Source organism: Blautia sp. Marseille-P3201T (assembly GCF_900120295.1).
Classification (GTDB): Bacteria; Bacillota; Clostridia; order Lachnospirales; family Lachnospiraceae; genus Blautia.
This window is the reverse complement of sequence record NZ_LT635466.1, coordinates 115,344-161,738: the sequence shown is the minus strand read 5'-3', so window position 1 is coordinate 161,738 and position 46,395 is coordinate 115,344. Positions and strand designations below refer to the sequence as shown.

Sequence of the window (46,395 nt, the reverse complement as noted above, 5' to 3'; positions counted from 1 at the left end):
TCAGACCGAAGCCATTTGCGAAGCAAAGGACACGAAATAAGCGAAGCTTATGAGTGACGGTTGCTAAGCGGACTAAGCAGAACGGCAGTTGGAAAGTTTCGTTTTATATATGTAGTTTTGAAGGTATGGTGTGAGAAATATATTCCTCCTTAGCTCAGTCGGTAGAGCATGCGGCTGTTAACCGCAGTGTCGTTGGTTCGAGTCCAACAGGGGGAGTTTAGTAATAAAGAATATTTGGCTCCTTGGTCAAGCGGTTAAGACATCGCCCTTTCACGGCGGTAACACGGGTTCGATTCCCGTAGGAGTCACTAAGCATAAGCTTAAATAAAGGATGCCGATGTGGCTCAATTGGCAGAGCAGCTGATTTGTAATCAGCAGGTTATCGGTTCGAGTCCGATCATCGGCTTTTTGGACCTTTAGCTCAGTTGGTTAGAGCAACCGGCTCATAACCGGTCGGTCCTGGGTTCGAGTCCCCGAAGGTCCATTTGTTAAAGGTATCCAAGAATATAAATAGAATATGGCCCAGTGGCTCAGTTGGTTAGAGCGCCGCCCTGTCACGGCGGAGGTCGAGAGTTCGAGTCTCTTCTGGGTCGTTTGAGATGCAATGCATTTCAGAAATGCCGCAGTGGCGGAACAGGCAGACGCACAGGACTTAAAATCCTGCGGGACTTATACTCCCGTACCGGTTCGATTCCGGTCTGCGGCATTACAAAAAAGATAGGAGAAACGTTGATTTTAAAGCGTTTCTCCTGTTTTTTTGTCTTTTTCATTTTGAACACCCTTGAACACCTCTGAACCTGAGCTATGTTAAGAGTTTAGTTATAGAAATAAAAAGAGACTGTTGCTTTAAACATTATCCACAAATATTATACACTTTTAGCGAATTTGTCAAACACGCTTTGAGATTATAAGCTCAAAGTAAGCGCAGACTGAGTGTAAAGTGTATAAATATTCGGGATATGCGCTTAATGCAACAGTCCCTTTTGGCTAACCGATAAACTGATAAATATTATAGATATTGATAAAAATAATAACTACCATTAAACCAATAAAAAGTTTGTCCACAGTTTTTTCTTCTATTTTTTTGTTGAGAGTTCTTCCAACAATTCCTCCGGCGATGCCTCCTATGACCATAAAGATTAAAGTCAAAATTTCAAAGTCAGGAACGCTTTTTGTTACAATAGATGATAACAAGCTGGCTATCTGAGAAAAGAAAATAATGTATAGAGAATTTTCAGCTGCAACCTTTGTTGTCATTGAGAAGAAGAAAAATAAAACAACTAGGTTAATAGGGCCGCCTCCAATACCTAGGAAGGAAGAGAGAATTCCCAAAAAAATACCGATAGCTACACAAGCTATTAAATTTGTTACATGATATGTTTTAATCCGTTCTTTGTAAAGGGTATAAACTAATGTACCGACAGTTACCAGCATAAGACAGGCAGCCTGAACAGCACCTACTTTGTTTTTATCAGGGCTTAGGGAAGAGACAAAGGAAAACATCCATTTTCCTAACAGTCCACCCACAGCAGCGCCCAGTGCCAATGGTAAGCCTGTTTTCTGCTCAATATTGGAGTTGCCGCTTAATTTACTTTTGATTACAGAATACGTAGTCATGGAAAGTACAGTACAGCCGGATAAGAAGCTTATAGTGGCAACATCCATAACGCCAAATGCGTCCAGAACAGGCTTTATGATAACGCCGCCCCCGATACCGCAAATTGCCCCTATGATGGAGGCAAAGAAACAGATTAGAAAGAAAACTACTAATAACATAATAATACCTCACATTTTTTTATTCCATTCTATTTTAGCTTTTTTCTGGCTGTATAGCAATTATTATGTTATTATAGTATGTATAATAAAAATGATATGAATAAAAGGAGTAGTATGACATTACGACATTTAAAAATATTTTCTGCAGTTTGTCGTTTGGAAAGCATTACACTTGCAGCGGAAGAAATGAACATGGCACAGCCGGCGGTGAGCTATGCAATTCGGGAATTAGAAGGATATTATGAAACAAAGCTTTTTGAAAGAATGAACAGGCGACTATATATTACAGAGGCAGGAGAACAATTACTAATTTATGCAGACTCTATTCTGGCTCAATTTGATGAAGCAAGAGATGTTCTAAGAGATATACAGACAGTGACGAAAGTTCGAGTGGGCACAAATGCTTCTTATGGGATTAGCTGTTTGCCGAAATTAATTGCAGGGTTTAAAAAACAATATGAGGAAATTCCAATTTATACATTAGTGGATAATTCCAGGCAGATTGAGGAAAAACTAATGAGAAATGATTTGGATTTTGGAATTACAGACTATCCTTCTAATCCACAGTTTTTTATTAGTGTGCCTATAGGAACCGATAAAATGATAGCAGTTTGTTCTTTCGATTATTCATGGCAAGGTTCTGCAAAAATGGAGGAATTAATTACCATGCCCTTGCTTTTAAGAGAAGCAGGGAGTGGTTCGCGGAGTATGGTAGAAGGACTTTTAAGTAAATATAAAAGAAAACCTGAAATTGTCATGGAAAGTATAAGTATTCGAAGTCTGATTGAGGCATGCAGTAAAGGTATGGGAGTTTTACTTCTTACAAAGTCTGTTTTAGAGCCTTATATGGAAAGCCATCATCTGAGAGAAATTGAAATTGTAGATGAAAAGATTATGCGTGAGTATTATTTTGTATATCACAAGAGCAAGTTTTTGACGAAGAGTATGAAATGCTTTCAGGAATTCGTTTTAGAGAGCAGATAGGAGAGATTTATGGAATTATATGAATTAAAAGAGGAACAAGAAAAGGTGATTTTAGTTGGTGTACAGACCAGAGAAAATGATGATACAGAGGACTCTTTAGAGGAATTAAAAGAGTTGGTGAAAACGGCAGGGGCTGAAACTTTAGGGACTGTCATACAGGCAAGAGAAGCTGTCCATCCGGGATATTATGTTGGAACGGGTAAGTTAGATGAAATCCGTATGATGATTGACGGATATGGAGCCACAGGGATTGTTTGTGATGATGAATTATCTCCGTCACAGATTAATAATTTAGAAAGAGAATTGCAGTGTAAAATCATGGACAGAACCATGGTGATTTTAGATATTTTTGCTGCAAGAGCAAATACCAGTGAAGGAAAAATACAGGTAGAGCTGGCACAGCTTCGATATAGAGCAGCACGTTTAACAGGACTTGGAAATTCTATGTCAAGACTGGGAGGAGGCATTGGAACAAGAGGTCCGGGAGAGAAAAAGCTGGAGATGGACAGACGTCTGATTAAGCTTCGAATTTCTCAGCTGAAAAAAGAACTGGAGCAGGTGAAACGCCATAGGCAGGTTTTACGTGAGGGAAGAAACAGGGAAAATATTATGACTGCAGCGATTGTAGGATATACGAATGCAGGAAAGTCTACGTTGTTGAATACTCTGACGGATGCCGCAGTATTAGAAGAAGATAAGCTTTTTGCTACGTTAGATCCAACCACCAGAATTTTAGAGTTACCCGGAAAACAGAAACTTTATCTTACAGATACAGTAGGATTTATCAGAAAACTTCCACATCATTTAATTGAGGCTTTTAAAAGTACCTTAGAAGAAGCAAAATATGCAGATTTTATTATTCATGTGGTAGATGTTTCCAATCCTCAAAGAGAAAAACAGATGTTTGTAGTGTATGAAACGTTGCAGGAATTAGGGGTGGAGGATAAAAAAGTAGTCACCTTGTTTAATAAGCAGGATAAGCTTCAGGATGTAGAAACTATAAGAGACTTTAAGGCAGATTATGTTGTAAAAACGGCAATAAAAACAGGACAGGGATTAGAAGAATTAAAGGAAGTTCTGGAAAAAATATTGACAGAAAATCAAATATATCTGGAAAGAATTTTAGATTATGGGGAAGCAGGACAGATACAGCTTATTCGAAAGTATGGACAGTTGATTTCAGAAGAATATACAGACAGAGGCATTGAAATAAAGGCAAGAGTTCCTCAGAATATATACGGAAAAATAGGTGGAAGGTAAAAAAGAGGCTGCCGCTTTAAACATTATCCACAAATATTCGGGATATGTATTTTAAAGCGACAGCTCGTATATATTATTTATTTTCTTTTGCAGCCTCTGCCATTTTCATAGCACGAACTTTTAATGGCAGACCGAATAAAGTGATAAATCCGTCTGCGTCATGGTGATCATATAAATCACCTGTTGTAAAGGATGCAAGGGACTCGTTATACAGGCTGTAAGGAGAAACAGTACCTGCTTTAATGATGTTGCCTTTATAGAGCTTTAATTTTACTTCTCCGGTTACATATTCCTGTGTGCTTTCTACAAATGCCTGAATTGCTTCACGCAGAGGTGTAAACCACTTTCCTTCATAAACAATCTGAGCAAATTGACTTCCTAACTTCTTTTTCATTTCCATTGTATCACGGTCCAGAATTAATTCTTCCAGCTGTGCGTGAGCTTCCATGAGGATTGTTCCGCCAGGAGTTTCATATACACCGCGGGATTTCATACCAACAACACGGTTTTCTACAATATCAATAATTCCAATACCATTAGCACCGCCTAATTCATTTAATTCGGTAATAATTTCAGATACTTTCATGGCTTTTCCATTTAATGCAGTAGGAACACCTTTTTCAAAAGTAAGAGAAATTTCAGTTTCTTTGTCAGGTGCTTTCTGAGGAGTTACACCCAGAACCAGTAAATGTTCATAGTCCGGTTCGGCAGCAGGGTCTTCCAGCTCCAGACCTTCGTGGCTGATGTGCCATAAGTTTCTGTCACGGCTGTAGCTGTTGCTCATGCTAAATGGAAGGTCGATACCGTGTGCTTTACAGTATTCCATTTCATCTTCACGGGACTGCATGGTCCATACATCTGTCATACGCCACGGAGCTATAATTTTCAAATCAGGAGCAAGGGCTTTAATACCTAATTCAAAGCGGATTTGGTCATTTCCCTTTCCGGTAGCGCCATGACAGATAGCTACAGCACCTTCTTTTCTTGCAATTTCTACTAATTTTTTTGCAATAGGCGGACGAGCCATAGAAGTACCTAATAGATACTTGTTTTCGTAAACAGCGCCTGCCTGAACGCAAGGAACAATATAATCATCACAAAATTCATCTACAATATCTTCAATATACAATTTAGAAGCACCGGATAAAGCGGCGCGTTCTTCTAAACCATCCAATTCAGAACCTTGACCGCAGTTAATGCAGCAGCAGATAACTTCGTAATCGAAATTTTCCTTTAACCATGGAATAAGAGCAGTTGTGTCTAAACCGCCGGAATATGCTAAAATGACTTTTTCTTTCATAACCAAATCCTCCAAAGACTTATTTTGTATGAATGTAATATACACCTAAATAAATAATTATGCAATACTTTTTTGAAAAAAACTTATAAAATAATAAAAAACAGAATAAATATACATTTATCTGGAATAAAAAAGTATGAATAAAAAGGAGAAATGACGGTAAAAATATAGTAGAGAAAGCAACGGAGGAAAGGAAATATGTGGGGAATTTTAATTGCATTATTATCAGGAGCTTTAATGAGCGTTCAAGGAGTATTTAACACAGAACTGACAAAACAAACAAGTTTATGGGTTTCTACAGGCTGGGTTCAGATTTCAGCTTTTTTAGTCTGTGTGGCTGCATGGTTATTTACAGGACGACAACCTGTAGGGGCATTGATAAAAGTAGAAAATAAGTATATTCTTCTGGGGGGAATAATTGGAGCATTTATCACTGTAACAGTTATTCAAAGTATGTCCTCTTTAGGACCTGCAAAAGCAGCAATGCTTATTGTAATCGCACAGCTTGCAGTGGCATATATCATTGAGCTTTTGGGGTTGTTTGGTGTGGAAAAAGTGGATTTTCAGTGGAGAAAGCTTTTAGGAATGGCCATTGCTGTTATAGGGATTATTATTTTTAAATGGGAAAAATAGCAAAGTATATAATAAGGATTGTACTGCGGCGGACAGGTATTATGTGCGAAAGAGTTCGCCGCAGGCGGAGGGATTAGAAATTATATTTTTGTTCTTGCAGGAAAGAGAGAATGGTGCTATACTCAAATTACATTTCAAAATGTCAAATCGGTATTTCTGCCGTAATATCCATAAAATGCATTAGAAATCAAAAAAGTTTATATATTTTTTAGAGAAGAAGTTATGAATTTGATATTGTAAAGAGATTGCAAATTCGTTACAATAAGAATAGTTGTACGAATGTCTCTTTTTTATTTATGTTAGGGAGGCAGTGTATAATGAAAAGAAGAAATATCTTATTTATAGTGCTTATGGGCATAATATGTCTTATTTTTAGCTCTTGTAATTCCCCAAAAGAGGAAACGGTTGTAATAGAAAAAGCGGAGGAAAAACCGGAAGAAAAATCGGAAGAAAAATCGCCTGAGAAAGAGTCCTGGATATGGGTGGATGTCAGCGGTGCAGTGAATGCGCCGGGAGTCTATCGATTAAAAGAGGGCTCCAGAGTCTTTGAAGCTATTCAGGAGGCAGGAGGATTTCTGGAAAATGCAGATACAACAGGAATTAATCAGGCTTCAGTTTTATCTGATGGGGAAAAACTTCAGATTTATACAGTTGAAGAGGTACAACAGATGGAAATGCAGCCAAATCAGATTTCTGCTTCTCAGGAAAATACAGATGCCAAAGGGAAAATCAATATAAATACAGCAAATTTGGCGGAACTGCAGGAAATTCCGGGCATAGGAGAAGTAAAGGCAAAGTCCATCATGGAATATCGGGAAGCTAATGGAGGATTTCAAAGCATTGAAAATCTTCAGGAGGTACCGGGGATTAAGGGAAAAACATTTGATAAAGTCAAAGATTACATAACAGTAAAATAAGGAGAAGATAGATGAGTAAACGTGTATTAGTAGTAGACGATGAAAAATTAATTGTAAAGGGGATACGCTTTAGTCTGGAACAGGAAGGGATGGAAGTAGATTGTGCTTATGATGGAGAGGAAGCACTGGAAAAAGCCAGAGAAAAAGAATATGACATGATCCTTTTAGACATTATGCTTCCAAAACTTACCGGACTGGAGGTTTGTCAGCAAATTCGAGAATTCTCTTCTGTACCTATTATTATGCTGACTGCAAAAGGGGAAGATATGGATAAGATTTTGGGACTTGAATATGGTGCAGATGATTATATTACGAAACCATTTAATATTTTGGAAGTTAAAGCTCGTATTAAAGCGATTATGCGTAGAATGCGTAAAGAAGAAACAAAGGAGACTTCTGGAAAGACATTGGTATCAGGAGATTTAAAACTGGATTGTGAAGGCAGAAGAGTATTTATTGCAGGAAAAGAAATTAATCTGACTGCAAAGGAATTTGATGTATTGGAGCTTCTGGCAAAAAATCCTAATAAAGTATACAGCAGAGAAAATCTTCTGAATTTAGTATGGGGATATGAATATCCGGGAGATGTGCGTACGGTTGATGTACATATCAGACGTTTAAGAGAAAAAATCGAAACTATCCCAAGTGATCCTAAATATGTTCATACAAAATGGGGAATTGGATATTATTTTCAAGGCTAAAAAAGCGCCGCAGTAGGTAAAAGCTATTGCGGCAATTCTTTTCTGGTTCAGGAGAACATCCATAATGATAGAGTGAGGAAATTATGATGAAGATAAAGATGAAACTGTCATTTTTAAAAAGTCTCAGATTTCGCGTTATGATATTGTTGGTAATTATTGGAATTTTACCTTGTATTATTGCGGAAAGTGTGATTGTGAGCAGTTATGAAAACAGGGCAGTGGAGCTGAAAAATATTAGTGTCAAAAATCAATGTGATATTTTAGGAAAACAGCTTATGAAGGAGAAATATTTAACATATCCTCAGTCAGAAGTTATTAACAGTGAGTTAGCTATGTTTTCGTCTGTTTTCAGCGGCAGAATTCTTGTAATTAACAGGGATGGACGAATTGTAAAGGACACTTACGATATTGACGAGGGAAAATATGTTTTATCAGAAGCTGTAATCAAGTGCTTTGAAGGTGAAAATACAGGGTATTATGATAAAGAGAATTCTTATATTGTTCAGACAGTTCCTTTGAAAAATATAGGAAATAAGCAGGTGGAAGGCGTTATGCTGGTCAGCATATCTACCAGTGATATCAAGGATAATATTTCTATTTTAAGACATAGAGCCAATTTGTTATTTCTGATTATCTGCGTGTTTGTTTTAGTTCTGGGATTTGTCTGGTCCAAGACTCTGGTTCGTCCTTTTGCACGAGTGGGAAAGGCAATTGAGGAATTGACAGATGGATATTTAGATGAAGAGATTTCTGTACCGGATTATACGGAAACAGAGATGATTAGTAGTGTTTTTAATAAAATGCTGAAGAAGATGAAAGTTTTAGATGACTCAAGACAGGAATTTGTAGCAAATGTCTCTCATGAATTGAAAACACCTATGACTTCCATTAAAGTTCTGGCTGACTCTCTTGCAGGGCAGGAAGATGTTCCGGTGGAATTGTATAAAGAATTTATGCAGGATATTGCAGTAGAAATTGACAGGGAAAATAAGATTATCACAGACTTATTGTCGCTGGTTAAAATGGATAAAAAGGCATCCGAATTGAATATTGAAAAAGTTAATATTAATGAGCTGATGGAAAGTATTTTAAAACGCCTTAAGCCAATTGCAGATAAGAAGAAAGTAGAGCTGGTTTTGGAAAGTTATCGTCCGATTGTGGCAGAAGTTGATGAAGTGAAACTGAGTCTGGCATTATCTAATTTAGTGGAAAATGGTATTAAATATAATGTAGAGGACGGATGGGTACATGTTACTTTAAATGCAGACCATAAATATTTTTATGTTTCAGTGGCCGATTCTGGAATAGGGATACCTCAGGAAGCAATTGATCGTATTTTTGAAAGATTTTATCGTGTGGATAAATCTCATTCCAGAGAAATTGGAGGAACCGGTCTGGGGCTTGCAATTACCAGAAATGCCATTGTTATGCATAGAGGAGCAGTTAAAGTAAAAAGTGAAGAACATAAAGGAACTACTTTTTCAGTGAGAATTCCATTAAATTATATTGGATAGGAGGCATATAGGTGAAAGGAAGAAAGCGGAGAATTCTGTTTCTTTTATTCTGTGTTGCCATATTGTTTGTGGCAGGGTGCAGTAAGAAAGAAAAAAAAGAAGAAAAAACAGAATATCAGATGTATTATTTATCCCCTACAGAAAGTTTTCTGGAAACGGATAATTATAAACCGACAAAGAGAACGACAGAAGCCATGGTGCAGGAAATCGGCAAAATGTTAGACGAAACACCTGAAAAGGAAGAACATTTTCGGCTTTTGCCAAAAGAGGTGAATATTTTAAATTGTAGTTATGATGGGGAAAAGGTTGTGGTAAATTTTAATGAAAACTACAAAAAAATGAAAAATACCAGAGAAATTTTAGTAAGAGCAGGTGTTGTGGCGGCATTTACACAGATACCCGGAGTGGAATATGTGGAATTTACGGAAAATGGAGCGCCATTGACAGACTCAGAAGGTGTGGAAATAGGAAAAATGGATAGAAATACTTTTGTTGCAAATGAAGGAGAAAATGTCAATTCTTATGTACACAGCAATTTGAACCTGTATTTTGCAGATGAAGAGGGAAGCAGCCTGGTGAAAGAAACGGTTTCTGCTTATTATAACAGCAATATCCCTGTGGAAAGAGAGGTGGTAGAGCGACTGCTAAAAGGTCCGAAAACAGAGGGGCTAAAGCCAACTTTATCACCAAACACGAAAATTTTGGGTGTTTCCATTGTGGAAGGAATTTGTTACGTGAATTTGGATAAGAGCTTTCTGAATAATTCAATGGATGTACAAGAGAAGCTTCCAATCTATTCCATTGTTAATTCACTCACTGATGCATGCAATATTCGAGCAGTACAAATTTCTGTAGAAGGTGAGACGAAAGTTACTTTTCGGGAAACTATGAAATTAGACGAGCCTTTTCATGCAGATTATAGCCTGATAAAGGAGGAAAAAGGTGAGTAAAAGACCATTGTGTATGGCTGCCCTTTTGTGGGCAGCGGTACTGTGGCTTTTAGGACAGGCTGGGGTTTCGGGTTTTAATTTTCAACCGCCGAAACTTCCGGTTAAAAGCCCTTTAGAAAAAGCCACAGTCAGTGGAAGTGTTTATAAAAAAGAAGAATTTGATCTATACACAAATCTTTATATCAAAAATGCAAATCTAAATGTAAAATCAAAAAAATATCCCATAGATCATGTAAAAGTCCATATTAAAAATGAAAAATGTACGGTTTCTTTCGGATGCGGAGATAAAGTGGCAGTAAACGGAAAGTTGGAGGAAATACCTGTTCCTGTTAACCTGGGACAATTTAACGAAAGAGTTTACAATTATGCCAGAGGAATTAAGTGGTATCAGACCGGTGACTCTATAAGTATACTGGAAAAGAATTCTAATCTGTTTTTAAAATGGCAGGATAAAATAAAAAAAATGTGGAAAAAGGGAATTTCATCAGTTGTGCAGGAGGATAAAATTGGATTTTTTGAGTCTGTTTTGTTGGGAGAAAAGAGAAATTTGGACAGCAGTCAGAAAATTCTGTTTCAGCTTATGGGCTGCTCGCATATTTTAGCCATTTCAGGATTACATCTTTCTATTATGGGAGGAGGACTTTTAAAAATTTTACAGAGGCTTTCGGTACCTTTTTGGGCAGCGGGAATTATTTCTATGAGTACAATGATTTTATATGGAGGTCTTACAGGAAGTGGAGCTGCTGTAATGCGGGCTGCGATTATGTTTTCTGTGTGGGTTGGAGCGTTGCTGTGGAAAAGAACGTATGACTTTATGTCTTCTGCAGCATTGGCATTTATTTTGCTTTTAATAAAATCACCTTTATATTTATATGATAGTAGTTTCCTATTGTCTTTTGGCGCAATTTTAGGAATGGGTATTGTTCATCCTGTTCTTTTTTCAAAAAAAGTAAAGAGGGGAAAGAAAAATTTCTGGGAAAAGAGCAAAGGGGTTCTGCTGGAGGGGATAAAAGGAGGAATAGCTGTGTGGGCGGTTCTTTTGCCCATGATGATGTATTTTTTTTATGAAATATCTGTTGTCGGAATTGTTGTAAATCTTCTGGTTCTCCCTACAGCAGGAATTTTACTGATATCTGGATGTTTGGGGAGTCTTTTAGGGATGTTTACCATGATTTCGTTAGGAAAAATAGTAGTATTACCTGCTGTTTTAATTTTAGAGATTTATTTGGGAGTGGGCAGAGTCCTTCAGCAAATTCCCTTTGCACTATGGATTACAGGAAAGCCTGCGTTATGGAAATGTGGGTGTTATTATACAGTACTTGTACTTTTGATATGGGCAGAGAAACATAAGAAATGGAAAAAAGTTTTTTGCGGACTTTTAGCAGCATGTACTCTTCTTTTATGTAGTAAGTTTCCATGGGAAAACAGAGATATTACCTTTTTAGACGTAGGACAGGGGGATTGTGCGTGTGTACATATAGGAAACAGAGAATGTTTTTTAATAGATGGTGGAAGCAGCAGTGTGTCCGGTGTGGGAAAATATCGAATTCTTCCATTTTTAAAAGCTTTTGGAATACAGGAAATAAAGGGGATTTTTGTTTCTCATACAGATTTGGATCATATTAGCGGAATACAGGAAATTTTGGAAAATGTGGCAGAAAAGGAAACACAGATCAAGGTTGACACATTATTTTTATCAGAATGTGAGGAGGCAAAGGAGAAACTGGAGGATTTAGAAGAAAGGGGAAAAAGGGCAGGATGCAAGGTAGTGTATATAAAGAAAGGAACAAAAATAAGGCAGGGAAAAACACAGTTGGAATGTCTTGCACCTGACAGAAAAGATTTAGAATGTAATGAAGGGTCTCAGGCATTTCGAATGACAAAAGGAAACTTAAAGGTACTTTTTACCGGAGATATAGAGGGAGAAGGGGAAAAGGAATTTTTTCAGGAATTAAAAAAGAGAGGTGAGGAATATGATGTGCTTAAAGTGGCACATCATGGCTCAAAGAACTCTACAAAAGAGGAATTTCTGGAAATTATTCGGCCTAAAGCATCTGTAATTTCCTGCGGTAAAGATAATTCTTATGGACATCCTCATGAGGAGCTAATGGAACGACTAAAATATAATACGAATAAAATCTTTTTAACCATGGAGGAAGGAGAGCTTATATTGACCGAGAGAAAGAACGATTTCCTGATAGAGAGCAGAATGAGGAAAAAAAGATATCTTTTCAGAGGAAATGAACCATGATATAATTGCATATAAAAAGATGTAAGAAAAGAGAGAAGTATGAAAAGCTTACAGGAAGATATTAAAAATCAGGATTTTAAACAAGTGTATTTACTGTATGGTGAAGAAAATTATTTAAAGCAGCAATATAAGGAAAAATTAAAAAAAGCTCTGGTTCAGGAGGAAGACTCCATGAATTTTTCTATATTTGAAGGAAAAAAGACAGAGCCAGAAGAAATTATAGATTTGGCTGAAACTATGCCTTTTTTTGCCGATAGACGAGTGATTTTTCTGGAGGATACAGGATTTTTTAAAAATCAATGTTCAGATCTCCCTGAGTATATGGCAGAATTGCCGGAGTATATCTGCATGGTTTTTATTGAAAATGATGTGGATAAAAGGAACCGTATGTACAAGGCTGTAAAAAAATATGGCAGGGCAGTGGAGTTTTGTGTACAGGACAGTAACACTATTATGCGCTGGGTTCTGGGGATGATGACAAGAGAGGGGAAAAAGATTACCCAGAAGGATATGGAGCTTTTTTTGAGCAAAACAGGAACGGATATGGGAAACATAGAAAGAGAGCTGGAAAAACTTTTGTGTTATACCATGGGCAGAGACGTTATTACCGCGCAGGATATTGAGAGTGTGTGTACAACACAAATAACGAACCATATTTTTGAAATGATCCGTTGTGTGACAGAGAAAAATCAAAAAAAGGCATTAGATCTTTATTATGAACTGCTGGCATTAAAGGAACCTCCAATGCGGATTTTGTTTCTCCTGGCAAGACAGTTTAATTTAATTATGCAGGTGAAAGAATTATCAAAATGCGGATATGATCAGACACAAATTGGAAAAAAAGCAGGAATTCAGCCTTTTGTTGTGAGAAATTATCTCACGTATGCAAGAAAATACAGCACAGAAGAATTGAGAATGGCAGTAGAAGAATGCGTTACAGCAGAAACAAAAGTAAAGACAGGACTTATGACGGATACTATGAGTGTAGAATTGCTGTTGGTGAAATTTAGCAGTATATAGAATGTAAAAATCCCCTTAGCTGATGACGGTCAGCCAAGGGGATTTTTTTTATTTCATAGGAAATCGCGTCCTATGAAATAAAAAATGCTCCGCAAGGATGCGCAGCTCGCGGAAATGAAATTATCACTTTGTGAACCGCGCGCGCGGAGATTGTGCTGTTGCACAATCTTTTTTATATGCAATCTGTTTCTTATGCAAGAGCGTTAACTGCTTTAGATAAGCGGGAAACTTTTCTTGCAGCTGTGTTTTTATGATAAACACCTTTAGATGCTGCTTTATCAATAGTAGAAATAGCATTTAATAATGCTGCAGATGCTGCTTCTTTATCTTTTGCTTCAATAGCAGCTTCTACTTTTCTGATAGAAGTCTTAACAGCTGATTTAATAGATTTATTTCTTTCAGCTTTTGTTTTGTTTACTAATACTCTTTTTTTTGCAGATTTAATGTTAGCCAAAGCGTACACCTCCGAATATAATCTTTTTCCAATTTATTGTTTTTCTATTATTTATCGGAGAAAGACACGGAACTCTCCGATACAACATGCTTTTTTATTGTAGAATATTTGTTGATAAATGTCAATACATAAAATTCTTTAAAATGCAAAAAATACTGTTAAAATCAAGGGAAAGGAAGAGACAGATGTCATTGCAGAGAATTCATACAGATTTGGCATTGGAAGCGAAAGAGAAGTTTGAGGAAGATAATGTAGAGGTCAGAGGAGTTGTTATTGAGGAGGATTATAATCAGGAGAAAGATATCAGAACAACCGTAGTGCGAATTGAAACAGAAAACGGGGCGAAAACTATGGGAAGACCGCAAGGTGTTTATATTACCATTGAGGCGCCTAATATGTCTGTGCCGGATGAGGATTATCACAGAGAAATTTCAAAAGAAATTGCATATCATGTAAGGAGGCTTTTGCCTCAAAAAAAGGATATTCGGGTATTGGTGGCGGGACTGGGAAACAGAGAAATTACACCGGATGCGCTGGGACCGGAAGTAGTGGCAAATCTTCATATTACCAGACACCTTATAAAAGAATATGGTATTCAGGGTATGGGGGAGGAGCATGCTGACAGCATAAGCGGTATTGCACCTGGAGTTATGGCTCAGACTGGAATGGAAACATTGGAAATTATACGTGGTGTGGCAGAGGAAACAAAGCCTGATGTAATCATTGCCATTGATGCTTTAGCTGCCAGAAGTGTAAAACGACTGAATAGAACCATCCAGATTACAGATACAGGGATTAATCCGGGTTCTGGTGTAGGTAATCACAGAAATGGTTTAAATGAGGCTGTGTTAGGGGTAAAAGTAATTGGAATTGGAGTTCCTACAGTGGTAGATGCGGCAACTATTGTGCATGACTCTATGGCACATTTACTGGATGCTTTGGATGAGGCAGAGCAGAAAGAATTCCTGGAGGAAATGATTGCCCCCTCTCTTTATAGTATGTTTGTGACACCTAAAGATGTAGATGAAACGATAAAAAGGCTTTCCTATACAATTTCTGAGGGGTTAAATTTTACATTTACAAAAGACAAGGCATAATTGAAATACATTTTCTCATATATAGATATGAGGTGATAGGGTGAAGAAAAGAGATGTGGAACAGGGAATTTCAATTTTGCTATGGCTTTTTATGGTTCTGCTGGCAGCAGATATCATTGTAAAGGGACTGGCTCTTGATAAAACAGATATGGAATATATGATGGGGAATATTCAGAAACAGGCAGTAAAAACATATCTTCCGGGTTTAACAGAAACAAATGAGAAAAAAGATGGAAAACAATGGTTGTGGGATAAGATAACGGGACAAATTCCTGCGTTAAAAAAATATTCAGAAGAGGAAGAAGAAAAACCGGAAATTGACAGGGAAACCAGTGGCAGGATTATGAGAGAGAACACGGAATTTTTGGAGGCAAAGCTTTTAGAAGAAAATCAGGAAGCAGGTCCTCCATCTTCCGGTTATGAAAATACAGAAAATGAGGAAATACCGGGAGATACTTCGAGTCAGGAGGCTGCTAATCAGATAAAGGCTCCTGTTACGGATATTCCCCTGGAAAAGTTTCAGGACTTTGATTTTGTTATGAGTAATTTTTATACGGTGGATAAAACTACCAGTATAAGCAGTGAAGAATTAAATGCACCGGCGCTTCTTGAAATGGATATGCGGATGCAGGGAAGTAATGAGCAGCCGCAAATTCTTATTTATCATAGTCATTCTCAGGAGGAATTTATTGATTCTGTACCGGGAGATCCTTCTACGACTATTGTGGGAGTGGGGGATTATCTGACAACTTTGCTGCAGGATACATACGGATATAACGTTATTCATGTGACAGATACTTTTGATATTGTAGATGGGAAACTGGATAGAAATAAGGCATATACTTATGCTCAGGAGAGGATAGGAAAGATTTTAGAGGAGAACCCCAGTGTGGAAGTAGTTATCGACCTTCATAGAGATGGGGTAGCAGAAGACAAGAGGCTGGTGACCAATATTGATGGAAAAGATACAGCAAAGATTATGTTTTTTAATGGTCTGAGCAGAACAAATCAAAATGGTGATATTTCTTATCTTCCAAATCCATATATTCAGGAAAATCTGGCATTTTCTTTACAGATGATGCTGGAAACAAAGAAGTATTATCCTGATCTGGCAAGAACCATCTATCTGAGAGGGTATCGATACAATCTGCATTTGAGACCGAAAGCTCTGTTGGTAGAATGTGGAGCGCAGACCAATACTGTACAGGAAGAGATGAATGCTATGGAGCCTTTGGCAGATATTTTGAATAAGGTACTGACAGGAGCATAAATTTCTTGCTTAATTTCTAATTGCCATGATATAATTATATAGTATGCCTATTTATATGTTTAGCATGAAGGAAAACTATGGAGGAAATTATATGCCGTCAATCGAACAGAGTAAAATTCGTAATTTTTGTATTATCGCACATATTGACCATGGTAAATCTACATTGGCAGACCGTATTATTGAGAAAACCGGACTGCTCACTGATAGAGAGATGCAGGCACAGGTCTTAGATAATATGGATTTGGAAAGAGAAAGAGGAATTACTATAAAATCTCAGGCTGTCCGTATTGTATATCATGCAAAGGACGGAGAGGAATATATTTTTAATTTAATAGATACGCCGGGACATGTGGACTTTAATTATGAGGTATCACGAAGTCTGGCTGCCTGTGACGGAGCAATCCTGGTAGTAGACGCTGCTCAGGGAATTGAAGCACAGACGCTGGCAAATGTGTATCTGGCTTTAGACCATGACTTAGATGTATTTCCGGTTATTAATAAAATTGATTTGCCAAGTGCAGAACCGGAAAGAGTTATCAATGAAATTGAGGATGTAATCGGAATTGAGGCGCAGGATGCTCCTTTGATTTCTGCAAAGACAGGATTGAATATTGAAGATGTTCTGGAACAGATTGTAGCAAAAATTCCTGCACCTTCAGGAAGTCCTGATAATCCTTTGCAGGCACTGATCTTTGACTCTATTTATGATCCGTATAAGGGAGTTATTGTATTTTGTCGTATAAAGGAAGGAACTGTCCGCAAAGGTACAAAAATCCGTATGATGGCAACCGGCGCTGTTGAGGAAGTTGTAGAAGTGGGATATTTTGGCGCAGGACAGTTTATTCCGTGTGATGAACTTTCAGCAGGGATGGTAGGCTATGTAACTGCCAGCATTAAAAATGTAAAGGATACCCGTGTAGGCGATACGATTACAGATGAAGAAAGACCTTGTGAAAAACCGTTGCCGGGTTATAAGAAAGTCAATCCTATGGTATTCTGCGGTGTTTATCCGGCAGATGGTGCAAAGTATCAGGATTTACGGGATGCGCTGGAAAAGCTTCAATTAAATGATGCTTCTCTGTTTTTTGAACCGGAAACGTCCATTGCTCTTGGCTTTGGTTTCCGCTGTGGTTTCTTAGGATTACTGCATTTGGAAATTATTCAGGAAAGACTGGAGAGAGAATATAATCTGGATCTTGTTACAACAGCTCCGGGAGTTGTTTATAAGGTACACAAGACAAATGGGGAAGTTATTGACCTTACTAATCCGTCAAATCTTCCGGATCCATCTGAGATTGAATATATGGAAGAACCTATGGTAAAGGCAGAAATTATGGTGACTACAGAGTTTATCGGACCGATTATGGATTTGTGCCAGGAGAGAAGAGGACAGTATCAGGGAATGGAATATATGGAAACTACCCGTGCGCTGCTTCATTATCATCTGCCTCTTAACGAGATTATCTATGACTTTTTTGACGCTTTGAAATCACGTTCCAGAGGTTATGCTTCTTTCGATTATGAAATGCTGGGTTATGAACAGAGCGATTTGGTAAAATTGGATATTCTGGTAAATAAAGAAGAAGTAGATGCTTTGTCCTTTATTGTATTTGCAGGTTCTGCTTACGAAAGAGGCCGTAAGATGTGTGAAAAGCTGAAAGAAGAAATTCCAAGACAGCTTTTCGAAATTCCTATTCAGGCGGCAGTGGGAAGTAAGATTATTGCCAGAGAAACTGTAAAAGCGATGCGTAAAGACGTATTGGCAAAATGTTATGGTGGAGATATTTCACGTAAGAGAAAGCTTCTGGAAAAACAGAAGGAAGGTAAAAAACGTATGCGTCAGATTGGAAACGTAGAAATTCCGCAGAAAGCTTTTATGAGTGTATTAAAATTAGATGATAAATAAGAAATTGGGGAAGGTATTGCTATGAAGAAAGATTTGGGACTTTATATTCATATTCCATTTTGTGTGAAAAAATGTGAATATTGTGATTTCCTTTCCTGGAGTGCAGGAGAGGAAGAACGGGAGCAATATGTAAATGCATTGCTTTCGGAGATTGAAAGCTATAAAGAGTTTGCAAAAGGATACCGTGTATCAACGGTATTTATTGGGGGAGGTACACCGTCTGTTCTTTTACCAAAGCAGATGGAGCGTATTCTTCAGAAAGTTTATGAAGTATTTGAACTGGAGAAACGACCGGAAATTACCATAGAAGTAAATCCGGGAACAGTGGATGAAGAAAAACTGCAGTGCTATAAGGAAAATAAAATTAATCGTTTGAGTATGGGGCTGCAGTCAGTAAAGGACGATAAACTCAGACTTTTAGGCAGAATTCATACTTATCAGGACTTCGTGGATAGCTATGAACTGGCAAGAAAAGTGGGATTTGATAATATCAGTCTGGATTTGATTTCTTCCATACCGGGACAGACTCTGCAGGAGTGGAAGGAAGAATTGGAAACAGCAGCGGCACAGAAACCGGAGCATATTTCTGTTTATCAGCTTATTATTGAAGAGGGTACGCCTTTTTATGAAAAATATGCAGAACATCCGGAGCTGTTGCCTGATGAGGAGACAAGCAGAGAAATCTATCTTTGGACAGGCAAATTTTTAAAAGAAGCAGGATATGAGCAGTATGAGATTTCCAACTATGCCAAGTCAGGAAAGGAGTCCAGACATAATTTGAAATACTGGGAACGCGGAGATTATCTGGGATTGGGATTAGGTGCGGCATCTATGGTTAGAAATATCCGTATGAGTAATACGAAAGATATGAAAGTTTACCTGGAACGATGCAGTCAGCCGAAAACAATGAGAGAAGATGTGCAGTTTTTAGAGGAACCACGTCAAATGGAAGAATTTATGTTTTTGGGACTCAGAAAAACTCGTGGTATCTCAAAAAAAGAATTCAGACGAATATTTGGAAGAGATATTGATATGGTTTATGAAAAAGCCTTACATAAATGTCTGGAAAATGGGATGCTGGTGGAACATAAAGACTGGATTTCTCTTTCGGAAGAGGGAGTTCTTTTAAGTAATGCAGTGTTATCAGAATTCTTATTCGATAAGTAAGTGAGTTTATTAAATTTTAAGAAAGTTTAATTCTTTTGTTCTGGATTTCTGGATTTTTTTGTGTCAGAATAAGAGCAGAAATACAGGGGAGGATTTGTATGAACATATTATTTTTTCTTACCCCCAAGGCAGATGTTGCATATATTTACGATACATACAGTCTTAGACAAGTATTGGAAAAAATGGAATACCATAAATACTCGTGTATTCCGATTATTAATGAACGGGGAAAGTATACGGGTACTATTACAGAAGGTGATTTGCTGTGGGGATTAAAAAACAGAGCTGATTTAAACTTAAAAAGAGCAGAGGAGGTTCCAATTACTTCTTTTGAGAGAAGAATGGATTATAAACCTATACGTGTAGATTCTGATATGGAAGATTTGCTGGATAAGGCAATGAAACAGAATTTTGTTCCTGTGGTAGATGATCAGAAGAATTTTATAGGGATTATTACCAGACGAGATATTATGCAGTATATTTGTTCATCATGCGGAAAGAATGATACGAAAGAGAAAGAAGCTGTCGGCGTTTAAAGTGCCGGCAGTTTTCTGCGTTTATTTGAGATAAGAAAAAAGAACAAATGTTTGCAAATGGGAAAGGCGATGTGGTATGATATAAGAAAATCAGGAAACAATGGAAAATAGATACTGAGTGAGATACAGAAGAGAGGAAAAAATATGGCAATAAAAATGCAGGCAAGACAATTTATAAAGATACGCGGTGCAAATGAAAATAATCTGAAAAATCTTGATGTGGATATCCCCAGAAATGAAATGGTCGTGCTTACAGGACTCAGTGGTTCGGGAAAGAGTTCTCTGGCGTTTGATACAATTTATGCAGAAGGTCAGAGAAGATATATGGAGTCTTTATCTTCCTATGCCCGCCAATTTTTGGGACAGATGGAAAAACCGGATGTAGAGAGCATAGAAGGGCTTTCGCCTGCAATTTCCATAGATCAGAAATCTACTAATCGAAATCCGCGTTCTACAGTGGGAACTGTGACAGAGATTTATGATTATTTTCGTTTGTTATATGCAAGAGTCGGTATTCCTCACTGTCCGAAATGCGGCAGAGAGATTAAGAAGCAGACTGTTGACCAGATGGTAGACCATATTATGGGAATGCCGGAGAGAACGAAAATACAGCTTTTAGCTCCGGTGGTGAGAGGACGTAAAGGAACTCATGCAAAATTGTTTGAACAGGCAAGAAAAAGCGGTTATGTGCGTGTGCTGGTAGACGGTAATTTATATGAATTAAATGAAGAAATTAAGCTGGATAAAAATATCAAACATAATATAGAAATTATTGTAGACCGTTTAATTGTAAAACCGGGAATTGAAAAACGACTGACAGACTCTATTGAAACGGTGCTTAATCTGGCAGAGGGAAAACTGGTGGTAGATACCATGGATGGAAATTATGTGAATTTCAGTCAGAGTTTTGCTTGTCCGGACTGTGGAATTAGCATTGATGAAATTGAACCCAGAAGCTTTTCCTTTAATAATCCCTTTGGCGCCTGTCCTTCCTGCTTTGGACTGGGATATCGTATGGAATTTGATGTAGACTTAATGATACCGGATAAGAGTCTCAGTATTTCTCAGGGAGCAATTACTGTAATGGGATGGCAGTCCTGTGCAGATAAGGGAAGCTTCACCAGAGCAATTTTAGATGCATTGGCAAAGGAATATCACTTTGATTTAGATACGCCTTTTGAGGAGTATTCTCAGGAGGTGCAGGATGTTTTAATTCACGGAACAAATGGAAAAGAAGTGAAAGTGTATTATAAAGGGCAGCGGGGAGAAGGTGTTTATGATGTAGCTTTTGAAGGAATTGTAAAGAATGTAGAACGCCGTTACAGAGAAACCGGTTCAGAAACTATGAAGCAGGAATATGAGTCTTTTATGCGTATTACTCCATGTCCTTCCTGTAAAGGGCAAAGGCTGAAGCCGGAAGCTCTGGCTGTCACAGTGGGAGATAAAAATATTTATGAAGTTACTTCTATGGCAATCAGCAGTCTCTATGATTTTTTAGAAAATCTAAAACTTACAGAAACCCAGCAGATTATAGGGGAACAGGTTTTAAAAGAAATTAAGGCGAGAGTGGGATTTTTGGTAAATGTAGGTCTGGATTATCTTACATTGTCAAGAGCAACAGGAACTCTTTCAGGCGGAGAAGCGCAGCGTATTCGACTGGCAACACAAATTGGTTCCGGTCTGGTTGGTGTGGCATATATTTTAGATGAACCAAGTATTGGACTTCATCAAAGAGATAATGACAAGCTTTTAGGAACATTGAAACATTTGCGTGATCTGGGAAACACTTTGATTGTGGTGGAGCATGATGAAGATACCATGCGTGCAGCAGATTGTGTAGTGGATATTGGTCCGGGAGCGGGAGAACATGGCGGTCAGCTGGTGGCAATCGGAACGGCAGAAGAAATTATGCAAAATCCAAATTCTATTACAGGGCAGTATTTAAGCGGTAAAATTAAAATTCCTGTGCCCGAAGTCAGAAGAAAACCAACAGGATTTCTTACAATTCGAAAAGCAGCAGAAAATAATTTAAAGAACATCGACGTAAAAATTCCGCTGGGAGTGATGACTTGTGTAACAGGTGTTTCCGGTTCAGGAAAGAGTTCTCTTGTCAATGAAATTTTATATAAGAGTCTGGCGAGAAAGTTAAATCGTGCAAGAACAATTCCGGGAAAGCACAAGTGCATTGAGGGGGTAGAGCAATTAGACAAGGTGATTGATATTGACCAGTCACCGATTGGAAGGACGCCTCGTTCCAATCCAGCCACTTATACCGGCGTGTTTGATCAAATCCGAGACCTTTTTGCGGCTACGGCAGATGCAAAAGCAAGAGGGTATAAAAAGGGCAGATTTAGTTTTAACGTTAAGGGCGGAAGATGTGAAGCCTGCAGCGGTGACGGTATTTTGAAAATTGAGATGCATTTTTTACCGGACGTATATGTACCTTGTGAAGTGTGTCAGGGAAAACGATATAACAGAGAAACACTGGAAGTGAAATACAAAGGTAAGAGCATTTATGATGTACTGAATATGACAGTAGAGGAAGCGTTGGCTTTCTTTGACCACGTTCCGTCTATTAAGAGAAAAATTCAGACTTTGTATGATGTTGGACTGTCTTATATTCGTCTGGGGCAGCCTTCCACTGAGCTTTCAGGAGGAGAAGCACAGAGAATTAAACTTGCCACAGAACTTAGTAAGAGAAGTACAGGAAAGACAATTTATATTTTAGATGAACCTACAACAGGTCTGCATTTTGCAGATGTGCATAAATTGATTGAAATTCTTCAAAGACTTTCTGAAGGCGGAAATACTGTTGTAGTAATTGAGCATAATTTAGATGTAATTAAAACAGCAGATTATATTATTGATATAGGACCGGAAGGCGGAGATAAGGGAGGAACTGTGGTTGCCAAAGGAACTCCTGAGGAAATTGCAGCAAATCCTGCATCTTATACAGGTCAATATGTGTCAAAATATTTGAGATGATTGCCCCTTTTCAATAAAGGGGAAGTTGTATATAATGAAGTAGAGCCAAGGCGAAAAGTCTTAGGAAAGGGGTAAATAAATGGCAGCATCAGATATTGGAATTGATTTGGGAACAGCCAGTATCCTTGTTTATGCAAAGGGTAAGGGTATTGTTTTAAAAGAACCGTCAGTAGTTGCGTATGATAAAGATAATAATAAAATACGGGCAGTGGGCGAGGAAGCCCGCCAGATGATAGGACGTACACCGGGAAATATTGTGGCAGTTCGCCCTTTAAGACAGGGAGTTATATCTGACTACGAGGTTACAGAAAAAATGCTGAAATATTTTATTTCCAAGGCAATCGGAAAGCGGGCATTTCGAAAACCGCGTATTAGTATATGTGCTCCAAGTGGGATTACAGAGGTGGAGAAAAAAGCAGTAGAAGAAGCTACTTATCAGGCAGGCGCCAGAGAAGTGCATATTATAGAGGAACCTATTGCAGCGGCTATTGGTGCGGGGATTGACATTACAATACCTTTTGGAAACATGATTGTAGATATTGGAGGCGGAACTACAGATGTTGCAGTGATTTCACTGGGCGGTACAGTAGTATCTACTTCTATTAAGCTGGCAGGCGATGATTTTGATGACGCAATTATGCGGCATGTGCGAAAAAAGCATAATCTGATGATTGGAGAGAGAACAGCAGAAGATATTAAAATACAGATAGGAACCGTATATTCTTCTCCTCAGCCGAAGAGCATGGAAGTTAAAGGGCGTGATACCATTACAGGATTACCGAAGAGTGTTACGCTGACTTCAGAAGAAATCAAAGAGGCTTTACGGGATGCCACAACGCAGATTATGGAGACAATTCACAGTGTGTTGGAGAAAACACCGCCGGAACTGGCAGCAGATGTGGCAGAAAGAGGAATTGTACTTACCGGAGGCGGCGCTTTGCTGGGAGGACTGGAAGAACTGATTGAAGAAGAAACAGGGATTAATACTATCGTAGCAGATAATCCGGCACAGGTGGTGGCTATAGGTACAGGCCAGTACATGGAAATGATGAGCAAAATGAACGGAAAATTATAGAGATACAGAGAGGAAGAAATGTGGAAGAAACGATTGAAGGATATGTAGAACATATTATATATCGAAATCAGGAAAATGGATATACAGTGGCAAATCTTGTTGTGGAAGAAACAGAGATTACCTGTGTGGGGATTTTTCAATACTTAAATGAAGGTGAGGCAATAAGGGCCAAAGGAGTATACAAGGAACATCCTTCTTATGGACAGCAATTTTCTGTATCTTCTTATGAAATTGTAATTCCACAGGACTCTCTGGCAATGGAGCGATATTTGGGCTCAGGAGCAATTCGAGGTATCGGAGCTGCGCTGGCTGCGAGGATTGTGCGTCATTTCGGTGATGATACCTTGCGGATTATTGAGAATGAACCGGAACGTCTGGCAGAGGTCAAAGGAATTAGTGAGCGCATGGCGCGGGAAATTGCAGAACAGGTAGAGGAAAAGGCAGATATGAGAAAAGCCATGATGTTTCTGCAGCAGTACGGAATTTCTCAAACTTTAGGAGCTAAAATTTATCAACAGTATAAGCAGGATATGTACCGGATTTTAAAAGAAAATCCATATAAAATGGCAGAGGATATTTCCGGTGTGGGATTTAAAATTGCAGATGAAATTGCAGCACGCATTGGTATTCATACAGACTCCGATTACCGCATCCGAAGTGGAATTTTATACATATTGCTTTTAGCAACGGCAGAGGGACATGTATACCTGCCCCAAAGAGTTTTGCTGACAAGAGCAGAGAAGCTTCTGGGGGTTCAGGCAGAGTATATGGAAAAACATCTTGTGGATTTGGCTATTGACCGCAAAATTGTCATAAAGGAAATCACAGATGAAATCCGAAGTGAGAAAGAAAAGATTGTCTATGCCAGTCAATACTATCAGATTGAATTGCATACGGCTCAGATGCTTCATGAACTGAATTTAAAAGACACTGTAGATGAAGATGTAATTGCACAAAAAATTCGAAGAATTCAAAAAGCAGAAAAAATTGAATTGGATGAGATGCAGCAGCAGGCAATTGTGGAAGCTGTGAAAAACGGACTGTTGGTGATTACCGGAGGACCGGGAACAGGAAAAACTACGACAATTAATGGTATTATCCGGTATTTTGAAATGGAAGGATTGGATATTTACCTTGCAGCGCCTACAGGAAGAGCAGCGAAACGTATGACAGAGGCTACCGGATATGAAGCGAAGACGATACATAGAATGTTAGAGCTTACCGGAGCGCCGGAAGAAAAATCAGGAAGCATTCATTTTGAAAGAAATGCTCAAAACCCGCTAGAGGCAGATGTGATTATTATTGATGAAATGTCTATGGTAGACATTTTTCTTATGCATGCGCTTCTGTCAGCAGTAGTAGCAGGAACAAGACTGATTTTAGTAGGTGATGTAAATCAGCTTCCCAGTGTAGGTCCGGGAAGTGTTTTGAAAGATATTATTGCTTCAGGTGAATTTCCGGTTGTGGAGCTGGTAAAAATTTTCCGTCAGGCATCGCAAAGTGATATTGTTGTAAATGCCCATAAAATTAATCAGGGCGTGCCGGTAAGTCTGGATAATAAAAGTATGGATTTCTTTTTTTTGAAGCGATATGATGCAAATGTGATTATCAGCGTTATGATCACTTTAATCCAAAAGAAAATGCCTAAGTTTGTAGATGCAGAACCATATGATATACAGGTACTGACACCTATGAGAAAAGGACTTCTGGGAGTGGAGAGATTAAATGTTATCCTTCAGCAGTATCTTAATCCACCGGCAAAGGAAAAAAAAGAAAAAGAGCATGGCAGAGGCCTTTTTAGAGAAGGAGATAAAGTCATGCAGATTAAGAATAATTATCAGTTAGAGTGGGAAATTCGTGGACTTTATGGAATTCCTGTGGAAAAAGGTGTAGGTGTTTTTAACGGAGATACGGGAATTATAAAGGAAATCAATACTTTTGCAGAAACGATTACTGTGGAATTTGATGAACGCAGGTTTGTAGAATATAGTTTTAAACAGTTGGAAGAATTAGAGCTTGCTTATGCAATTACTATTCATAAAGCACAGGGAAGCGAATATCCGGCAGTAATCATTCCTCTTTTAGCAGGACCTAAAATGCTGATGAACCGAAATCTTTTATATACGGCAGTTACCAGAGCCAGAAAATGTGTTACTTTGGTGGGCGATGAAAAAGTTTTTGCAGAAATGGAAAATAATAAGATGGAGCAAAGCAGGTATACGACACTTGATTTGAGAATAAAGGAGAGCCATTGAGCAGAAATTTATTTTTAGATATTTTATATCCAAGGCACTGTCCTGTCTGTCACGAGATTACAGTGCCTCGGGGGAAGAAAATTTGTGATACGTGTAAAGAAAAGTTAAGACCAATTCAGGGCCCCAGATGTTTTTGCTGTTCAAAACCATTGGAAAGGGCAGAGCAGGAATATTGTAAAGACTGCGGGAAAATACGTCAATTTCAACAGGGACTGGGGATATTTCCCTACAGTACCCTTCTTCAAAATTCTTTATTTCAATTAAAGTACGGAAAACGTCAGGAGTATGGTACCTTCTATGGCGAACTCGCCGCATATTATTCCAGAGACAAAATAAAAAATTGGGAAATAGACATGGTTATTCCTATACCATTGCATCCTCGAAGATTGGAAAAACGAGGCTATAATCAAGCGGAGATTATTGCACAGGCATTTGGAAAAAAACTGGATATTTCTGTAGAGAAAAAAATTTTAAAAAGACAGAAGAATACAAAGCCTCAAAAAGAATTAAACCATCAGGAAAGAAAGAAAAATATGAAAAACGCATTTGTTGTGCAAAAAAAATTAAATGGGGAAAATATACTTTTGATAGATGATATATATACAACAGGAAGTACCATAGAAGAAGCGGCAAAAGAGTTAAAAACAGCAGGAGCAGGAAAAATCTTTTTTCTTACTATTGCCATAGGCGCAGATAGTTGAAAAGTCTTGATTAGCTTCCTTTGAGTATGCTATAATGCAATATGTATGATTATAAGTTTTTGAAGAAAAAACAGGAAAAGAGGTATTTTATGCTAAATAATCAGAAAATAAAAAAAATGCATAAATTGGCCCTATATGAGTCAGGAGAAGGAAAGCGCCATTTAGCGATTAGCAATTACTATCGCAGTGATTATATAGGATTGGCACTGATTAAGAACTTTTTTTTGACCACAATTGCTTATGGTATGCTGTTGCTGTTTTATTTTGGGTATAATAGTGAATATCTTATGGAAAATATCCATCGAATGAATTTGGGGCTGCTTATTATAAAAATTGTTGGTGCATATTTAGTTATGCTTGTGGGATATAGTATTTTGACTTATATATATTGTTCTGTGAAATATTCCAAAGCTCAAAAAGGAATACAAGAATATTATAAAGGATTAAATCAAATGAAAAAGATGTATGACAGAGAAGAAAAAAGAAATGGAAAAATGACAGGAAGGAGAAAATAATCATGACAGCCTTATTAGAATTAAAGCAAAGAATAAAGAGTTTTTATAGCGAACATGATGTGTTGCTGCTTTCCCTTTTGAAATTTTTATTGGCATTTTTTCTGTTTCAGGGAATTAATACCAGTTTAGGATTTATGAAAATGCTGGATAATATTTTTGTAGTCTTAATTTTAGCGATTATTTGTGCGGTACTTCCTATTAATGCCATGACAATCATCGGTTGTGCTATGATTATTGCACACTGTTATGCTATTGGACTTGAGGTGGCAGGGTTTGCAGGGCTGCTCATCCTGTTGCTGGTGATACTGTTTTTAAGATTTACATCACAGGATAATTTGGCACTTGTTTTAACACCGGTAGCATTTACCTTTAAAATACCGGTGGCAGTACCTATTGGAAGTGGACTTTTAAGAGGTCCTTCCTGTGCGGTACCGGCGTGCTGTGGTGTTGTTTTGTATTCTTTTATGCAGGTAGTAAAGGAAAAAAGCGCTGTTTTGCAAGGAAAAGAAACAGAAATGATCCAGAAGCTTCAGCTTCTGTTAGACGGACTTATGAAAAATCAGGAAATGTGGATTACCATTGTAGCATTTATAATTGTTTTGATGATGGTTTATCTGATTTCCAGATGTTCTTTTGACTACTCATGGAGAGTGGCAAATGCAGCAGGGGCTGTTACTTACATAGTAATTATGGTTTTAGGCGGTATGTTCCTAAGTGTGGATGTGAATATTTTAGGAGTGGTGTTAGCAGCAGTATTTTCTGTGCTGATTGGTCTTGTTATTGAATTCGCAGTATTAGGAGTAGATTATTCCAGAAGTGAACATACACAGTTTGAAGACGATGAATATGTGTATTATGTAAAAGCTGTTCCAAAGTCTATTGTGGCACAGAAGGAAAAAAGTATTAAGAAAATATCATCTGATTTTGAGAAACAAGAAACTTTGGAGCAGGAAGAAGCAACTCCTGTAGAGAGAGTAAATGAGGAAAATTTTGATTTTGAAAAACAACTGGAAGAGTCATTAAAAGATTTGTAAAAGAAAACAGGAAATTTTAAAATAAGGGATTAGGAAGTAAGATAAAGGGGAGGTGAAAAAAATGAGCAGGTTTTTTGATTTTCTGGAAAGTAATCTGGGATCAGTTTCATCCTTTGACAAAGTACAGTGGATGGATATTGTTGAGATACTTTTGATCGCGGTCTTTGTTTACCAGTTTATGCTATGGATAAGAAATACCAGAGCGTATTCTCTTTTAAAAGGTATTCTGATTGTGGTACTGTTCATTTTTATAGCATATTTTCTTCAGATGAATACCATTTTATGGTTGGTTTATAATGCGGGAGGATATGCAATCACGGCTGTTCTGATTATCTTTCAGCCTGAACTTAGAAAAGCACTGGAAGAATTAGGACATAAGAAAATTGTAAGCAGTATTATTCCCTTTGACAGTAATAAAAATGAAAACGAGGGAAGATACAGTGACAGAACTGTAAATGAAATTGTGCGTGCTACCTTTGAGATGGCAGAGGTAAAAACGGGAGCGTTGATTGTAATAGAGGAGGAGACCGTTCTCAACGAATTTATCAGAACGGGCATTGGCTTGGACTCTTTAATCAGCAGCCAACTGTTGATTAATATCTTTGAGCATAATACGCCTCTTCATGACGGAGCAGTAATTGTAAGGGGAGACAGAATTATTGCGGCTACCTGTTATCTTCCGCTTTCAGACAATTTGAGTCTGAATAAAAATCTGGGTACAAGACATCGTGCAGGTGTGGGAATTAGTGAGGTCAGCGACTCTCTGACGATTATTGTGTCAGAGGAAACAGGAAGAGTATCCGCAGCGAGAAACGGTAAACTTCAGGTTGGTCTGACAAAAGAAGAACTGAAAGATATTCTGGTAGAAGAACAGAATAAAAATAATCAGGAAAAACAGAAACACAAATCAAAACTGAAGCTTTGGAAGGGACTGGTGAAGAATGAAAAAAAACATGATTAACAAATTTACCCTGAAAATCCTTTCATTGATTATTGCGATTTTGATTTGGCTGTTGGTTCGAAATGTAGATGATCCGATTATTGTAAGAACTTTTTATGAAATACCGGTGACGATTGAAAATGCATCGTATCTTGCAGAAAATTTGGAAATCCCATTATTGGTGGATGGAAAAGATACGGTGAAGGTACGGATTAAAGGCGCTCGCTCTGTGGTAAATAAGCTTGAGAAGGAAGATATTACTGCTGTTGCGGATATGACGCAGATTATTTCTAAAGACACTACACCGATTATGGTGCCTGTGGAGGTTACCTGCACAGGTATATCGGACTCCGATATTACAGTAAGACCGAGAAATATACAGGTGAACATTGAAAAGCAGAAAAGTGTAGAAAAAACCATTGCAGTCAGTACCGGAGATACACAGCCGGATAAAGATTATGAAATCGGAAACTTAAAAGCAAATCCTGAGAAGGTAACGATTTCCGGACCGGAGTCAATTATTGATAGAATTGATAAAGTGGTAGCATTGGTCGATGTGACAGGAAGAAAAGAAAGTAATATAGAAATAAAATCCCAATTAAAGATATACGATAAAAATCTGGATGAATTATCAGCAAAACAGTTAGAATATCTGAATATAAAAGAAATCAGTGATAATACCATCCGAATACAGGCGCAGTTCTGGAAGGTAAAACAGAATGTGAAGATAAAAGCTGAATATTCAGGAGAACCAAAGCATGGCTACGAGGTAGACAGCATCAATCTAGTACCGGATACGGTTAGTGTGGCAGGAACTGAGGAGGCTTTAAAGAAGCTGGAGCAGGAAGGTAATACTCTGGAAATTCCGGGGAAGTATATTGATGTTACGGATAAGACAGGAGACTTTGAGGAAAACATTGATTTGAATGAATTGCTTCCGGAAGATTTAAAACTGGTAAGGGATGTGAACAGTTCTGTGATTGCCACAGTAAAAATTCTTCCGTATAACAGTCGAGATTATGAAGTTTCCGTTACACAGATTAAGGCGGACAATAAAGCAGAGGATTTGGATTTGGTATTTCAGGATGAGCAGATTACAATCCGTGCAAAGGCAAAAGAACAGGATTTAGACAGTCTGAGTACAGCGGATATACAGGTACAGATTGATTTGAACGGATACGGAGAAGGTGAGTATGAGGTACCGGTAACGGTTACCTTGCCAAGTGGATATGAATTGGTAGAGGATATTAAAGTAAAAGTGAAATTGGTTCCGGGAGCTGAGAAGTAAAGAATGGGCAGGAAGTGAAAGGGTTGTATGGTTAGTAAGAAAGTAGTAATAAAAAATCCTACCGGTCTTCATTTAAGACCGGCAGGAATTCTCTGTAAAGAAGCGATGCAGTTTAAATCACTAATTACATTTAATTTTTGTGGAGGAACTGCAAATGCAAAAAGTGTACTAAGTGTTTTAGGCGCATGCATAAAATCAGGAACAGAAATTGAATTAATTTGTGATGGGGAAGATGAAGAAATTGCATTAAGAACGCTGATAGACGTAATTGAGAGCGGTTTAGGAGAATAGCAAGATGGGCTGTCGCATGATACGGTAGTGCGATGGCCCTTTTCTATAGAGAAAGAAGGAAAAGAAAATGATACACAATAAGATACAACAAGGGATAAAGGATGGAATTCCTATAGCAATCGGATATTTTTCAGTGAGTTTTACTTTTGGAATGTTAGCAGTAAAAAGTGGAATTTCGATATTTCATGCAGTGCTGATTTCCCTTCTGAATTTAACTTCAGCAGGACAATTTGCCGGAATTAATGTAATTATTGCCCAGTCATCTTTTTTGGAAATGGCATTGACACAGCTTGTTATTAACATAAGATATAGTTTGATGTCCCTTTCTTTATCACAGAAACTGGATGATAATGTGAAAGTCAGAGAAAGACTGGCTATTTCTTATGGAGTGACAGATGAAATTTTTGCAGTTGCAAGTTCCAAACCGGGGAATATAGGCGCGCGTTATATGTACGGTCTGATTTTTCTTCCTGTTTTGGGATGGGTAGGAGGAACTTTGGCAGGAGCGGCTGCAGGTTCTATTCTTCCGGCAGAGATTATCAGTGCTTTGGGTGTTGCTTTGTATGGAATGTTCATTGCCATTGTGGTTCCTGTGGCAGCCGAACATAGAGAGGTGAAAATAGTGGTTCTTACAGCACTTTGTATGAGCACAGCACTTTATTATCTTCCCATAGGAAAGAAAATATCCTCAGGCTTTTCAATGATTATTTGTACTGTAATTTCAGCCGGTTTAGGCGCAGCTTTATTTCCGATAAAGGAGGAACAGGAATGATATATGTATATATTTTTGTCATGGCAGGTGTAACTTATCTTATTCGAATGCTGCCCCTTACACTGGTGCAAAAGAAGATTAGCAATGTTTATGTACGTTCTTTTTTATATTACATTCCTTATGCCTGTCTGACTGCAATGACGTTTCCGGCAGTTCTTTATGCAGCAACCTCACCTATCGCAGCATTTTGTGGTTTTATAGCAGCGGTGCTTATGGGGTTAAAAAAGAAGAGTTTGATTACAGTAGCTTTGTCAGCCTGTACCGTTGTATTTATAGTAGAGAGAGTTTTAGAAATGTTGTAAAATTCTATTATGGACAAAAAATGTGAGGCTATTTCATTAAGTGTATAAATATTTTGAATTTATGCTTAATGAGACAGCCTCATACTTTTATTTTTTCTTTTTGCGGTTTTGCTTTCTAATGTGATATTTCACAATCAGTACAAGCATAATGACTGCAAATAAAACAGTCAGAGTAAGGATGATGGGCAAAATCAGTGGAGAGGGGAAAACCGTTTTTATTGTACCTGTCCGGAACATGGACATATCTGAGGTAATCTGCGTTTCCACGGAAAGAGGAAGCTGTACAGAAGTCTGATATAATGCTGTGCCATGATAAGACCAGGTGCGGGTACGCTGATTGTTTTCATCACTGTCTGAAACAGAGAGAGCATCTGCTGTAACAGCCTTTGGAAGTATCACATTTCCAACAGGAGTTTCTTTGTCCATCCAGTAAAGGGGCTGGATATGAAAATTGTCAAATCCGTAGTCAAAAAGTGTTCTTGTATCTGTAAAACGCTCTGCGTTTTCAGAACGAAGAACTACACAGATCAAAGTCATGTCTTCTCTGGAAGCAGCAGTTACTAAAGTGTTTCTGGCGGCTTCCGTATGACCGGTTTTACCTGCAATGGCGCCATCATAGTGATATTCTCCATCAACAAGAAGTTCATTATGATTTTCCATATTTCTGGGAGTGGATGTTTTATTAGTAGGTGGAATTGTATATTTAGCAGCTCCGGCAATTTTGCAGAAAGCTTCATTTTTTACAGCTTCTCGAAGGATAAGAGCAAGGTCATAGGCTGTTGTATAGTGATTTGGATCAGGAAGTCCATTGGCGTTGATAAAATGAGTGTTGGAACAACCGAGTTCAGCAGCCTTGGCATTCATCATAGCTGTAAAGTTTTCTACGGAGCCGGCAACTTCCACAGCCATCTGTGTGCACACTTCATTGGCTGAAGCTAACATAATCGCGTACAGGCATTGCTCTACGGTGAGAGTCTCACCTACCTGTGCATTGATGGTGGAATTACCTGGGGCTAAATCAGGAAGAATAATATCTGTAAAAGTAATATTCCTGTTTAAATCTGCGATATTTTCCAGTATAATGAGAGTGGTCATTACCTTTGTAGTACTTGCCGGATAACGGATTTCATTCATAGATTTATCAAAAAGCACCTGCCCGGAGGCTGCTTCCATAAGGACACCGGATGCACTGGAAATCTCAGGAGCAGAAGGCCATCCGGAGGGGAAATCCTGAGCACTGACAGATAAAGGTGATAAAAGACATAACAGCAAGGAAAAGACTGACAGTAATAGTTTTTGTATTTGTTTTTTATAACGCAAGTGAAATCCCTCCTTCTTTCTAATCATATACAGTATAGCATATACAGGGATTTCTTGAAATAAAAAATAAAAAGGAAAAGGCGGTTTTTCACTTTTTATTTTCTTTTTTATCACAATTTGAACACAATTAATTGATAGACTAAAACTCGTAAAAGGGAAATGAAATTCACGAAAGGAAGTAAAAGCTATGAGTGATGAATATAATAATACAAATCAGGAACCAGAGAATGAAACTTTAAATGAAATTCAAAATGAAGCGCAGAAGGAAGCGCAAAAAGAACCGGGAGAAACTCCTACACCGGAGAACCCATGTTATGCTCGTTCTTATAAAAAGGAAGAAACAGATAGCAGCGCTATGAAAATGGAAGAACCAAGAAGGGAAGAAAGTAAACAGGAAGAAAGCAAACAGGAAGAGCAGAATGAATATCAGCCATATCAGTTTTCTGTACCAAATCAACCACAGCAACCTAAAAAGTCAAAACAATCTTCCGGCTTTGCAAAAAAGCTGGGAATGAGTGCAGCGGTAGCAGCTGTTTTTGGGTTAGTTGCAGGAGGTGTGTTTTTAGGCGTTAATTATGTTGGAAATGAAGTTTTAGCACCGGAAAAAGTCCAAATTGACAGCACACCGGTCACAGGAGGGCAGACAGTGGACAGTGATACTGTCAGCAATACAGCATCTACAGGAAGTACAGTGGCGGATGTTGCCAAAAATGCCATGCCATCTATTGTATCTATTACAGGAATGAGTGTACAGGAAATTCCTAATTATTTTGGATTTGGAATACAGTCACAGACAGTTCCAAGCAGTGGTTCCGGAATTATTGTAGGACAAAATGATGAAGAACTGCTGATTGCTACCAACAATCACGTAGTACAGGATACAGAGTCTATTACCGTATGTTTTACAAACCAGGATGGTACAGTGGCATCTACAGGAGAGAGTAATCTGGAAGATACTGCGGCAAGCGGCGAAAACAGCACAGATTTAGGAACAGGTACAGCGGTGGCTGCACAGATTAAAGGTACAGATGCAGACAATGATTTAGCTGTAATTGCAGTAAAAATAGCGGATATTCCAGAAGATGTGTTAAGTGAAATTAAAGTGGCTACGATTGGTAATTCAGATGACATGATTATTGGTGAGCAGGTTGTTGCGATTGGTAATGCGTTAGGATACGGACAGTCAGTAACAAGCGGTTATGTCAGTGCATTAAATAAAAGAGTAAGCTCTGACAATATTGACAGTACCTTTATTCAGACAGATGCAGCCATTAACCCAGGAAACAGCGGCGGCGCTCTTTTGAATATGAAAGGTGAGCTGGTTGGAATTAACTCCTCTAAAATTGCTTCCAATGAAGTAGAAGGTATGGGCTTTGCAATACCAATTTCCAGAGCCGAGCCGATTTTAGACAATCTTATGAGTAAGAAAACAAGAAGTAAAGTAGAAGATGAAAACAAAGCTGCTTATCTTGGAATTGCTTGTAAAAACGTAACTTCAGAAGCTTCTCAGATGTACAATATGCCAACAGGTGTCTTTGTAGACAGTGTAGTAGAAGATGGACCGGCAGCAGAAGCAGGAATTCAGCCGGGTGATATTATCCGTAAGATTGACGGAACAAGCGTCAGCACCAACGACGGTTTGATTGAGCAGCTTCAGTACTATGAAGCAGGAGAAGAAATTGACTTTGTAATTTCAAGAGCAAATGGAGGAGAATACAAAGAAGAAACAATTACTGTGGAATTAGGTGCAAAAAAGGATGCACCATCTACATCAGGAAATCCGATTTTAGGAAATCGTTAGTTATAGAGGTTAGGAAGCTGGCTTTATGCACAGCTTCCTTTTTTTTCTTTTATAAAAAGTTTACTTGTGGCAAAATCTAATTTGTGATAAGATACCCACAAGTGGTTTAAGCTGAGGAAAACAGAAAGAAAGCAGGAAAGAGATATGTCAGATGATAAAGAATATTTAAAGACAAATAACCCATCTGAGGAAACAGATGAGAAAGAAAATAAGGATCAATATGAAAAAATCTGTTTTATGTGCAGAAGACCGGAAAGCAAAGCAGGGAAGATGATTGATCTTCCAAATGATATTCATATTTGTACAGATTGTATGCAAAGAAGCTTTGATACCATGAATAACAGCAATATCAATTATGATGAGCTGATGCGTAATATGCCGAATATCAGTATGATTGATTTAAGTTCTCTGCAAAATCAAATTCCAAACAGACAAAAGGTAAAGAAAAAACAGGAAGCGCCAAAAGAAAAGGTAGCTCCAAAGGTTTTTGACATAAAGAGTATTCCGGCGCCTCATAAAATCAAGGCGAGTCTGGATGAGTATGTGATTGGACAGGAAAAGGCAAAAAAAGTAATGTCCGTAGCTGTTTACAACCATTATAAACGTGTTTTTGCGGATGTGAACGATGATGTTGAAATCGAGAAATCCAATATGCTGATGATTGGACCGACAGGAAGCGGAAAAACATATCTTGTAAAAACTCTGGCAAGACTTTTGGATGTGCCTCTTGCCATTACAGACGCAACTTCTTTGACAGAAGCAGGTTATATCGGCGATGATATTGAAAGTGTGGTAAGCAAACTTTTGGCAGCGGCAGATAATGATGTGGAAAGAGCAGAACACGGCATTATCTTTATTGATGAAATTGATAAAATTGCCAAGAAAAAGAATACAAATCAGAGAGACGTAAGCGGCGAGGCTGTACAGCAGGGAATGTTAAAACTTCTGGAGGGAAGTGAAATTGAAGTTCCTGTGGGAGCAAACAGTAAAAACGCTATGGTTCCTCTTACAACAGTGAATACAAAGAATATTTTATTCATCTGCGGAGGCGCTTTCCCTGATTTGGAAGAAATTATCAAAGAACGTCTGAATAAAACCGCATCCATTGGTTTTCAGGCTGATTTAAAAGATAAATACGACCATGACAACACTCTGCTGGAAAAAGTGACCGTGGATGATATTAAAAAATTCGGTATGATACCGGAATTTTTAGGACGTCTTCCGATTATTTTCACTTTAACGGGATTAAACAGAGATATGCTGGTGGAAATTTTAAAAGAGCCGAAAAATGCGATTTTAAAACAATACCAGAAGCTTTTGGCGTTAGATGAAGTAAAATTGGAATTTGAAGATGGTGCACTGGAAGCCATTGCCGATATGGCGCTGGAGAAACATACAGGAGCCAGAGCTCTTCGTGCTATTTTGGAAGAATATATGCTGGATATTATGTATGAAATTCCAAAGGATGACAGCATCGGAGAAGTGATTATTACAAAAGAATATATTGAGCATACAGGCGGTCCGAGAATTTTATTAAGAGGTCAGGAAATGCCTATGCTGGAAGCAAAATAAAAAAGCATATCATTAAGTAAATATCAGGAATATTTATATCTTTCATGCAGAACTGCATTTTAGAGAGAATAGACATTCCTGATATTGGTTAAAGATATGCTTTCACTTCTCTTATAAAATCCTGTAAAACAAAAAAGATGCAGGAGATGGGACTTGAACCCACACGATATTGCTACCACAGGCACCTGAAGCCTGCGCGTCTGCCAATTCCGCCACTCCTGCATTTCTTATTAAGTTTGTGCTGTCTTAAGCACAAGGTATATAATACATGATGTTATTCAAAATGTCAACAGTAAATTTGAAAAAAATTTAAGCTTTTTTATGAGAATATTCTACACAAGAGTATGAAAAAAAAGGTTGAAAATTACTATATGTTGTGATAAACTTTTAGCAATTTGGGAAAAAATAGGGCTTTATAAAAGAGCCGCTCAGAAAGGAAGACAGGTGAAAGCATGAAAGCATTTTTGATACTGGAAGACGGAACTGTTTTTACAGGAACCAGCATTGGTTCTAAAAAGGAAATCATCAGTGAAATTGTCTTTAATACATCTATGACAGGCTATTTAGAGGTGCTTACAGATCCTTCTTATGCAGGACAGGCAGTCTGTATGACCTATCCTTTAATCGGAAATTATGGTATTTGCCATGAAGATCAGGAGTCTTTAAGACCATGGCCGGATGGGTATATCGTTAGAGAATTATCTCGCATGCCAAGTAATTTCAGAAGTGAAGACACTATTCAGAACTTCTTAAAGCAATATGATATTCCGGGAATTGCAGGCATTGATACAAGAGCTCTGACGAAGCTGCTGAGAGAAAAAGGCACAATGAACGGAATGATTACAACAGATGCAGCTTATAAATTAGAAGAGATTATTCCAAGATTAAAGGCATATAACACAGGAAAAGTAGTGGAACGTGTAACCTGTGAAGAAAAAACAGTTTTAAAGGGAGAAGGTCCGAAGGTAGCTTTAATGGACTTTGGAGCCAAAGATAATATTGCAAAATCCTTAAATGAAAGAGGCTGCGAAGTGACTATTTATCCTGCCTTCACAAAAGCAGAGGAAATTCTGAAAACAAATCCTGATGGAATTATGCTTTCTAACGGACCTGGAGATCCGAAAGAATGTACTTCTATTATAGAAGAAATAAAAAAATTATATGACTCTGAAGTTCCTATTTTTGCTATTTGTCTGGGACATCAGCTCATGGCGCTTGCCACAGGAGCGGACACAAAGAAAATGAAATATGGACACAGAGGAGGAAATCATCCTGTAAAAGATTTGGAAACAGGAAGGGTGTATATTTCTTCTCAGAACCATGGTTATGTAGTAGATACAGACACTTTAAATCCGGAAATTGCTGTTCCGGCATTTATCAATGTTAATGATAAGACAAATGAAGGCTTAAAGTATACAGGAAAGAATATTTTTACCGTGCAGTTCCATCCGGAAGCTTGTCCGGGACCACAGGACTCAGGGTATTTATTTGACAGATTTTTAAAAATGATGGAGGTGACCAAATAATGCCGAAAAATCCAGATATTAAAAAGGTATTGATGATAGGTTCCGGTCCAATTGTTATCGGACAGGCAGCAGAATTTGATTATGCAGGTACACAGGCATGCCGTTCCTTAAAAGAGGAAGGGATAGAGGTCGTTTTATTGAACTCCAATCCGGCTACCATTATGACGGACAAGGACATTGCAGATAAGGTTTATATTGAGCCTTTGACAGTAGAAGTGGTAGAACAGCTTATTTTAAAGGAAAAACCGGACAGTGTGCTTCCTACTCTGGGCGGACAGGCAGGACTGAACCTTGCTATGGAACTGGAAGAAAGAGGCTTCTTAAAAGAGCATAACGTGCGTCTGATCGGAACAACCTCTGAGACAATTAAAAAGGCAGAAGACCGCCAGGAATTTAAAGACACTATGGAAAAAATCGGAGAACCTATTGCAGCTTCTCTGGTAGTAAAGAATGTAGAAGACGGAATTGCATTCAGTAATAAAATCGGTTATCCGGTAGTTCTTCGTCCTGCTTATACATTAGGAGGAAGCGGCGGCGGTATTGCCAATAACGAAGAAGAATTAGTAGAAATTCTGGAAAACGGACTTCGCCTGTCTCGTGTAGGCGAGGTACTGGTAGAGCGTTGCATTGCGGGCTGGAAAGAAATTGAATACGAAGTAATGCGTGACAGTGCAGGAAACTGCATTACCGTATGTAATATGGAAAATCTGGACCCTGTAGGGGTTCATACAGGAGACAGTATTGTAGTCGCACCTTCTCAGACATTGGGAGATAAAGAATACCAGATGCTTCGTACCTCTGCTTTAAATATTATTACAGAGTTGGGAATTACAGGTGGATGTAACGTACAGTATGCTTTAAATCCTAACAGCTTTGAATACTGTGTAATCGAGGTAAACCCTCGTGTATCACGTTCTTCTGCACTGGCATCTAAGGCTACGGGCTATCCGATTGCAAAGGTAGCGGCAAAGATTGCTTTGGGATACACTTTAGATGAAATTAAGAATGCTATTACAGGAAAAACTTATGCAAGTTTTGAACCAATGCTGGATTACTGTGTTGTAAAAATTCCTCGTCTGCCATTTGATAAATTTATCAGCGCTAAGAGAACATTGACAACACAGATGAAGGCAACTGGAGAGGTTATGAGTATCTGTAATAACTTTGAAGGCGCTTTAATGAAAGCAATCCGTTCTCTGGAGCAGCATGTAGACAGTCTCATGTCTTATGACTTTACAGGACTTTCCAAAGAAGATTTGTTAGAACAGCTTTGTATTGTGGATGATATGCGTATCTGGAGAATTGCTGAGGCAATCCGCAGAGGCACTGACTACGAAACCATTCATAAGATTACAAAGATTGATAATTGGTTTATTGATAAAATTGCCATTCTTGTAGAAATGGAAGAAGAGCTTAGAAAGAAAGAACTGACAGAAGATCTTTTGAGAGAAGCCAAGAGAATTGAGTTTCCGGATCATGTGATTGCAAAACTGACAGGTAAGACAGAAGATGAAGTAAAAGCTCTGCGTAAAGAATACGGCATTACAGCAGCTTATAAAATGGTAGATACCTGTGCGGCAGAGTTTGAGGCAAGTACACCATATTACTATTCTGTTTACGGAGGCGAAAATGAAGCAGACGGCAAAACAGATAAGAAAAAAGTATTGATTTTAGGTTCCGGTCCTATCCGTATCGGTCAGGGAATTGAATTCGATTTCTGTTCCGTACACTGTACATGGGCATTTGAAAAAGAAGGATACGAAACCATTATTATCAATAACAATCCTGAGACAGTAAGTACAGACTTTGATATTGCTGATAAGCTTTATTTTGAGCCTCTTACACCGGAAGATGTGGAAAACGTAGTAAATGTGGAAAAACCGGACGGAGCAGTGGTACAGTTTGGTGGACAGACTGCCATTAAGCTGACAGAAGCTCTGATTAAAATGGGCGTGAAAATTCTGGGAACTTCTGCAGAAAATGTAGATGCTGCCGAGGACAGAGAGCTGTTTGACGGTATTTTGGAGGAATGTCATATTCCAAGACCAAAGGGGCATACAGTATATACAGCAGAAGAAGCAAAGAAAGCGGCAAATGAACTGGGATATCCTGTTTTAGTACGTCCTTCTTATGTATTAGGCGGACAGGGTATGCAGATTGCCATTAACGATGAGGATGTGGAAGAATACATCGGAATTATTAACCGTATTGCACAGGAACATCCAATTCTGGTAGATAAATATTTACAGGGTAAAGAAATCGAAGTAGATGCGGTATGTGACGGAGAGGATATCTTAATTCCGGGAATTATGGAGCATATTGAAAGAGCCGGTATCCATTCCGGAGACAGTATTTCTGTATATCCTGCAAGAACAATCAGTGAAACAGCGAAAAAAACTATTGAAGAATATACCAGAAGACTGGCAAAATCCCTTCATGTTCTGGGTATGATTAACATTCAGTTTATTGTATGTGGTGAGGAAGTATATGTGATTGAAGTAAATCCACGTTCCAGCCGTACTGTACCGTATATCAGCAAAGTAACAGGCATTCCAATTGTTCCGTTAGCTGCAAAGGTAATTTTAGGTCATAAATTAAAGGACTTAGGATATACACCGGGACTTCAGCCGGAAGCAAAGTATTACGCAGTAAAAATGCCGGTATTCTCCTTTGAAAAAATCAGAGGTGCAGATATCAGCCTGGGACCGGAAATGAAATCTACAGGTGAATGTCTGGGAATTTCAGAAAGCTTTAATGAAGCTCTTTATAAGGCTTTCTTAGGAGCAGGTATCAATCTTCCAAAGCATAAAAATATGATTATCACAGTAAGAGATGAAGACAAACAGGATATTATTCCTATTGCAAAACGTTTCTCTGATCTGGGATATAAGATTTATGCTACAAGAAGCACTGCAAAAGTATTAAATGAAAATGGTGTGAAGGCAGTGAGAACAAATAAGATTGAGCAGCCGTCACCAAACCTGATGGATTTAATTCTGGGACATAAGATTGACCTTGTTATTGATACACCGAGTCAGGGTGTGGAAAAAGCAAAGGATGGATTTATTATCAGAAGAAATGCTATTGAAACAGGTGTAAATGTATTAACAGCATTAGATACGGCAGAGGCACTGGTAACCAGTCTGGAAAATACAGATATTCAAAAGCTGGAGCTGATTGATATCGCAGCAATTTAAGAGGAGAAGGTATGGATATTATAGAACTGTTAAAGGTTGTTTTTTTAGGAATTGTAGAGGGGATTACAGAATGGCTTCCTATCAGTAGTACAGGGCATTTAATTCTGGTAGAAGAGTTTGTAAAACTGGATGTAAGTAAAGCATTCTGGGAAATGTTTATGGTAGTTATCCAGTTAGGGGCAATTCTGGCAGTAGTTGTCTTGTACTGGAAGGATATTTGGCCATTCCGCAATAAAAAGCCAAAACATGAAAATGTGACGAAAGTAGAGAAGGCAGCAGGAACTTTATGCCGTTTTGTAAAAATCGATAAGATGATTATGTGGCTGAAGATTATGGTATCCTGTCTTCCTGCAATTTTAATCGGTCTTCCTTTTGATGATTTTATTGAAAAGAAGTTTAATAACTGGTTTGTAGTAGCAGTTATGCTGATTGTATATGGTGTTCTCTTTTTGGTAGTGGAAGATTACAATGAAAAGAGAGAGGTAAAAATTCATTCTATTGCAGATATTACATGGAAAACAGCGTTATTAATCGGAGTATTTCAGGTGCTGGCATTAATTCCGGGAACATCTCGTTCCGGTGCTACTATCATTGGAGGAATTCTCCTGGGAGCATCCAGAAAAGTGGCAGCAGAATACACCTTTTTCCTTGCAATTCCTGTTATGTTTGGGGCAAGTCTTTTAAAAATTGTAAAATTTGGATTTGACTTTACTGCATGGGAACTTACAATTTTAGGTGTAGGAACAGTAGTATCCTTTGTGGTGTCTATTTTGGCAATTAAATTCCTTATGGGATACATCAAGAAACATGATTTTAAAGCTTTTGGCTGGTACCGAATTGTATTAGGTATTATCGTAATGCTGTTCTTTACAATATTCAGATAATGACAAGGGGCTGTCGCAGTGTGGCAGTCCCTTGTTCTTGATTTTGCGGGACGTTGAGAAAGGAACGAAGGATTAAGATGGAGAACGAAGATAAAAAGGTTTTGGATCTGTCTATGGAAGCCGGAAGAATTCTGCTGGATGCAGGGGCAGAAATTTTCAGAGTAGAGGAAACTATTAAAAGGATAGCAATGGCATTTGGAATTGAAAAGTGCAGTCCCTTTGTCATGAGTACAGGGATTTTTCTTACAGCTGAAAACGAAGAAGGAGAGATGTATGCCAGTGTAAAACACATTCCTATTCAAGGGGCGAAGCTTCATAGAATTGCAGCAGTTAATCAGCTTTCCAGAGAAATCGTAGAAGGAAAATATACCATTGAGGAGGCTGAAAAAAGGCTGGAAGAGATTAAAAAAGAACCGGGAAAATCCGATATCAGCAGAATGATTGCATCCGGTGTAGGATCCGGTGGTTTCTGCTATCTTCTGGGGGGACAGGCTATGGATATGCTGGCTGCTTTTTTGTCTGGATTTTTATTATATGTGGTACTTATTGCTTTTGAAAAAAGAGAAAAATCCACTTCAAAGATTGTATTAAACCTGATTGGCGGTTTTTGTGTATCTTTTTTTGCTGTAATTTTTTATCGTATGGGACTGGGAAATACACCGGGCAGCATTCTGGTAGGTTCTATTATGCCGTTAGTTCCCGGAGTATCTCTGATAAATGCTGTACGTGACTTTGCAGAAGGAAATTATATTGGGGGCGGAGTCCGATTTTTAGATGCTCTGATGGTAGCGCTTGGAATTGCTCTGGGTGTCAGTCTTATGCATGTAATCTACTTTCGAATGACAGGAGGAAGCTTATTATGATTACAGATGCAGTTTTACAATTTCTGGCTGCCTTTTTTGGTACCATTGCTTTTTCTGTATTATTTTCTGTACCAAAAGAGCATTATCCTCTGTGTGGAGTAATCGGAGGAACCGGATGGCTGATATGCTGGGCTCTTATTCATGTGCTGCATATAGGAGTTGTAGAAGCTAATTTTATTGCGACTGTATTTATTACACTAGCATCCAGAATTGGGAGTACTGTGAGAAAATGTCCGGTAACTTTGTTTTTAATTGCAGGAATTTTTCCGGAAGTGCCGGGAATTGGTGTATACAGAACGATTTATTACAGTGTGCAGGAAAATCATGAAATGGGGCTTTACTATGGACGAGAAACATTGGGAATTGCCATTGCTATGGTATTAGGAATTATTCTGGTATTTGAAATTCCCCAGAAAACCATTAATCGATTATTTGGGGATAAAGCGCTATATGGAAGGAAATAAAAAGAGTTGTTGTATTTGTACGCATATCGGAACTGTTTATACATTTATGCTCAGTCTGCGTTCACTTTGAGCCTGAGGTCTCAAAGCGTACTCGACAAATTCGCAAAATATATAAACAGTTCCAATGCGTTTTTTCTACAACAATTCTTTTTCTATTTTAAATATAATGTTTTTTGATAGTATAGGCTCGATGTTCCGATTGTTTGATGACAGAATATTGTGCCATATTTGCATTATAAAAAACTCTATGCTGTTACAATTGTACCTGTTTTTTCTAAATAGCCGTCTTTTGCTTTTGCGATAGAAGTAATAATGGCTTTTCTTCCCGGTTTTGCTTCTACGAAGTCAATAGCAGCCTGAATTTTTGGAAGCATAGTGTGATCTTCAAATTGTCCTTCTGCCATGTATTGTTTTAACTCAGTGGAAGTCACTTTATGGAGCGCTTTTTCCTGTGTGGTTTCGTAATTTACAGAAACACAATCTACACTTGTTAAAATTAAAAGGATGTCTGCGTCCAGTTCGTCAGCCAGTTTTTCACTAATCAGGTCTTTTTCAATGACTGCACTTGCACCAGTCAGTTCTTCATCCTGCTCTAAAACAGGAATTCCGCCTCCTCCGGCAGCAATGACAACCTGTCCTGCATCAAATAAAGTTTTGATGGCATCGATTTCAATAATTTTATCTGGTTTTGGAGCGGCTACAATTCTGCGGTATCCCTGCTCCGTTTTTGTTACATAGTTTCCTTTTTTCTCTTCGGCAAAAGCTTCTTCTTCTGTAAGCGTTCTTCCGATTACTTTTACCGGTTCATGGAAAGCATCATCGTAAGGATCTACAGTAACTTGAGTTAAAATGGTACTTACAGGTTTATAGATACCTCTGCGAAGAAGCTCTGCTCTTAAAGCATTTTGAATATCATAACCAATATAGCCCTGACTCATAGCAGAACATACAGACATAGGAACGGCAGTAAAATCAGGATGTACTTTTCCAAATTCATTCATAGCCGTGTGAATCATGCCAATTTGAGGAGCATTGCTATGTGTAATTACGAGATTGAGTCCGCACTCAATTAAATCAGCCAGAATTTTGGCAGAAGATTTTGTGGCACATTTCTGTTCCGGAAGTGTTGTGCCGAGAGCTCTATGGCCTAAAGCCACTACAACTTTCTTTTTGCCCATAAAATAAATCCTTCTTTCTATTATTTGTCATAACTAATATACATCATTATATCGGTTGCAGAAAAGAAAAGCAACAGAAAAAACCCGATACAAAAGTATCGGGCCTTTCCAACTTGAGGGGGGAGATAGTGAGTGGTTTATCAACTATCCATTTTCAATTATACGGATAAAATATGAGGAAATTATGTCTGTTTTATAAAAAAAATGGAAACTCTCTTAAGAAAAATTAAAACAAAATTATCCTAAATAGGATTTTAAAAGTAAAAAGGTATTTTTTACACCATCTACATGGCTGCGTTCATACCCATGTGAAGCATAAACACCTGCTCCGATAAGTCCGTGACGAACATCATAACCTGCTCGCAGAGCAGCTTCTGCGTCTGAGCCGTAATGAGGATAAACATCTACAGCAAAGTCCACACCTGCATCTTTGGCAGCGGAGATTAAATCGCTGACAAGCTGGTAATTATAAGGGCCACCGCTGTCTTTGACGCATATTGATACCTGATGTTCCTTGCAGCTTAATCCATCTCCTACACATCCCATATCTACAGATAAAACTTCTGTGACACCTTCAGGAATAGATGCAGAGCCGCCATGTCCCACTTCTTCGTATACAGTGAAATGCTGGTAAAGCTTCCTTTCAGGACAAAGGTTATTATCTTTCAAATATTTGGCATAGCCCATTAAAATTGCGGCACTTAATTTATCATCCAGAAAGCGGCTTTTAATAAATCCACTTTTGGTGATGGTTGTACGTGGGCAGAAACATATAATATCTCCTGTCATAATTCCAAGAGCCTCGGTATCAGCTTTTGAAAAGACTTTTTCATCAGGAACAATTTCCATAACGTCAAAATTTCTGGAAGTTTCATCATATTTTCCATTTACGTGAATAGAAGCATTGCAAAGCTGGCAGGTACCTTCATAAGTACCGGAAAAACGTGTGACAATTTTGCAGTTTTCTCCTTCCGCATTATTGGCATTCATACCTCCTAAAGGAGAGACAGCAAGTCTTCCATTTGCTTTTACTTCTGTGACAATAGCTCCCAGAGTATCTACATGGGCTTCCAGAAAAACGGCATTTTCAGCATCTTTTCCGCCTAAATCTACCAAAACACCGCCTTTTACAGTTTGTTTTGGCAGATATCCCATTGCCTTATATTCATCCATGAGATAGTCCGTCACGTTTTTGGTATAGCCGGTTGGGCTGTCGATGGATAATAATTTTTGTAATTGATTTAAAATATAACCGGTATATTTTTCCATGATTTTTAATCCTCCTGTTGTTCTCATTGTAGCTTTTCCGTTATATTACGTCAAGAAAAAGAAAATTGTAGTAGAAAAATTCATTCATTCCATATATAATAGAAACAGTATGGATATATTAAAGATAAGGAGGAATATAACCCATGTATGATATGAAAATTTCAGACTCTGTTGTTTATGTTGGAGTGAATGATAAAACGATTGATTTGTTTGAAAGTCAGTATAAGGTGCCAAATGGGGTTTCTTACAATTCCTATGTGATTTTAGATGAAAAAGTAGCTGTTATGGATACCGTAGATAAACGTGTTACAGAGCAGTGGCTGGAGAATTTAGCTGAAGCATTAAATGGCCGCAAGGTAGATTATCTTGTGATTTCTCATTTGGAACCGGATCATGCATCAAACATTCAGAAATTGGCTGAATTATA

39 protein-coding genes and 7 tRNA genes (1 of these 46 cut by a window edge) are annotated in these 46,395 nt (G+C 38.2%); 39 read left to right on the top strand and 7 right to left on the bottom strand.

Annotation, left to right across the window (positions count from 1 at the left end; translation table 11 throughout):
- The first annotated feature begins 143 nt into the window (after positions 1–143).
- From BQ7352_RS02365 to BQ7352_RS02340, 6 genes are all read left to right on the top strand, one after another.
- Positions 144–216: transfer RNA gene (locus BQ7352_RS02365), tRNA-Asn, on the top strand.
- A gap of 20 nt (positions 217–236) precedes the next feature.
- A tRNA-Glu gene (locus BQ7352_RS02360) sits at positions 237–308 on the top strand.
- A gap of 25 nt (positions 309–333) precedes the next feature.
- Positions 334–406 (top strand) — tRNA-Thr (locus tag BQ7352_RS02355).
- A 4-nt stretch (positions 407–410) separates the two neighbouring features.
- Positions 411–484: transfer RNA gene (locus tag BQ7352_RS02350), tRNA-Ile, on the top strand.
- 35 nt (positions 485–519) lie between these two features.
- A tRNA-Asp gene (locus tag BQ7352_RS02345) sits at positions 520–593 on the top strand.
- 26 nt (positions 594–619) lie between these two features.
- A tRNA-Leu gene (locus BQ7352_RS02340) sits at positions 620–706 on the top strand.
- Positions 707–987: 281 nt separating this feature from the next.
- Here BQ7352_RS02340 and BQ7352_RS02335 read toward each other — a convergent pair.
- Entirely contained in the window at positions 988–1,776 is a 789-nt protein-coding gene (locus BQ7352_RS02335) for a sulfite exporter TauE/SafE family protein (protein WP_072446654.1), read from the bottom strand.
- 114 nt (positions 1,777–1,890) lie between these two features.
- Between BQ7352_RS02335 and BQ7352_RS02330 the strand changes: the two genes are divergently transcribed.
- Both BQ7352_RS02330 and hflX read left to right on the top strand, forming a co-directional pair.
- A complete protein-coding gene (locus BQ7352_RS02330) occupies positions 1,891–2,760 on the top strand; it encodes a LysR family transcriptional regulator (RefSeq protein ID WP_072446652.1) in 870 nt (289 codons plus the stop codon).
- Between the two features lie 9 nt (positions 2,761–2,769).
- A complete protein-coding gene (gene hflX, locus BQ7352_RS02325; RefSeq protein WP_072446650.1) occupies positions 2,770–4,020 on the top strand; it encodes a GTPase HflX in 1,251 nt (416 codons plus the stop codon).
- 73 nt (positions 4,021–4,093) lie between these two features.
- Here hflX and BQ7352_RS02320 read toward each other — a convergent pair whose 3' ends face one another.
- Positions 4,094–5,320, bottom strand: coding sequence for an argininosuccinate synthase (locus tag BQ7352_RS02320; RefSeq protein WP_072446648.1), 1,227 nt, complete (start codon positions 5,318–5,320; stop codon positions 4,094–4,096).
- Positions 5,321–5,518: 198 nt separating this feature from the next.
- On the opposite strand from BQ7352_RS02320, the gene BQ7352_RS02315 reads away from it, so the two are divergent.
- From BQ7352_RS02315 to holA, 7 genes are all read left to right on the top strand, one after another.
- Positions 5,519–5,953 carry a DMT family transporter gene (locus BQ7352_RS02315; RefSeq protein WP_072446646.1) on the top strand — a complete coding sequence of 145 codons (435 nt, stop codon included), beginning with the start codon at positions 5,519–5,521 and terminating at the stop codon, positions 5,951–5,953.
- Between the two features lie 317 nt (positions 5,954–6,270).
- Positions 6,271–6,870: a ComEA family DNA-binding protein gene (locus BQ7352_RS02310; protein ID WP_083429827.1), complete on the top strand. Its 600-nt coding sequence runs from the start codon at positions 6,271–6,273 to the stop codon at positions 6,868–6,870.
- 11 nt (positions 6,871–6,881) lie between these two features.
- Positions 6,882–7,571 carry a response regulator transcription factor gene (locus BQ7352_RS02305; protein WP_072446642.1) on the top strand — a complete coding sequence of 230 codons (690 nt, stop codon included), beginning with the start codon at positions 6,882–6,884 and terminating at the stop codon, positions 7,569–7,571.
- An 86-nt stretch (positions 7,572–7,657) separates the two neighbouring features.
- Entirely contained in the window at positions 7,658–9,085 is a 1,428-nt protein-coding gene (locus BQ7352_RS02300) for a sensor histidine kinase (RefSeq protein WP_072446640.1), read from the top strand.
- Between the two features lie 11 nt (positions 9,086–9,096).
- Positions 9,097–10,035 carry a GerMN domain-containing protein gene (locus tag BQ7352_RS02295; protein ID WP_072446638.1) on the top strand — a complete coding sequence of 313 codons (939 nt, stop codon included), beginning with the start codon at positions 9,097–9,099 and terminating at the stop codon, positions 10,033–10,035.
- Entirely contained in the window at positions 10,028–12,286 is a 2,259-nt protein-coding gene (locus tag BQ7352_RS02290; RefSeq protein ID WP_072446637.1) for a DNA internalization-related competence protein ComEC/Rec2, read from the top strand. Before BQ7352_RS02295 ends, BQ7352_RS02290 begins: the two co-directional genes overlap by 8 nt.
- 39 nt (positions 12,287–12,325) lie before the next feature.
- Positions 12,326–13,306, top strand: a complete 981-nt coding sequence (holA, locus tag BQ7352_RS02285) for a DNA polymerase III subunit delta (protein WP_072446635.1) — start codon at positions 12,326–12,328, stop codon at positions 13,304–13,306.
- Positions 13,307–13,496: 190 nt separating this feature from the next.
- Here the strand turns inward: holA and rpsT are convergent, their stop codons facing one another.
- Complete coding sequence (gene rpsT / locus BQ7352_RS02280; RefSeq protein WP_072446633.1) at positions 13,497–13,760, bottom strand: 30S ribosomal protein S20; 264 nt, start codon at positions 13,758–13,760, stop codon at positions 13,497–13,499.
- Positions 13,761–13,945: 185 nt separating this feature from the next.
- Here rpsT and gpr point away from each other — a divergent pair, with 185 nt between their 5' ends.
- The 16 genes from gpr to BQ7352_RS02200 all read left to right on the top strand — a co-directional run bounded on the left by gpr (position 13,946) and on the right by BQ7352_RS02200 (position 31,894).
- Positions 13,946–14,857, top strand: coding sequence for a GPR endopeptidase (gpr, locus tag BQ7352_RS02275; protein WP_072446631.1), 912 nt, complete (start codon positions 13,946–13,948; stop codon positions 14,855–14,857).
- A 40-nt stretch (positions 14,858–14,897) separates the two neighbouring features.
- Positions 14,898–16,127, top strand: coding sequence for a stage II sporulation protein P (locus BQ7352_RS02270; RefSeq protein ID WP_072446629.1), 1,230 nt, complete (start codon positions 14,898–14,900; stop codon positions 16,125–16,127).
- Positions 16,128–16,218: 91 nt separating this feature from the next.
- Positions 16,219–18,033, top strand: coding sequence for a translation elongation factor 4 (lepA, locus tag BQ7352_RS02265; protein ID WP_072446627.1), 1,815 nt, complete (start codon positions 16,219–16,221; stop codon positions 18,031–18,033).
- A gap of 21 nt (positions 18,034–18,054) precedes the next feature.
- The gene (hemW, locus tag BQ7352_RS02260) at positions 18,055–19,200 is read left to right on the top strand and encodes a radical SAM family heme chaperone HemW (protein WP_072446625.1); all 1,146 of its coding nucleotides are present in this window, start codon (positions 18,055–18,057) and stop codon (positions 19,198–19,200) included.
- Positions 19,201–19,298: 98 nt separating this feature from the next.
- A complete protein-coding gene (locus BQ7352_RS02255; RefSeq protein ID WP_072446623.1) occupies positions 19,299–19,736 on the top strand; it encodes a CBS domain-containing protein in 438 nt (145 codons plus the stop codon).
- 144 nt (positions 19,737–19,880) lie between these two features.
- Positions 19,881–22,721 carry an excinuclease ABC subunit UvrA gene (gene uvrA / locus BQ7352_RS02250; RefSeq protein ID WP_072446621.1) on the top strand — a complete coding sequence of 947 codons (2,841 nt, stop codon included), beginning with the start codon at positions 19,881–19,883 and terminating at the stop codon, positions 22,719–22,721.
- A gap of 79 nt (positions 22,722–22,800) precedes the next feature.
- Positions 22,801–23,796: a rod shape-determining protein gene (locus tag BQ7352_RS02245; RefSeq protein WP_003023273.1), complete on the top strand. Its 996-nt coding sequence runs from the start codon at positions 22,801–22,803 to the stop codon at positions 23,794–23,796.
- Between the two features lie 20 nt (positions 23,797–23,816).
- Positions 23,817–26,051, top strand: coding sequence for an SF1B family DNA helicase RecD2 (recD2, locus tag BQ7352_RS02240; protein ID WP_072446619.1), 2,235 nt, complete (start codon positions 23,817–23,819; stop codon positions 26,049–26,051).
- Entirely contained in the window at positions 26,048–26,752 is a 705-nt protein-coding gene (locus BQ7352_RS02235) for a ComF family protein (protein WP_072446617.1), read from the top strand. The genes recD2 and BQ7352_RS02235 overlap by 4 nt, the downstream gene beginning before the upstream one ends.
- A gap of 89 nt (positions 26,753–26,841) precedes the next feature.
- Positions 26,842–27,267, top strand: a complete 426-nt coding sequence (locus BQ7352_RS02230; protein WP_072446615.1) for a hypothetical protein — start codon at positions 26,842–26,844, stop codon at positions 27,265–27,267.
- Positions 27,268–27,269: 2 nt separating this feature from the next.
- Complete coding sequence (locus BQ7352_RS02225; protein ID WP_072446613.1) at positions 27,270–28,301, top strand: hypothetical protein; 1,032 nt, start codon at positions 27,270–27,272, stop codon at positions 28,299–28,301.
- Between the two features lie 61 nt (positions 28,302–28,362).
- The gene (gene cdaA / locus BQ7352_RS02220) at positions 28,363–29,262 is read left to right on the top strand and encodes a diadenylate cyclase CdaA (RefSeq protein ID WP_072446611.1); all 900 of its coding nucleotides are present in this window, start codon (positions 28,363–28,365) and stop codon (positions 29,260–29,262) included.
- A complete protein-coding gene (locus tag BQ7352_RS02215) occupies positions 29,243–30,529 on the top strand; it encodes a CdaR family protein (protein WP_072446609.1) in 1,287 nt (428 codons plus the stop codon). Before cdaA ends, BQ7352_RS02215 begins: the two co-directional genes overlap by 20 nt.
- Before the next feature lie 27 nt (positions 30,530–30,556).
- Positions 30,557–30,820: an HPr family phosphocarrier protein gene (locus tag BQ7352_RS02210; protein WP_072446607.1), complete on the top strand. Its 264-nt coding sequence runs from the start codon at positions 30,557–30,559 to the stop codon at positions 30,818–30,820.
- A gap of 67 nt (positions 30,821–30,887) precedes the next feature.
- The gene (locus BQ7352_RS02205) at positions 30,888–31,592 is read left to right on the top strand and encodes an AzlC family ABC transporter permease (RefSeq protein ID WP_072446605.1); all 705 of its coding nucleotides are present in this window, start codon (positions 30,888–30,890) and stop codon (positions 31,590–31,592) included.
- Positions 31,589–31,894 (top strand): AzlD domain-containing protein, encoded by a 306-nt coding sequence (locus tag BQ7352_RS02200; RefSeq protein WP_072446603.1) that lies wholly within the window; start codon positions 31,589–31,591, stop codon positions 31,892–31,894. Before BQ7352_RS02205 ends, BQ7352_RS02200 begins: the two co-directional genes overlap by 4 nt.
- Before the next feature lie 87 nt (positions 31,895–31,981).
- Here the strand turns inward: BQ7352_RS02200 and BQ7352_RS02195 are convergent, their stop codons facing one another.
- Positions 31,982–33,214: a D-alanyl-D-alanine carboxypeptidase family protein gene (locus BQ7352_RS02195; RefSeq protein WP_242948498.1), complete on the bottom strand. Its 1,233-nt coding sequence runs from the start codon at positions 33,212–33,214 to the stop codon at positions 31,982–31,984.
- 187 nt (positions 33,215–33,401) lie between these two features.
- Between BQ7352_RS02195 and BQ7352_RS02190 the strand changes: the two genes are divergently transcribed.
- Positions 33,402–35,015, top strand: a complete 1,614-nt coding sequence (locus tag BQ7352_RS02190) for a S1C family serine protease (protein WP_072446599.1) — start codon at positions 33,402–33,404, stop codon at positions 35,013–35,015.
- A 144-nt stretch (positions 35,016–35,159) separates the two neighbouring features.
- A complete protein-coding gene (clpX, locus tag BQ7352_RS02185) occupies positions 35,160–36,587 on the top strand; it encodes an ATP-dependent Clp protease ATP-binding subunit ClpX (protein WP_072446597.1) in 1,428 nt (475 codons plus the stop codon).
- A 138-nt stretch (positions 36,588–36,725) separates the two neighbouring features.
- Here clpX and BQ7352_RS02180 read toward each other — a convergent pair.
- Positions 36,726–36,809 (bottom strand) — tRNA-Leu (locus BQ7352_RS02180).
- Positions 36,810–37,039: 230 nt separating this feature from the next.
- Here BQ7352_RS02180 and BQ7352_RS02175 point away from each other — a divergent pair.
- The 5 genes from BQ7352_RS02175 (at position 37,040) to BQ7352_RS02155 (ending at position 43,521) form a co-directional block, all read left to right on the top strand.
- Positions 37,040–38,113 carry a carbamoyl phosphate synthase small subunit gene (locus BQ7352_RS02175; protein ID WP_072446595.1) on the top strand — a complete coding sequence of 358 codons (1,074 nt, stop codon included), beginning with the start codon at positions 37,040–37,042 and terminating at the stop codon, positions 38,111–38,113.
- Positions 38,113–41,310 carry a carbamoyl-phosphate synthase large subunit gene (gene carB, locus BQ7352_RS02170; RefSeq protein WP_072446593.1) on the top strand — a complete coding sequence of 1,066 codons (3,198 nt, stop codon included), beginning with the start codon at positions 38,113–38,115 and terminating at the stop codon, positions 41,308–41,310. The genes BQ7352_RS02175 and carB overlap by 1 nt, the downstream gene beginning before the upstream one ends.
- A gap of 11 nt (positions 41,311–41,321) precedes the next feature.
- The gene (locus BQ7352_RS02165) at positions 41,322–42,194 is read left to right on the top strand and encodes an undecaprenyl-diphosphate phosphatase (RefSeq protein ID WP_072446591.1); all 873 of its coding nucleotides are present in this window, start codon (positions 41,322–41,324) and stop codon (positions 42,192–42,194) included.
- 77 nt (positions 42,195–42,271) lie between these two features.
- Entirely contained in the window at positions 42,272–43,057 is a 786-nt protein-coding gene (locus BQ7352_RS02160; protein WP_072446588.1) for a threonine/serine exporter family protein, read from the top strand.
- Positions 43,054–43,521 (top strand): threonine/serine exporter family protein, encoded by a 468-nt coding sequence (locus tag BQ7352_RS02155; protein ID WP_072446586.1) that lies wholly within the window; start codon positions 43,054–43,056, stop codon positions 43,519–43,521. Before BQ7352_RS02160 ends, BQ7352_RS02155 begins: the two co-directional genes overlap by 4 nt.
- A 245-nt stretch (positions 43,522–43,766) precedes the next feature.
- On the opposite strand, the gene arcC is transcribed toward BQ7352_RS02155, so the two are convergent.
- Positions 43,767–44,699, bottom strand: a complete 933-nt coding sequence (gene arcC, locus BQ7352_RS02150) for a carbamate kinase (protein WP_072446584.1) — start codon at positions 44,697–44,699, stop codon at positions 43,767–43,769.
- Positions 44,700–44,936: 237 nt separating this feature from the next.
- Positions 44,937–45,968, bottom strand: coding sequence for a M42 family metallopeptidase (locus BQ7352_RS02145; protein WP_072446582.1), 1,032 nt, complete (start codon positions 45,966–45,968; stop codon positions 44,937–44,939).
- A gap of 143 nt (positions 45,969–46,111) precedes the next feature.
- Between BQ7352_RS02145 and BQ7352_RS02140 the strand changes: the two genes are divergently transcribed.
- Positions 46,112–46,395, top strand: the start of a protein-coding gene (locus tag BQ7352_RS02140; RefSeq protein ID WP_072446580.1) for an FprA family A-type flavoprotein. Its footprint extends 880 nt past the window's final position; only the first 284 of its 1,164 coding nucleotides appear in the window; its start codon is at positions 46,112–46,114; the stop codon falls past the right edge of the window.

Bases quoted from the DNA above. Each gene is read 5' to 3' on its own strand.
- BQ7352_RS02210 (WP_072446607.1), top strand. From the start codon at position 30,557: ATGGTTAGTAAGAAAGTAGTAATAAAAAATCCTACCGGTCTTCATTTA.
- BQ7352_RS02190 (WP_072446599.1), top strand. From the start codon at position 33,402: ATGAGTGATGAATATAATAATACAAATCAGGAACCAGAGAATGAAACT.
- gpr (WP_072446631.1), top strand. From the start codon at position 13,946: ATGTCATTGCAGAGAATTCATACAGATTTGGCATTGGAAGCGAAAGAG.
- BQ7352_RS02320 (WP_072446648.1), bottom strand. From the start codon at position 5,320: ATGAAAGAAAAAGTCATTTTAGCATATTCCGGCGGTTTAGACACAACT.
- BQ7352_RS02300 (WP_072446640.1), top strand. From the start codon at position 7,658: ATGAAGATAAAGATGAAACTGTCATTTTTAAAAAGTCTCAGATTTCGC.
- hflX (WP_072446650.1), top strand. From the start codon at position 2,770: ATGGAATTATATGAATTAAAAGAGGAACAAGAAAAGGTGATTTTAGTT.
- BQ7352_RS02330 (WP_072446652.1), top strand. From the start codon at position 1,891: ATGACATTACGACATTTAAAAATATTTTCTGCAGTTTGTCGTTTGGAA.
- BQ7352_RS02200 (WP_072446603.1), top strand. From the start codon at position 31,589: ATGATATATGTATATATTTTTGTCATGGCAGGTGTAACTTATCTTATT.
- cdaA (WP_072446611.1), top strand. From the start codon at position 28,363: ATGAGCAGGTTTTTTGATTTTCTGGAAAGTAATCTGGGATCAGTTTCA.
- BQ7352_RS02205 (WP_072446605.1), top strand. From the start codon at position 30,888: ATGATACACAATAAGATACAACAAGGGATAAAGGATGGAATTCCTATA.
- BQ7352_RS02305 (WP_072446642.1), top strand. From the start codon at position 6,882: ATGAGTAAACGTGTATTAGTAGTAGACGATGAAAAATTAATTGTAAAG.
- BQ7352_RS02255 (WP_072446623.1), top strand. From the start codon at position 19,299: ATGAACATATTATTTTTTCTTACCCCCAAGGCAGATGTTGCATATATT.
- uvrA (WP_072446621.1), top strand. From the start codon at position 19,881: ATGGCAATAAAAATGCAGGCAAGACAATTTATAAAGATACGCGGTGCA.
- BQ7352_RS02245 (WP_003023273.1), top strand. From the start codon at position 22,801: ATGGCAGCATCAGATATTGGAATTGATTTGGGAACAGCCAGTATCCTT.
- BQ7352_RS02215 (WP_072446609.1), top strand. From the start codon at position 29,243: ATGAAAAAAAACATGATTAACAAATTTACCCTGAAAATCCTTTCATTG.
- BQ7352_RS02165 (WP_072446591.1), top strand. From the start codon at position 41,322: ATGGATATTATAGAACTGTTAAAGGTTGTTTTTTTAGGAATTGTAGAG.
- holA (WP_072446635.1), top strand. From the start codon at position 12,326: ATGAAAAGCTTACAGGAAGATATTAAAAATCAGGATTTTAAACAAGTG.
- BQ7352_RS02230 (WP_072446615.1), top strand. From the start codon at position 26,842: ATGCTAAATAATCAGAAAATAAAAAAAATGCATAAATTGGCCCTATAT.
- BQ7352_RS02335 (WP_072446654.1), bottom strand. From the start codon at position 1,776: ATGTTATTAGTAGTTTTCTTTCTAATCTGTTTCTTTGCCTCCATCATA.
- BQ7352_RS02160 (WP_072446588.1), top strand. From the start codon at position 42,272: ATGGAGAACGAAGATAAAAAGGTTTTGGATCTGTCTATGGAAGCCGGA.
- BQ7352_RS02315 (WP_072446646.1), top strand. From the start codon at position 5,519: ATGTGGGGAATTTTAATTGCATTATTATCAGGAGCTTTAATGAGCGTT.
- BQ7352_RS02225 (WP_072446613.1), top strand. From the start codon at position 27,270: ATGACAGCCTTATTAGAATTAAAGCAAAGAATAAAGAGTTTTTATAGC.
- carB (WP_072446593.1), top strand. From the start codon at position 38,113: ATGCCGAAAAATCCAGATATTAAAAAGGTATTGATGATAGGTTCCGGT.
- BQ7352_RS02175 (WP_072446595.1), top strand. From the start codon at position 37,040: ATGAAAGCATTTTTGATACTGGAAGACGGAACTGTTTTTACAGGAACC.
- clpX (WP_072446597.1), top strand. From the start codon at position 35,160: ATGTCAGATGATAAAGAATATTTAAAGACAAATAACCCATCTGAGGAA.
- lepA (WP_072446627.1), top strand. From the start codon at position 16,219: ATGCCGTCAATCGAACAGAGTAAAATTCGTAATTTTTGTATTATCGCA.
- BQ7352_RS02310 (WP_083429827.1), top strand. From the start codon at position 6,271: ATGAAAAGAAGAAATATCTTATTTATAGTGCTTATGGGCATAATATGT.
- hemW (WP_072446625.1), top strand. From the start codon at position 18,055: ATGAAGAAAGATTTGGGACTTTATATTCATATTCCATTTTGTGTGAAA.
- arcC (WP_072446584.1), bottom strand. From the start codon at position 44,699: ATGGGCAAAAAGAAAGTTGTAGTGGCTTTAGGCCATAGAGCTCTCGGC.
- BQ7352_RS02145 (WP_072446582.1), bottom strand. From the start codon at position 45,968: ATGGAAAAATATACCGGTTATATTTTAAATCAATTACAAAAATTATTA.
- BQ7352_RS02155 (WP_072446586.1), top strand. From the start codon at position 43,054: ATGATTACAGATGCAGTTTTACAATTTCTGGCTGCCTTTTTTGGTACC.